The sequence below is a fragment of the Mycobacterium sp. SMC-4 genome, assembly GCF_050205565.1.
Lineage (GTDB): Bacteria > Actinomycetota > Actinomycetes > Mycobacteriales > Mycobacteriaceae > Mycobacterium.
This window is the reverse complement of sequence record NZ_JBNMQU010000008.1, coordinates 225227-282897: the sequence shown is the minus strand read 5'-3', so window position 1 is coordinate 282897 and position 57671 is coordinate 225227. Positions and strand designations below refer to the sequence as shown.

The following is a 57671-nucleotide window of genomic DNA, read 5'->3' as shown; positions in this document are numbered from 1 at the left end:
ACACGGTGTAGCCGAGGTCGCGCAGAATCCCGATCTCGACCGGGCTCAACACCCGGGCAGCGGGCCCGGTGTCGGTCTTGGCGTTCATCAACTTCTGGTCGTCGTCGGTGAACGTGTCGTCGTCCAGGTGGCTGATGGCGCTGCCGTCTTCCCAGGGCGAAGGCGTGTAGAGCGGAACCAGATAACCCCCGTACGCCGCCACCGCATGCTTGCCGCCGAAGAACAACCCGTCGTCGGCGCCCTCCAGTACCTCGTCGAAGTCGGTGTCCCATCGGTAGAAGCGGGTGATCGGTGAATCACCGTTGGCGTCGACGATGAACTTGTCGAAGAGGGTCCAATCTCGATGCTCGTTCTCGCCGGGGGCGTCGATCCCGCTGAGGAATCCGAAGGCATGGAGGAATTCATGTAGCGCCGTCGAGTCGAAGTCGTACTCGTCGGGGCCTACGGTGTCGCCGTACCCCCACGCTGTGCCGAAGTTCCACTTGATGTAGCCGTCGGCTGCCGTGCCGTTGGCGTCGCGGCCGGTGAGGAGCTTCTGCTGCACGACGGTCCGCCAGAATCCCGGTAGCTCGCTGACGTAGTCGCTCCCAGCCGAGGCGAGGATACGCGCCTCGGGATCGTTCACTGCTGTCACGTCGAAGCTCAACTCGACCGGGCGTTCGACGACGAAGTACACCGTCAGATCCTCAGCGACACGCTGCAGCGCAGCCCGGCGGTCCTGGGTCCAGTCCTGCGCGCCCTCGGTGAAGCGGAACGCGTAGGTGATGGCGCCCTGGTTGATGGTCTGCTTCGCGCGGGTGCCCAGGCCGCGGAACAGATCGAAGATGTTGATCCGGAAACCGTCGACCGCACTGACCCGGAAGGTGTCGACGCCGTCGAAATCCTCGTCCGGCGTGTAGGTGTAGGTGCCGTCGTCATTGATGACGACGCTGCCCTCGCGCGGCCGCGAGGTCAGCACGTACCGGATCGGGTCGTCGTCGGGGTCGACGGCACCGATGGTGCCGGTGATCGGCCCGGTGAGTTTGCCGCTGACCTGGATCGGCGCCACGGTCGGCGTCTGGTTCATGAAGGCGCGCCGGGTCGCCCACATCGAGGCTTCGAGCTCGGCCTTGCGGTCGGAGTCCACGGGCAGCGAGTTGATCCAGGCCTGCCGGCGCTCGGTCCAGTTGTCGATGAGCTGGGCGACCCGCTGCTGGCGGGCGGTGCCCGGGTTCTCCGCCGGGGCGTCGGCCAGCACACCTGCTGGGATCGCCTGCGGGGCAATGGAATCAGCTGCTGAAGCCGTGCGCGCGTCGGCGGTAACCAGTCGCGCGTGGGTCCGTCGCTCACGGGTCGAGGCCGACGTGGCCGCCGGCTCGTCGGCGGCCTCCACCGCGTCGTCGACGGTGTCCTGCTCGCCGGCGATGTCGTCGTCGGTGTCGGCCACGGCGGGATCGTCGCGGTCATCGCCGGAGCGCCGGGTCTCGGAGGTGTCGCGGTCGGCGCTGTTCGTGCGCGCCGCGCGGCGCTCCTGCCGGTCGGCGCGCGGAGCGTCGGCCCCGGCGCTTCTCGACACCGACGACTCACCGCTGGTGTCCGCCGCCGCGACACCTGTCTGCGGGCCCAGCAGCGAATAGCCCAGTAACGCCGCTCCCATGCCGGCCGACGCCGCGCCCAACCGCAACCAGCGCCGGACGGCGAACGTCTCGGACGGGCGCGTCGCCGAAATGGTCCGGTGGTTGCCTCGCTGTGCGGCCATGTGACCCCCCTGTCAATAGTGGCGACCACCGTAACCTGCCACGGGCGGCCGTCGCAGCAAGTTTGCTACCGGATTCTCAGCCCCGTGCTCACCCGGACGTCGTCGGCCGTTCACCTGACGCTCGCCTGCTGATGGCCGTGCTGCCGTAACTTCCCGCGCGATCCTCGCCTCCGCAGCCCCGGAAGGACCCTCATGGCGCTTGTTCCGCTCAACCTGTTTCTCACACACGACGGCAGGTCGAGACGACAGCACATCACGTGCGTGTACCGGTGTGGCGATGCGTGCTCGAAGCCGGCTCCGAACCGCAGCGACAACGAGTATTTCGGCGACATCGCCCGCGCGGTGTCGCGTCGATCGATGTTGCGCGCCGGAGGCGTGGCGGTCCTCGCGGTCGGCGCGGGGTCGGCGCTGGCGGCGTGCTCGGGTGACACCCCGTCGAGCCCGAGCTCGAGCCCGAGTCCTACCTCGGCACCCGAACCGCTGCCCGGCATGAACTTCGCCTCGGTGGCACCGAACGTCGAGGACGCCGTCGTCGTCGCCGACGGGTACCGTCAGTCGGTCGTGCTGCGCTGGGGTGACCCGGTTCTCCCGGGTGCGCCCGCGTTCGACGTCGCCCGCCAGACCGGCGCCGCCCAACGCGGCCAGTTCGGGTTCAACAACGACTTCGCCGCGTTGCTGCCGGTGCCCGACCGGCCCGACCGGTTCCTGCTCGTCACCAACTTCGAATACGTGACCCCGGAGTTCATGTTCCCCGGGTACGACGCCGAGGCCCCGACGCGTGAGCAGTTCGAGGTGGAGATCGCGGCGGTCGGCATGGGCGTCGTGGAGGTCGAGCGCCGCCGTGACGGACTGGCCCCGGTTCTGGGTCCGCTGAACCGGCGCATCACCGCCGACTCTCCGATGCTGCTGACGGGTCCGGCCGCCGGCAGCGACCTGGTCAAGACCGCGGCCGACCCGAGCGGACGGACGATCGCGGGGACCTTCGCCAACTGCGCCGGTGGCGTCACCCCTTGGGGCACAGTGCTTTCCGGCGAGGAAAACTTCCAGGACTACTTCGGCGCCGCAGAGGGCGCCCCGGCTCCCGGACCCGTCGACGCCGACCGGATGGAGCGCTACGGCGTGGCGGCCGAACCCACCGCGCTGCGTTGGGAGACCTTCGACGAGCGGTTCGATCTGTCGCGCACCCCCAACGAGGTGAACCGGTTCGGCTACGTCGTCGAACTCAACCCGTGGGATCCGCAGTCCATGCCGGTCAAACACTCGGCGCTGGGCCGGCTCAAGCACGAGGGCGCGACGATCCACGTCACCGACGACGGCACCGTGGTGTCCTACACCGGAGACGACGAGCGCTTCGACTACATGTACAAGTTCGTCTCGGCGAAGAAGGTCCAGCCGGGTCCCACGGGCATGGCGCACAACATGACCATCCTCGACGACGGCACGTTGTATGTGGCCAAGCTGTCCAGCGACATCCCGCCCGGCGACATCGACGGCTCCGGCGAGTTGCCGGCCGGTGGCGCGTTCCGCGGCTCAGGAACCTGGATCCCGCTGCTGCGCAGCAGCTCTGACGGCCCGTCCGAGTCACTGGTCGACGGCTTCACCGCCGAGGAGGTTGCGGTGTTCACCCGCATGGCCGCCGACAAGGTCGGGGCGACCAAGATGGACCGGCCCGAAGACTTCGAAGCCAACCCGGTCACCGGCAAGGTGTATGTGGCGCTGACCAACAACGACAAGCGCGGGACGGCCGGCAAGCCCACCGCTGACGCGGCCAACCCGCGCAACGAGAACAAGAGCGGTCAGGTGCTCGAGCTCACCGACGACCACGCCGGGGAGAGCTTCACCTGGGAGTTGCTGCTGGTATGCGGGGACCCGCAGGCCGCCGACACCTACTACGGCGGCTTCAACAAGAGCCAGGTCAGCCCGATCTCCTGCCCGGACAACCTCGCGTTCGACCGCCACGGCAACCTGTGGATCTCCACCGACGGCAACGCGCTGGATTCCAACGACGGTCTGTTCGCGGTCGCTCTGGACGGGCCGCGGCGCGGCGAGGTGCGCCAATTCCTCACCGTCCCGCTCGGCGCCGAGACCTGCGGGCCGGTGATCTCCGACGACCTGGTCCTGGTAAGCGTGCAACACCCCGGCGAGAGCGACGACCACAGCCTCGACAATCCGCAGTCGCACTGGCCCGACGGCGGCGACAGCATCGCACGACCCGCGGTGGTGGCGGTGTGGAAGGACGGCGACGGACCGATCGGGGTGTGACCCCCGGCCGCGATGGGGGCACGTCACCCCGGTGAGCAGACGCGAACTCCCCTTGAATTGGCCGCGTTGAGGGGGAGTTTGCGTCTGCTCGCGGGAGGATAGTTACAGGCCATGACCTCTGCCTCCACTCGACCTGTCCGCATCGGCGTGCAGCTGCAACCGCAGCACGCGCCGCAGTACAGCCAGATCCGGGACGCGGTGCGGCGCTGCGAAGACCTCGGCGTCGACGTCGCGTTCAACTGGGACCACTTCTTCCCGCTCTACGGCGATCCCGACGGCGCGCATTTCGAGTGCTGGACGATGCTCGCGGCCTGGGCCGAGCAGACCTCCCGCATCGAGATCGGCGCGCTGGTCACCTGCAACTCCTACCGCAATCCCGAACTGCTCGCCGACATGGCCCGCACCGTCGACCACATCTCCGACGGCCGGCTGATCCTCGGCATCGGCTCCGGCTGGAAACAGAAGGACTACGACGAATACGGCTACGAGTTCGGCACCGCAGGCAGCCGACTCGACGACCTCGCCCAAGCCCTGCCCCGCATCAAAACCCGGCTCGCCAAACTCAACCCGGCGCCGACCCGCGACATCCCGATCCTCATCGGCGGGCAGGGCGAGCGGAAGACGCTGCGCATGGTCGCCGAGCACGCCGACATCTGGCACGGCTTCACCGACCGCCAGACCTACCCCGGCAAAGCCGAGGTGCTCGACCGGCACTGCTCCGACGTCGGCCGCGACCCCTCGGCGGTCGAGCGGTCCTCCGGGGTGCCCGAAGGCGACCTCGACTCGATGGTCGCCGAAGCCGAAGCACTGGCCGGGCTCGGCGTCACGCTGCTGACCGTGGGCGTCAACGGGCCCGACTACGATCTGTCGGCCGCGCAGGCACTGGTGCGCTGGCGGGACAGCCGCGGCTGACCCCCTCGCCGGTCCGCCCGCTACGTTGCATGAGGTGACTACCTTGCGGGTACAGCCACGGCCGGTGAAGACACTGGCGTGGATGCTGATCGTGTGGATGGTGGCGGCCATGGCCTGGGCGGCCCCGGCCGGGGCCCAGGTCGACCAGTGCGCACCGCCCGGCCTGCAGAGCGCCAGCCCACTGCCCACCAACCTGGCGTCCGCGGCCGCCGGCCCCGAGGCCGACAGGTACACCACCGACTCCGTGGTGCCGCTGGAGTCCATCGACATCAACGCCCTCGGGCTCGGCCAACCCGGCGTCCTGACCGTCGGCACGCTGTCCGATGCGCCGCCCAGCATCTGCATCGACTCCGCCGGGCAGTTCACCGGCTACGACAACGAGCTGCTGCGCGCCGTCGCCGACAAACTCGGCCTGCGCATCAACTTCGTCGGCACCGAGTTCTCGGGACTGCTGGCCCAGGTCGCGTCGCGGCGGTTCGACGTCGGCTCGTCGTCGATCACCACCACCGACGCCCGGCGTGAGACCGTCGGCTTCACCAACGGGTACGACTTCGGCTACTTCTCGCTCGTCGTCCCGCAGGGCTCGGCGATCACCGGGTTCGACCAGCTGGCCGAGGGGCAACGCATCGGTGTCGTGCAGGGCACCGTGCAGGAGGCCTACGTCGTCGACACCCTCGGCCTCGACCCGGTCAAGTACCCCGACTACAACACCGTCTACGCCAGCCTCAAGACCCGTCAGATCGACGCCTGGGTGGCGCCGTCGCAGCAGGCGCAGGGCACCGTGCAGCCCGGCGACCCCACCGAGATCATCGAGAACACCTTCAGCCTCGACAACTTCATCGCCTGGGCGGTGGCCAAGGAGAACCAGCCGCTGATCGATGCGCTCAACGCCGGCCTGGACGCGGTCATCGCCGACGGCACCTGGGCCCGGCTGTACTCGGACTGGGTGCCGCGCGCGATCCCGCCGGGCTGGAAGCCCGGCTCCAAAGCCGCACCGCTGCCGCAGCTGCCCGACTTCAACGCGATCGCACAGGAGAACCAGGCGCAGGCGGCCCCGGCCCAGCCGGCACAACCGAAGTCGACCCTTGCGCAGCTGAAGGATTCGTTCCTGAACTGGGACCTCTACAAGCAGGCCATCCCGGATCTGTTGACCACCGGTCTGCCCAACACGCTGATCCTGACGTTCGCGGCCAGCGTCATCGGTCTGGTCCTAGGGATGGTGCTCGCGATCGCAGGCATCTCGCGGTCCCGTTGGCTGCGCTGGCCCGCGCGGGTCTACACCGACATCTTCCGCGGCCTGCCCGAGGTGGTGATCATCCTCCTGATCGGCCTCGGTGTCGGACCGGTCGTCGGCCACCTGACCGGCAACAACCCCTACCCGCTGGGCATCGCCGCGCTGGGGCTGATGGCCGCGGCCTACGTCGGTGAGATCTTCCGCTCCGGTATCCAGAGCGTCGACCCCGGACAGCTCGAAGCGTCGCGCGCACTGGGTTTCAGCTACTCGACGTCCATGCGGATGGTGGTGGTGCCCCAGGGCGTGCGGCGCGTGCTGCCGGCGCTGATGAACCAGTTCATCTCGCTGCTCAAAGCGTCCTCGCTGGTGTACTTCCTGGGCCTGATCGCCGATCAGCGCGAGCTGTTCCAGGTAGGCCGAGACCTCAACGCCCAGACCGGGAACCTGTCCCCACTGGTGGCGGCCGGCTTGTTCTACCTGATGCTGACCATTCCGCTGACCCACCTGGTCAACTACATCGACGCCCGGCTGCGCCGCGGTCGCAGACCCGACGAGGAAGACCCCGAAGACCCGCTGGTGTTGTCCAGAGCCCAGGAGATGAACTGATGACCGCCGCGCTGGACATCAACCCGGTGTCGTTGACCGCCAAGGACATTCATCTGGCGTTCGGGCCCAACAAGGTGCTGCGCGGAGTCGACCTGGACGTCGCCGCGGGCACCAGCACCGCGGTCATCGGCCCGTCGGGTTCCGGAAAGTCCACGCTGCTGCGCACCCTCAACCGGCTCTACGAACCCGACAGCGGCGACATCCTGCTCGACGGTCGGTCGGTGCTGGCAGACGACCCGAACCAGCTGCGGCAGCGAATCGGCATGGTGTTCCAGCAGTTCCAGCTGTTCCCGCACCGCACCGTGCTGGACAACGTGATCATGGCACCGCGCAAACTCAAACGACTCAGCGCCGAGGAGGCGCGCGAGCTGGGCATGGCTCAACTCGAGCGGGTGGGTCTGCGGCACAAGGCCGAAGCCCGGCCGGCCACACTGTCGGGCGGCCAGCAGCAGCGGGTGGCCATCGCCCGCGCGCTCGCGATGGCGCCACAGATCATGTTCTTCGACGAAGCCACCTCGGCGCTGGATCCCGAGCTGGTCAAGGGTGTGCTGGCGCTGATCGCCGACCTGGCCGCCGACGGCATGACGATGGTCGTGGTCACCCACGAGATGGGGTTCGCGCGGTCCACCGCCGACACCGTCGTGTTCATGGATCACGGTCAAGTGGTCGAAACCGGGCCGCCGGACAAGGTGTTCGAGGAGGCCGAAACTGACCGGTTACGTCGATTTTTGTCTCAAGTGTTGTAGATTCCGCATTGCCGACGTCAATTCCGTGACTGAACCGTCGGCCGAGTTCGTCTCATGAACACGACGGGACCGACAGGTTAGACTGGCTGAATTATGGTCGAGACAGATGCGCAGGTCAGCGAGCTCGCTGGGGAGCTCCAGCGCGTGCTGGCCAAGGTGCTGCATGTTCTTCGCCACACCGGGAAAACCTCCACGTCCGGGGATCTGACACTGGCACAGCTGTCGATTCTGCTGACTTTGCTGGATCAGGGCCCGATGCGGATGACCGACCTGGCCGCCCACGAGCGCGTCCGCACCCCCACCACCACGGTCGCGATCCGCCGCCTCGAGAAACTCGGCCTGGTCAAGCGATCCCGCGACCCCTCGGACCTGCGCGCGGTCCTGGTGGAGATCACCCCCCGAGGTCTCGAACAGCACGAGGAAGCGCTGGCGTCGCGGCGAGCGCACCTCGCGACGCTGCTGAACAAGCTCAGCGCCGAGGAACGTGACGCCCTGGCCAAGGCGATGGCGCCGCTCGAGCGCATCGCGGAGTAGCCGGGCTCAGCCCAGCCAGTCCAGCACCGCCGCCGCGGTCCACGACTGCTGCATACTGCCCAACGGCTCGCCGGTGAACGGCTCGTAGTATTCGGCGAAGCTGCCGTCACTGGCCTGCCGCAACCCTTCTCGTTTCAGCGTCGACGCGCGTTCGGCCCAGCCGCGCCGCGCGAAACACCACGAGAACAGCCACGTCATCACCGGCCACACCGGGCCGCGCCAGTACTCGCGGGGCCGGAAATCGCGCGACACCGGCGACGTCGACGGAATCACGGCGTAGGCGAGGTCGGGATGACCGCAGAAGCGGGGGCCTTCCAGACGCCGCAGCAGCGCGCGTTCCCGATCGTGCGGGAGCCCACCACACAACAGCGGCGCGAACTGCGCGACGGTCTCGGTGGCGATCCACGCCCCCGCCCGCACATCGAAATCCTTTGCCGCACCGGTGCGTTGGTCGGTGGTGGCGATGACGCCCGAACGGAACCGCTCGGCCCACGCGTAGAGATCCTTGACATCGGCGTGCGGGCGTTTGTGGTCCTCGCCGATCTCGGCGAGGACCTGGCACGCGACCGAGAACACCGCGGAGACGAACACGTCCTCGACCGCGAAACTCGTTGCCGTGACCAGTTTCTGGTCGTCATAGGCGACGGACTTCATCTGCTCGACCAACCACAGGTACCGGTCGTACTCGAGGTCGGACGGTCGCTGGCTGGCGTCGGTGACGATGGTGTTGTCCTCGCGCTTGTACTCGGGGACCTCGCCGGGAACGACGTTGGCGTAGGCGCTGTCCCACCGCGGCGAGTTGTCCATGCCCGATTCCCAGCCGTGGTACAGCGTGATCCGGCCGCGCTCGTACTGGTCTCGACACTCGGCCAACCAGCGGTGCCAGCGGACCAGGTCCGCCCATCGCCGGTCCAGGAACGCCTCGGCGACCGCGCGGGTGGAACGTCCCCGGGTACGGGCGTGGTCGAGGATGCGCTGCACCGCGATCGCGTGCACGGGCGGCTGCGTGATGCCCGAGGTGTGGTGGCCGCGCGGAGCGTTGACCGCCAACGCCGAACAGGCCCACCGCGCCGGCCCCGGAAAGTAGCCGTCCACCCCGTTGGCGAACACGATGTGCGGGATCATGCCGTTGCGCCACTGCGCCGAGAGCAGCGTGTCGAGCTCGACGACCGCACGCTCCACCGACAACGGCGCCAACCCGATCGCCACGAACGCCGCATCCCAACTCCACATGTGCGGGTACAGCAGGGGTGCGGCGGTGGTCATGGTGCCGAGGTCGTTACCCCGCAGCAGATAGGCAGCACGGGCCGCCAATTGGGTCGAGGTGAAGCTGGGGTCGTGGGGCATCGCCTCTCATCATGCGTCGCCGCGGCCGATTCGGCGACCGCGAGTGGGTTCACGCCACTGAATCCATCGGTAGGCTCGCCTGCGTGCCGACAGCGATGATCACCGGAGCCGGCGGCGGGCTCGGCCAGGCGCTCGCCGAAGCGCTCGCACCCACGCACACGCTGTTTCTGGCCGGGCGGCCCTCGCAACGGCTCGACTCGGTCGCCGAGAAGTACGGGGCCACCACCTGGCCGATCGACCTGGCCGACACCGACAGCATCGAGACCGTCGTCGAACCGATCGTCGAACTCGACGTGCTGATCCACAACGCCGGTGTCGCCTACCCGGGCCGCGTCGCCGAGTCCACCGTCGACCAGTGGCGCGCCACCATGGAAGTCAATGTCGTTGGCGCCGTTGCCCTCACACTGGCGTTGCTGCCGGCGCTGCGCGCCGCCGAGGGCCAGGTGGTGTTCATCAACTCCGGCTCCGGCATCAAGGCCTCCCCCGGACTCGCGTCCTACTCGGCGAGCAAGTTCGCGCTGCGCGCGTTCGCCGACTCGCTACGCAACGACGAACCCGGCCTGCGTGTCACCTCGATCCATCCGGGGCGCATCGCCACCGAGATGCAGGAAGACCTCGTCGCCTACGAGGGCCGCGACTACGACCCGGCGCAGTTCCTGAGCCCCGAGACCGTCGCGCGCGTCACTGCCGAAGCCATCCACGCCCCGCTGGACAGCCACATCCACGAGGTCGTCGTCCGGCCCCGCTGACTCAGCGGTCCGGCTCGGTGCGCGGACCGAATCCCTCCGGCGACTCCCCGGCCGTGGCGTGGCGCCCGATGTGCGCCTCGGCGCGCATCCGCTCGATCATGTGCGGATAGTGCAGCTCGAACGCCGGACGCTCCGAACGGATCCGCGGCAGCTCGTAGAAGTTGTGCCGCGGCGGCGGGCAACTGGTGGCCCACTCCAGGGAGTTGCCGTAGCCCCACGGATCGTCCACGGTCACCGGCTCCCCGTAGCGCCAGCTCTTGAACACGTTCCACACGAACGGCAACATCGACAGACCCAGCGTGAACGCACCGATGGTGGACACGATGTTCAGGGTGGTGAACCCGTCGGTGGGCAGGTAGTCGGCGTAGCGACGTGGCATGCCCTCGTCACCGAGCCAGTGCTGCACCAGGAACGTGGTGTGGAACCCGATGAACGTCAACCAGAAGTGCAGCTTGCCCAGCCGCTCGTCGAGCATCCGGCCGGTCATCTTCGGGAACCAGAAGTACACGCCCGCGTAAGTCGCGAACACGATGGTGCCGAACAACACGTAATGGAAGTGCGCCACCACGAAATACGAGTCGTGGACGTGGAAGTCCAGCGGCGGGCTGGCCAGCAGCACCCCGGAAAGGCCGCCGATCAGGAACGTCGCGAGGAAGCCCACCGAGAACAGCATCGGTGTCTCGAACGTCAGCTGCCCCTTCCACATCGTGCCGATCCAGTTGGCGAACTTGATGCCGGTGGGCACCGCGATCAGAAAGGTGGTGAACGAGAAGAAGGGGAGAAGGACGGCGCCGGTGGCGTACATGTGGTGCGCCCACACCACCACCGACAACGCGGCGATGCCGAGCGTCGCGTACACCAGCGTGGTGTACCCGAAGATCGGCTTGCGGGAGAACACCGGGAACACCTCGGTGACGATGCCGAAGAACGGCAGCGCGATGATGTACACCTCGGGGTGACCGAAGAACCAGAACAGGTGCTGCCACAGCAGCACACCGCCGTTGGCCGGGTCGTAGACGTGCGCCCCCAACTGGCGGTCGGCGGCCAGGCCGAGCAGCGCGGCGGTCAGGATCGGGAACACCAGCAGCACCAGGATCGACGTCACCAGGATGTTCCAGGTGAAGATCGGCATCCGGAACATCGTCATACCGGGGGCGCGCATGCACACCACGGTGGTGATCATGTTGACGCCACCGAGAATCGTCCCGAGGCCCGCGACGGCCAGACCCATGATCCACAGGTCGCCGCCCACACCCGGGGAGTGCACCGCGTTGCTCAGCGGCGCGTAACCGGTCCAGCCGAAGTCCGCGGCGCCGCCCGGGGTGATGAAGCCTGCCATCGCGATCAACGCGCCGAACAGGAACAGCCAATAGGAGAACGCGTTCAGCCGCGGGAACGCCACATCGGGCGCGCCGATCTGCAGCGGCAACACCAGGTTGGCGAAACCGAACACGACCGGGGTGGCGTAGAACAGCAGCATCACCGTGCCGTGCATGGTGAACAGCTGGTTGTACTGCTCGTTGGACAGGAACTGCAGCCCGGGCGAGCCCAACTCGGTGCGGATGAACAGCGCCATCAACCCGCCGATGAAGAAGAACACGAAGCACGTGACGACGTACATGATCCCGATCAACTTGTGATCGGTGGTCGTGATCATCTTGTAGATCAGATTGCCCTTGGGTCCCAGACGCGCGGGGAAGGGCCGGCGGGGCTGCAGGGTCTGCGGTGTCGGTGCTTCGACAGCCATGGGCGCTCCTCGGACATGCGTCGGCGGACCAGCCAGAGATACCCCGCAACTTACGCCTTATACCCGGCGTTGCAAGAGCAATTTGGACCAGACGACTCGACTACACGACCAGGTTGATCAGCCGGCCCGGCACCACGATGACCTTCTTCGGGGCCTTCCCGTCCAGGAACGCCGCCACCTTCTCGTCGGCGAGCGCGGCGGCCTGCACGGTGTCGTTGTCGGCGTCGGCTGCCACCGCGATCCGTCCCCTGACCTTGCCGTTGACCTGCACCGGGTACTCGACGGTGTCCTCCACCAGGTAGCGCTCGTCGGCGACCGGGAACGGGCCGTGCGCCAGCGAGGTGTCGTGACCGAGCCGACGCCACAGCTCCTCGGCGAGATGCGGGGCCAGCGGCGCCACCATCAGCACCAACGGTTCCAGCGCCGCGCGGGCGGTCACCGACTGCTTGGTCAGATGGTTGGTGTACTCGATCAGCTTGGCCGCCGCGGTGTTGTTGCGCAGCGCGGCATAGTCCTCGGAGGTGCCTGCGATGGTGCGGTGCAACAGGCGCAGCGTCTCGTCGTCGACCGTGTCCTCGGTGACCCGGGTTTCGCCGGTGTCCTCGTCGACCACCAGCCGCCACACCCGCTGCAGGAACCGGTGCGCGCCGACGACGTCCTTGGTCGCCCACGGCCGCGACGCTTCCAGCGGCCCCATCGACATCTCGTATACGCGCAGGGTGTCGGCGCCGTAGTTGTCGCAGATCTCGTCCGGCGACACCGAGTTCTTCAGGCTCTTGCCGATCTTGCCGAACTCCTGGTTCACCTCGATCTCCTGGCGAACGTCACCGTCCTGGCCGCTCCAGAAGAACTTCCCGTCCCGCTCGACGACCTCGGCCGCAGGCACGTAGGCCCCGCGGGAATCGGTGTAGGCGAACGCCTGGATGTAGCCCTGGTTGACCAGCCGCCTATACGGCTCGCGCGAGCTGACATGGCCCAGGTCGTAGAGCACCTTGTGCCAGAACCGGCTGTAGAGCAGGTGCAGCACCGCGTGTTCGACACCGCCGACGTACAGATCCACCCCGCCGGGGTCGCCGGGCCCGTGCTCGGCAGGCCGCGGGCCCATCCAGTAGGCCTCGTTCTCCTTGGCGCACAACGCATCCGGGTTGTGCGGATCGGTGTAGCGCAGCTCGTACCAGGAGCTGCCGGCCCACTGCGGCATCACGTTGGTGTCGCGGGTGTAGGACTTCGGGCCGTCGCCGAGGTCGAGTTCCACGTTGACCCAGTCGGTGGCCTTGGCCAGCGGCGGCGACGGCTCGCTGCCGGCGTCGTCGGGATCGAAGAGCACCGGCGAGTAATCCGGCACATCGGGCAGCTCGACCGGCAGCATCTCCTCGGGCAGCGCATGCGCCCGCCCGTCGGCGTCGTAGACGATCGGGAACGGTTCACCCCAGTACCGCTGCCGGGCGAACAGCCAGTCGCGCAGCTTGTACTCCACACGTTCGCGGCCGCGGCCGTCGGCGACCAGCCGTTCGGTCATGGCGGTCTTCGCCTCGGCCACCGACATCCCGTCCAGGAAGCCGGAGTTCACCATCACGCCGTCACCGGTGTAGGCCTCGGTCGACACATCGCCACCGGCGACCACTTCGACGATCGGTAGCCCGAACTCCGTCGCGAAATCCCAGTCGCGCTGATCGCCGCCGGGCACGGCCATGATGGCGCCGGTACCGTATCCGGCCAACACGTAATCGGCGATGAACACCGGAACCTGTTGTCCATCAGCAGGATTCGTGGCATAAGCGCCCAGGAACACGCCCGTCTTCTGCTTGTTCTCCTGACGTTCCAGATCCGACTTGGCGGCGATCGACGCGCGGTAGGCGGCCACCGCCTCGCGCGGACTCGCCGCCCCGTACGTCCACCGCTCGTCGGTGCCCTCGGGCCACGCGTCGGCCACCAGGGTGTCCACCAGCGGGTGTTCGGGCGCCAGCACCATGTACGTCGCACCGAACAACGTGTCCGGACGGGTGGTGAACACCTCGATGTCGCCGGCATCAGGTCCCGAACCGGCGCGGAAATACACGGTGGCACCCGTCGAACGACCGATCCAGTTGCGCTGCATCGTCTTGACCTTGTCCGGCCAGTCCAGCACCTCGAGGTCCTCGAGCAGGCGGTCGGAGTAGGCGGTGATGCGCATCATCCACTGCCGCAAGCGTTTCCGGAACACGGGGAAGTTGCCGCGCTCGCTGCGCCCGTCGGCGGTGACCTCCTCGTTGGCCAGCACTGTGCCCAGACCGGGGCACCAGTTGACCATCGAGTCGGCCAGGTACACCAGCCGGTACGAGTCGATCACGTCCGCACGCTCGCCGGCCGACAGGTCCGCCCAGTCACGGCCGTCGTCGAGGCCGCGGGTCCCGGCCTCGAACTCGGCGATCAGCGTCGAGATCGGGCGCGCCCGGTTGGTCTGCGGGTCGAACCACGCGTTGTAGATCTGCAGGAAGATCCACTGCGTCCACTTGTAGTAGTCGACGTCGGTGGTCGAGAAGCTGCGCCGCGCGTCGTGCCCGAGCCCCAGCCGACCGAGCTGCCGACGGAAGTTGACGATGTTGGCTTCGGTGCGGGTGCGCGGATGGGTGCCGGTCTGGATGGCGTACTGCTCGGCCGGCAGCCCGAATGCATCAAAACCCAGCGCGTGCAAGACATTTCGCCCCGTCATGCGGTAATAGCGGGCGTAGACGTCGGTGGCGATGTAGCCCAGCGGGTGACCGACATGCAGGCCCTCGCCCGACGGGTACGGGAACATGTCCTGGACGAACATCTTGTCGGCAGGCACCGGTCCGCCGTCGGCGGGCGCCAGCGAGCCGACCGGGTTGGCGACGTGGAACGTTCCCTGCTCGGCCCACCGCTGCTGCCAGCCGCGCTCGATCTCACCGGCGAGCTCCGCGGTGTAGCGGTGCCGGGGGATGTCCCCGACGTCGGAGGCTGGCTGCGCGGTGGGCGATTCGGTCACGCCAACAGGGTATAAGCACCGGATTTCCACTTCTCCGGCCACGGGTTGATCTCGGTTCCATTGCGGATGCGTCAGGGGTTGATTCCAGCTCGATCCCGGCTCTGGTGGGCGCGTGAACCCCGTGGATACATTCGTCGCCTGGCACGGGCATCGTCGCCCGCGCCGCACGGGTACACCGGGTCGGCTAGGTATGGGAGGAGTTCACTCGATGAGCGAAATCGCCCGCCGCTGGCGGGTTCTGGCGGGAGGTGTCGGGGCGTGCGCCGCCGGTGTCGCCGGCGTGCTCACCATCACCGGGACGACGGCCGGCGCGCAGCCCATGCCGGTGCTGCCGGCTCCGGCCCCGGCTCCAGCCGCAGCGACGGTCACCCAGACCGTCACCGTGACCCCCAACGCCGCGCCCGCACCGGTGGTCGGGCAGACGCCGGCGGTCACCGGCGGTGCTGCGGCGGTCCCGGCGGGCGTCAGCGCCCCGGTCGTGCCGCCCCGCCCGCCCACAACGATCGCGCCGGCCTCGTCGGGCACGCTCACCGAGTTCTTCGCCGCCAAGGGCGTGACGATGCAGCCCCAATCCAGCCGCGACTTCCGGGCCCTGAACATCGTGCTGCCCATGCCGCGCGGTTGGCAGCACATCCCCGACCCGAACGTCCCGGACGCGTTCGCGGTGATCGCCGACCGCGTCGGCGGCAACGGCCTGTACACGTCGAACGCTCAGCTCGTCGTCTACAGACTGATCGGCGAGTTCGACCCGAAAGAGGCCATCAGCCACGGGTTCGTCGACAGCCATCAGCTGCCGGCGTGGCGGACCACCGACGCGTCGCTCGCCGACTTCGGCGGGATGCCCTCGGCGCTGATCGAAGGCACCTACCGTGAGAACAACATGACGCTGAACACCTCGCGTCGCCATGTCATCGCCACCGCGGGCCCCGACCGCTACCTGGTGTCGCTGGCGGTCACCACCAGCGTCGACCAGGTCGTGGCCGCCGCGGACGCCACCGACGCGATCGTCAACGGCTTCAAGGTCGGGCTGCCCTCGGCGGCGCCGGCCGCCGCACCACCGCCGCCCGGCGCGCCCCTTCCCCCTGCGCCCGCGGCTCCTGCAGTACCGGCCGTTCCCGCCGCTCCTGCGGCACCGGCCCCGGCCCAGGCGCTGGGACTGCAGGGATAGACGACGTCGTCCCCCGGGCGAAGCCTGGCGCCCGGGGGACGGCGGCCCAACCCGAAGCCGTATCCTGATATCCATGCTGGTCGCCGCCGTGTTGTGTCTGTGCGGGGCCGCGGTGGCGGCCGCGTCGGGGGTCTGGTCGCTGACCCGGCGCCCCACCGACGACTACGTCCATCAGGTACTTCGTGCCGTCGCCCCCACCCAGCTGGCCGCCGCGGTGATGCTCGCCGCCGGCGCCGTGGCCAGTCTGTCGATCACTGCACCGATGTCGACGGTGATCCTCGCGATGTGTGTGATCGGCGCCCTCGGCACGGTCGGCGCGGGCTGTTGGCAAGCCGCCAAGTCGGTCGCCGCGCGCAACGCCGCTCAGCCGCCCGCCGAATGCGGCACCGCCTGCGCCAGCTGCACCCTGTCGTGCGGGTCTAATTCCGGCTGAGATCGATCGGGTGCGAGGCCAGCAGGCTCAACGGCATCGGTTGCCGGCGCAGCACCCGGGCCCACAGGTCCACCTTCGGCTCGACCAGCACGTCCGACGGCAACGCCGACAGCACGATCCAGTCGTCGCGTTCGATCTCGCCCTCCAGCTGGCCGATGGTCCAACCGGAGTAGCCGGCGAAGATCCGCACACCCTCGATCGCCGGTGCGATCTCGTTCGGGTCGCCGTCGAGGTCGACCATCGCGATGCGGCCCTGGATGTGCCGCAGACCCGGAATGTCGTGGGCGTCGAGACCCACGCGCACCGTGGCCAGGCACAGCGCGGCATCGCGTTTGACCGGTCCGCCGATGAACATCGTCTTGGGTTTGGTGGCCAGCTTGGCCCACTGCGGCAGCACGTTGTAGACGGCGGTCTCACTGGGCCGGTTCAACACCACGCCGAGCGTGCCGCCGTCGTTGTGCTCGACGACGTAGATGACGCTGCGCCGGAAAGTCGGCTCCAACAGGTCGGTGTTGGCCAGAAGCAGGGTGCCCGCCCGTACCCGGTGTGCCGCAGGCGCGACGTAGTCCTCCGGATCCTCTGGCTGCCCCACGTTTCCCATCATGTCACCACCGCTGCCGCCAGGTGACGATCCGATCGGTCATTCGGCAGATATTTGTACTGTGGATCGGGTCGCGGCCACGCGGGGAACACCGGCCGGAGTCCCCGCACCGTGCCGACCCCCACCCCCGAGGACGTGACCCCGTGCGTGAAAGCCGTGCCGTCTGGCGCTCCGTGCAGGCGCTGCCGGAGTTCCGGCGGCTCCTCGAACTGCGCGCGGTCAGCCAGTTCGGTGACGGGCTGTTCCAGGCCGGGCTGGCCGGCGCCATCCTGTTCAATCCCGAACGAGCCGCCCAGCCGTGGGCCATCGCGGCTGCGTTCGCGGTGCTGTTCCTGCCGTACTCGGTGGTCGGGCCGTTCGCCGGGGCGCTGCTGGACCGCTGGGACCGGCGCCAGGTCATCGTCGTCGCCAACGGTTTCCGGCTGGTGCTGGTGGCCGCGGTCGGCGTGTTACTGGCTTTCGGCGTGGCCGACCTGCCGATCCTCATCGGCGCGCTGGTGGTCAACGGATTCACCCGGTTCGTGTCGTCGGGTCTGTCGGCGGCGCTGCCGCATCTGGTGCCCCGCGAGCAGGTGATCGCGATGAACTCGATCGCCGCGGCCACCGGTGCCGTAGCGGCGTTCTTCGGCGCGAACTTCATGCTGGTGCCGCGATGGCTGTTCGGCGCCGGGGATTTCGGCGCGTCGATCGTCATCCTCGCCGTGACGCTGCCGGTCGGGCTGGCGTTGTGGCTGTCGCTGCGCTTCCCGGCGCACCTCCTCGGTCCCGACGACAGCACCCGAGCCGTGCACGGCTCGGTGGGCTACGCGGTGGCCACCGGCTGGGTGCACGGCGCCCGCACCGTGCGTGCGGTGCCGAGCGTGCTGGCCACCTTGGGCGGGTTGGCCGCCCACCGCATGGTGTTCGGTCTCAACACGCTGCTGGTGCTGGTGCTGGTCCGGCACAGCGGCGACGAGATCGTCGTCGGGCTCGGAACCGCGGTGTTGTTCGTCGCCGCGACCGGCACGGGGTCGTTTCTCGCGACGCTGCTGACGCCGGTGCTCGTGCGTCGGTGGGGCCGTTACGCCGTGCCGAACGCGGCGCTGGCGTTCGCCGCGGTCGTCCAGCTGTCCGGCGCGGGACTGCACCTCCCGGTGATGGTGGTCTGTGGCTTCCTCCTCGGGGCGGCCGGACAGGTGGTCAAGCTGTGCGCCGACTCGGCCATGCAGATCGATGTCGACGACGCGCTGCGCGGCCACGTCTTCACCGTTCAGGACGCGTTGTTCTGGATCACGTTCATCGCCGCGATCGCGGCCGGCGCGGCGGTCATCCCGCCCGACGGGCGCGCTCCCGGGCTGGCGGTCGCGGGCAGTCTGGTCTATCTGGCCGGCCTGGCGGTGCACGCGACCGCGGCGCGCGGCCTGCGGGTGCGTCGTTAGGGTGAGCCCGTGGCCGAGCTCGAGTCGCTGATCACGGATCTGCGCGCCGAAAGCGCCGACCTGGATGCGCTGGTCGCCGAGCTGCCCGTGCAAGCATGGGTGACCCCGACCCCCGCTGCGGGCTGGACCATCGCCCACCAGATCGGCCATCTGCTGTGGACCGACCGCGTGGCGTTGACCGCGGCCACCGACGAAAGCGCGTTCGGGGACGTGCTCGCCGCTGCGGGTCGGAACCCGTCGGGCTTCGTCGACGCCGCCGCCGAGGAGTTGGCGGTGGTCGCCCCGGCCCAGCTGCTCGACGACTGGCGCGCAGCCCGCAGCGCCCTGCACGACGCGCTCGGTTCCGTGCCCGCCGGACGCAAGCTGCCGTGGTTCGGTCCGCCGATGAGCGCGGCGTCGATGGCGACGGCGCGGCTGATGGAGACGTGGGCGCACGGCCTGGACGTCGCCGACGCGCTCGGGGTCGCTCGCGCGCCGACCGCACGGTTACGGTCCATCGCCCACATCGGCGTCCGCACCCGCGACTTCGCCTTCACCGTGCACGGTCTGACCCCACCCGAAGCGCCGTTTCACGTGAAACTCACTACACCGCAGGGATGTTCGGAGTCCGAGTGGACGTGGGGTCCGGCCGATGCGGAGCAGCGCGTCCTCGGCTCGGCCGAACACTTCTGCATGCTGGTCACCCAGCGCCGGCCGCGGGCGACCCTGGACGTGGCGGCCGTCGGCGCGGACGCGCAGCGCTGGCTCGACATCGCACAGGCTTTCGCCGGGCCGCCGGGGCGGGGTCGCGACTGACGGTCGGCGCCCGCTCGTCGGCGCCGAGGGTGACGATAACGCCCGCGGTGAGCGGCGTGTCGGCCAACAGACACGCGAGCTCGCGGTACGAGGGGGTCAGAGGTATTCGGCGCGGTCGGCGCGGGTGTCGCCGTCGTCGTCGGTCAGACGCACATCCCAGCGGCCGTCGCCGTCGGTGTCCGCCCACGCCGTCCCGGGGCCGAACGCCCGGTCGGCCAGACCGTCACCGTCGTGGTCGGCCAGCTGCTCGACGGCCTCGCCGTCCCCGTCGATGTCCACCGCCGCCGCCGTGGCCGGCTGCTCGGCGCCATCGAGACCGAACCAGCGCAGCGGCGCGGCGCGCTCGGCGGCGACGGCCCAGGTGCCGGTGCCGTCGTCGGTGAACGCGAGCTCGGCCAAGCCGTCGTCGTCACCGTCGATCAACGCCAACTCGGCCGTGTCGTCACCGTCGCGGTCGGCGAACAGATCGTCGAGCAGGCCGTCGCTGTCCACGTCGAGGCCGAACCCGTCGAGCACGCCGTCACCGTCAGTGTCGGCGTCGGGATCGACCGTCCAGATGCGCGCCGAGCCGTCCGGCTCGCCGAGGCAGTAGTCCATACCGGTTCAGACGCATCAGCCCTGCTGTCGGTTCCACCACATCATCAGTTCTTCGACGGCTTCGTCACGGCTGAGCGGTCCGCGGTCCAGCCGGAGCTCCTTGAGGTGATTCCACGCCCGGCCCACCTGCGGACCGGCCGGGATGCCGAGGATCTCCATGATCTCGTTGCCGTCGAGGTCCGGCCGCACCCGCGCCAGATCCTCCCTGGCCGCCAACTCTTCGATCCGGCGTTCCAGATCGTCGTAGTTGGCCTGCAGGCGGGCCGCGCGGCGCTTGTTGCGCGTGGTGCAGTCCGCGCGCACCAACTTGTGCAGCCTGCTCAGCAGCGGCCCGGCGTCGGTGACGTACCGGCGCACCGCCGAGTCCGTCCACCGGCCGTCCCCGTAGCCGTGGAACCGCAGGTGCAGATACACCAGCTGGGAGACGTCTTCGATCATCTGCTTCGAGTACTTGAGCGCGCGCATGCGCTTGCGGGCCATCTTCGCCCCGACCACCTCGTGGTGGTGGAAGCTGACGCCGCCGTCGGGCTCGTGCCGGCGCGTCGCGGGCTTGCCGATGTCGTGCAGCAGCGCGGCCCAGCGCAACACCAGGTCCGGGCCCGAATCCTCGAGCTCGATGGCCTGCCGCAGCACTGTCAGAGAGTGCTGGTAGACGTCCTTGTGCTGATGGTGCTCGTCGATCGCCATCCGCATGCCGCCCACCTCGGGCAGCACCACGTCGCCCAGACCGGTGGCCACCATCAGGTCGATGCCGGCCACCGGATCGGCGCCCAGCAGCAGCTTGTCGAGTTCGGCGGCCACCCGTTCGGCGGTGATCCGGCCGAGCTGCGGAGCCATCTCCTCGAGCGCGCGCCGCACCCGCGGCGCCACCGTGAACCCGAGCTGGGAGACGAACCGCGCAGCGCGCAGCATCCGCAGCGGGTCGTCGCCGAACGACACCTCCGGCTCCGACGGGGTGTCGAGCACTCCCGCGCGCAGCGCGGACAGCCCGTCGAGCGGGTCGAAGAATTCGCCCGGGCCCTGCGCGGTCACCTGCACGGCCATCGCGTTGACGGTGAAGTCGCGGCGCACCAGGTCGTCGGCGAGGTTGTCGCCGAAGCGCACCTGCGGGTTGCGGGACTGCTGGTCGTAGGTGTCGGCGCGGAACGTGGTCAGCTCCAGCCGGTCACCGCCCTTGCCGACGCCCAAGGTGCCGAACTCGATGCCGGTGTCCCACAGCGCGTCGGCCCAACCGCGCAGGAAGCGCTGCATCTGCTCGGGATGCGCATCGGTGGTGAAGTCCAGATCGGTGCCCAGCCGGCCCAGCAGCGCGTCGCGCACGCTGCCCCCCACCAGATACAGCTGGTGCCCGTGCTCGGCGAACAGGGCCCCGAGCTCGGCGAGCACGCCGGCGTGCCGGTTCAGGGAAATCTGGGCAGCGGCCAGCAGTTCGACATCGGAGGGGCGGTGTTGCCTAGGGTCGGGCACGTCCGATGAGCCTACTGGTCACAGCCATGTCACCGACCGGCGAGTGGGACGTAGACAGGCGTTCATGCCAGCTAATATCGCTGAGGTGTCGGAAGGCGAGCAGCCCAGAGCACGCCGGCGCCGAGGGCGGCGGCGCGGTCGGCGGGCGGCAGGAGCGCCTTCGGTCGGTGCCGACCAGCACCGGACGCAGAGTCAGCCCGCAGCGTCCAGTGCCACCGACGAGCAGAAGTCCCACTCCCCCAAACCGCAGAAGGCCCGGCCCCGCCGACCGTCCGACCGCCTGCGCACGGTGCACGAGACCTCGGCCGGCGGCCTGGTGATCGACGGTCTCGACGGCCCCAAGGAGCGGCAGGTCGCCGCGCTGATCGGTCGCCTCGACCGGCGCGGCCGCATGCTGTGGTCGTTGCCCAAGGGCCACATCGAGATGGGTGAGACCGCCGAACAGACCGCGATCCGCGAGGTCGCCGAGGAGACCGGAATCCGCGGCGACGTGCTCGCCGCGCTCGGCAGCATCGACTACTGGTTCGTCACCGAGGGCCGCCGCGTGCACAAGACCGTGCACCATTACCTGATGCGCTTCCGCGGTGGAGAACTGTGCGACGAGGACGTCGAGGTCAGCGAGGTGGCCTGGGTACCGGTCACCGAGCTGCCGTCCCGGCTGGCCTACGCCGACGAACGGCGCCTCGCCGAAGTTGCCGACGAACTGATCGCCAAATTGCACGCCGAAGGCCCCGGCGCACTGCCCCCGCTCCCGCGCAGCACGCCGCGGCGGCGCGGGCAGACGCACTCGCATGCGCGCAACGGCAAGCCCGACAGCACCGCTGCACCTCAAACCGGCCGGCGGACGAACGGCTGCGGTCAAGGACCGTGAGGGGGCTGCTCGCGCGACTGCTCGTTGCGGTCGTCGCGCTGCTGTTGGCGGTCGCGCCGACGGTGGGCGCCCCGCATGCCGCGGCGCAACCGGGCGTCAAGCAGTTTCTGCAGATCGACATCGACAGCGTCTCCCCCGACATCGTCACCACGACCAGCGACCCGCTGGTCACGGTCACCGGCACCATCCGCAACGTCGGTGACCGGTCCGTCCGCGACGTCGTGGTGCGTCTCGAGCGCGCCGACCCGGTTCGCGCGTCGACCGCGCTGCGGACCGAACTGACCGGCAACGTCGACCAGTACCAGCCGGTCGCCGACTTCATCACGATCGCACCGGAACTCACGCGCGGCCAGGAGGTGCCGTTCCGGCTGGCGTACCCGCTGCGCTCGACGGAGCAGTCGCTCGACGTGCAGGAGCCCGGGGTGTACCCGGTGATGGTCAACGTCAACGGCACCCCCGACTACGGCGCCCCGGCCCGGCTCGACGACTCCCGGTTCCTGCTGCCCGTGATCGGAGTGCCGCCCGACGACGCCGAATCGAGCACCCTCGACGCGACCGTCGCGCCCGACACCACCAGCCCCGTCGCGACGACGCTGCTGTGGCCGTTGGCCGATCGGCCCCGGCTGGCCGCCGGTGCGCCGGGAGGCACCACCCCGGTCCGGCTCATCGACGACGACCTCGCAACGTCGTTGGCTCCGGGCGGGCGCCTGGACACCATGCTCAGTGCCATCGACTTCGCGACCAGCCGAGAAGTGGACCCGGGCGGCGAGCTGACCCGCGCGGTATGCCTGGCCGTCGACCCGGATCTGCTGGTCACCGTCAACGCGATGACCACCGGCTATGTCGTCAACGACAGCTCCGACTCCGGTCGCGGCACCGCGACCCACCCCGGCACCGCACAGCAGGCCGCGATCGACTGGCTGGCCCGGCTGCGCGCCGTGGCGGCGCGGCTGTGCGTGACGCCGACGACGTACGCGCAAGCCGACCTCGACGCACTGCACCGGGTCGGTGACCCCGGTCTGGCCCGCATCGCCACCAGCGGCTCCGCCGACATCGTCGACCAGATCCTCGGCATCCCCTCCATGCGGGGGGTCAGCATCGTCGGCGACGGACCGATGACCGGACCGACGGTGGAACTGCTGTCGGCGCAGGGGCCGAGCGTGGCGATCGGGGCCGCCGAGTTGGCGCGCGACCAGGACGGCGACCGGGTCGCCCCGGAGACCGCGACCGTCGATCCGGTGCGGTTCACCCCGAATCTGGTGGCCGTGCCGTTCGATCCGGCGGTCGGTGCCGCGCTGGCCGGCCTCGGCCGGTCCCCGGAGTCGCCGTCGTATCTGAGCGCCGCGCTGGACACCCCGCTCAAACAGGACTCCCCGGTGGCCCGCCGCCAGGACGCGCTCGGCGCGCTGCTGTGGCAGAGCCTCAACCCGGACGTCACGCCGCGCACGCAACTGCTGGTGCCGCCCGGCATGTGGGACCTGACCGCCGACGATGCGGCCGCGGTGCTCAGCGCGGTGCGCACGTCGATTCGGGCCGGCCTGGCCACGCCCCGCTCGCTGCGCGCGGTCATCGACGAGGCCGCCGCGGTGCACGGCACCGCTCCCCTGCCGCCGACATCGCCGCCCAACCCGCGCGGCCGGTTCGACGATGCCGTGGTGTCGGGCATCGCCGCGACCACGGGCCGGTTGTGGGGTCTGACCGCCGCGCTGACCACCGACGAGCGCACCGGCCTGACCGGTGTCAGCTATACCGCGCCGCTGCGGGAGGACCTGCTGCGCGCGCTGAGCCTGTCGGTGCCGCCGAATGCGCGCGGCGGGCTGGCTCAGCAGCGGCTGACGACGGTGAGCACCACCGTCGAGGACCTGTTCAACGCAGTGACCATCGTGAACCCGGGCGGCTCCTACACCCTGGCCACCGAGCGCAGCCCGCTGCCGCTGGCGTTGCGCAACGACCTGCCGGTGCCGATCCGGGTGCGCCTGGAGATCGACGCCCCGCCCGGCATGACCGTGACCGACATGGGCGAGATCGTCCTGCCGCCGGGCTTCCTGCCCATCAAGGTGCCGATCGAGGTGCACTTCACGCAACGGGTGGCCGTCGACGTGGCGCTGCGCACCGCCAACGGATTGCCGCTGGGCGAGGCCGCACGCCTGTCGGTGCACTCCAACGCCTACGGCAAGGTGCTGTTCATCATCACGCTGACCGGCGGCGCGGTGCTGGTGCTGCTGGTCGGGCGACGGTTGTGGCACCGGTTCCGCGGTCAACCCGACCCGGCCGACCTGGACCGGCCCGACCCCATCGAGGTCGCGCTGGCCTTCGAACACGACGATGCGGACAACACCCCGCGCCGCCGCACCACCACCTCCACGGGAGGCGGCAGTGACTGACCCGGTCCGACCCGCCGCCGGTGCGGCGGAGGCCCAGCCCGGCGCGGGCGCGGCGCAAGTCCGCGAGGAACTCTCCGACCGCGCAGTCGTGTCGCGCTCCTGGGGCATGGCGATCGCCACCCTGGTCAGCCGCCTCACCGGTTTCGCCCGGATCGTGCTGCTGGCCGCGATCCTGGGTGCGGCGCTGACGAGTGCGTTCACCGTCGCCAACCAGTTGCCGAACCTGATCGCGGCGCTGGTGCTGGAGGCCACGTTCACCGCGATCTTCGTGCCGGTGCTGGCGCGCGCCGAGCGCGACGACCCCGACGGCGGCGCGGCGTTCGTGCGGCGGCTGATGACGTTGGCCACCACGCTGCTGCTGGCGGTCACGGTGATCTCCACGCTCGCCGCGCCTGCGCTGGTGAACCTCATGCTCGGTTCCGACCCGCTGGTGAACCGGCCGCTGACCACGGCGTTCGCGTATCTGCTGCTGCCGCAGATCATCTTCTACGGTCTGTCGTCGGTGTTCATGGCGATCCTGAACACCCGCAACATCTTCGGGCCCCCGGCGTGGGCGCCGGTGGTCAACAACGTGGTGGCCATCCTGACACTGGCGCTGTATCTGATCGTGCCGGGCGAGCTCTCGATCGACCCGGTCGAGATGGGCAACGCGAAGCTGCTGGTGCTGGGCATCGGCACCACACTCGGCGTGGTCGCCCAGGCTGCGGTGCTGTTCGTCGCGATCCGGCGGGAACGGATCAGCCTGCGGCCGCTGTGGGGCATCGACGCGCGTCTGAAGAAGTTCGCGATGATGGCGCTGGCGATGGTGCTCTACGTGCTGATCAGCCAGGTCGGTTTGATCGTCGGCAACCAGATCGCCGCCGGGGCGGCCGCCTCCGGCCCGGCCATCTACAACTACACCTGGCTGGTGCTGCAGCTGCCATTCGGCATCATCGGCGTCACCGTGCTGACCGTGGTGATGCCCCGGCTGTCCCGCAACGCTGCGGCCGCTGACGGTCCCGCGGTCCTGGCCGACCTGTCGCTGGCCACCCGGCTGACCATGGTGACGCTGATCCCCGTCGTCGCGGTGATGACCGTCGGCGGGCCGGCCATCGGCACCGCGCTGTTCGCCTACGGGAACTTCGGCGCCGTCGACGCCGGGTACCTCGGCATGGCGATCACGTTGTCGGCGTTCACCCTGATCCCGTATGCGCTGGTCCTGCTGCAGCTGCGGGTCTTCTACGCCCGCGAGGAGCCGTGGACCCCGATTGCGCTCATCGTCGTCATCACGATCGTCAAGATCGCCGCGTCGCTGGCCGCCCCGCACATGACCGACGACCCGGACCTGGTCGCCGGCTACCTCGGACTCGCCAACGGGCTGGGCTTCCTGGCCGGCGCCACCGTGGGCTACGTTCTGCTGCGCAACCGGCTCAACCCGCCCGACGGGCGGCTGATCAGCCTCGACGTGATCCGCACCGTGCTGGTCACCATCGCCGCGTCGCTGACGGCCGGACTGGTCGCCTATGTCGTCGACGAGCTCGCCGGCCTCGATGCGCTGACCGAGGCGTGGGGAGGTGTCGGCTCGCTGCTGCGGCTGACGCTGCTGGGGCTGGTGATGGCGCCGATCCTCGCCGCGGTGCTGTTGGCCGCCAAGGTGCCCGAGGCGACGGCTGTCGTGGACGCGATCCGCAGCAGATTGGGCCGGCGCCCGGCGACCGCCATTGCGCAGAACCCCCGCGGAACCCTCACGTACCCTGAGCTACACCCCGACCGGAGGCGGAAAGGACCTGCCGTGAGCGACGAACACGCCGGCGGCTCTGCACCGAGCCCGGAGACCGAGCGCTTGACGTCTCCCACCCCGGGTGCGCACCCCGATCGGCCGTCGGCTGACGACTTCCAACCCGACGTCCCGCCCACCGAGGTGATGCCCGCAGCACCCGCCCAGGGCCTCGACGTCGCGCCCGGCAACGAGGAACCACACCTGATCCCCGGCGCCACGCTGGCCAACGGCCGCTACCGGCTGCTGGTGTTCCACGGCGGCCCCGAACACCTGCAGTTCTGGCAGGCGCTCGACACCGCGCTGGACCGACAGGTGGCGTTGACGTTCGTGGATCCCGACGGCGCGCTGCCGGCCGCGCGGGTGCAGGGCATCCTCGATCGCACCGAGCGGCTGGGCAACATCGACATGCCCGGCGTGGCGCGGGTGCTCGACGTCCTGCCCATCACCACCGGCGGGCTGGTGGTCTCGGAGTGGATTCGCGGGGGCTCGCTGGCCGAGGTCGCCGAGACCGCGCCGTCCCCGATCGGCGGGGCACGGGCGATCCAGTCGCTGGCCGCGGTCGCCGAGGTCGCCCACCGCAACGGGGTGGCGCTGTCGGTGGACCATCCCAGCCGCATTCGCGTCAGCATCGACGGTGACGTCGCGCTCGCGTTCCCCGCCACCATGCCCGACGCCACCCCCGAAGACGACATCCGCGGGATCGGCGCCGCCCTGTACGCCCTGCTGGTCAACCGCTGGCCCCTCCCGGAAACCGGGGCGCCGAGCGGGTTGGCACCGGCCGAACTCGACCCCGCCGGCCAGCCCGCCGAGCCGCGCAGCATCGACCGCGACATTCCGTTCCAGATCTCGGCGGCCGCCGCGCACGCCGTCCAGGAGAACGGCGGTATCCGCAGCGCCCCCACGCTGCTGAACCTGCTCCAGCAGGCCACCGCGATCGCCGACCGCACCGACCACATCGCGCCCGTCGACGACAATGCCGCCGCCGCGGCACCCGCATGGACCGAGGAACCCGACCCCGAGGCCGAGGCGCGCCGCCGCAAAGGCCTGATCATCGGGCTCACCGTCGGGGCGGCCGTCGTGATCATCGCGGTGGTGCTGCTGGCCACCGTGCTGAGCCGGATCTTCGGTGACGTCGGCGACGGCCTGGGCGGTGACGCGCTGGGCCTCAACGCGCCGTCGTCGGTGCAGGACCAGGACGAGCAGCCCACCCGTGCCACCGGCTCGGAGATCAAACCTGTTGGGGTGACGGTGTTTTCGCCCGGCGGCGGCGCCGACGCACCCGAGTTGGCCGACCTTGCGATCGACGGTGACTCCTCGACGGTGTGGCCCACCGACACGTACTCCGACGCGACGCCGTTCCCCAACTTCAAGAGCGGGGTCGGGTTGCTGCTGGAGCTTGCCGAGCCGGCCGCCCTGGGGTCGGTCACGATCGACCTGAACAGCACGGGCACCGCGGTGCAGATCCGCTCCTCGTCGAGCGCTTCGCCGTCGTCGCTGGACTCCACCACCGCGTTGACCGAGCCCACCACGCTCAAGCCGGGCTCGAACACCATCGAGATCGAGGACGCCGAGCCGACGTCGAATGTGCTGGTGTGGATCACCACGTTGGGCCAGGTCGACGGAGAGAGCCGGACCGACATCGCCGAGATCGAGCTCAACGCCGCCTCGTAAAACTGGTGTCAGGGCGCCCCCCGCGGCGCGGTTAGTGTTCGGCTGTGGGCATCTTCGGGGGACGGCAGAACGGGCGGCCGCGCAGCGACGGGGAACTGCTCGCGGCGCACGTCGACGGTGACCGGTACGCGTTCGAGGAGCTGTTCCACCGCCATCACCGGCAGCTCTATCGCCTGGCGGTGCTGACCAGCGACAACCCGCACGACGCGGCGGACGCGCTGCAGGACGCGCTGTTGGCGGCCCACCGCGCCGCCGCCACGTTCCGCCACGACTCGGCGGTCAGCAGCTGGCTGTACCGCATCGTGGTCAATGCGTGCCTGGACCGGTTGCGCCGCAACAAGTTCCACGGCGGTGAACAGCTCGACGAAGTCACCCTGCTGACCGGTGACCCGACCGCGCGGGTCGACACCGCGCTGACCGTGCACCACGCGTTGATGCGGCTGCCCGTCGAGCAGCGCGCCGCGGTGGTCGCGGTCGACATGCAGGGCTACTCGGTGGCCGAGACGGCCCGCCTGCTGGGCGTCGCCGAAGGCACCGTCAAGAGTCGGTGCGCACGGGCCCGCACCAAGTTGGCGGTCGCGTTGCAGTACTTCGCCCTGGACGCTGCCGCCGAGTGAGTCCCCGTCGCCGGCTCGGATATCCTGGCGAACCGATCGTGGTGGACGACCGACGGGGTGGGCGATGGACAGCGGTGCTGTGCCGGATCCGGTCGCGCCGCCGACCCCAGAGCTGCTGGCCGACCTGCAGGCCGGTCTCCTCGACGACGTGACGGCGGCTCACGTCCGCCGCATGGTTCGTGCCGACCCCCACGCTGCCCACACGCTGGCCGGCCTCGATGCTGCCCGCCGCGCCGTGGCTGACCTGGCCGCCGACGAGGCGCCCGACGTGCCCGCCGAGGTGGTTGCGCGCGTCGCCGCGGCGCTGCGCCGCGCCGGCAAAGAACAGAACCCGTGATGCGCCGGGTATCTGGACAGGAACACACCGGCCTACCCTGGTGTTAACCAAGCGGATGGCTTCCCACTCGCCGCCGGCAGAAAGGTGCTCATGACTTCCCCCACCCCCGTTCACGACCTGATCATCATCGGCTCGGGCCCGGCCGGCTACACCGCGGCCATCTACGCCGCGCGCGCCCAGCTCAACCCCCTGGTTTTCGAGGGCAGCCAGTTCGGCGGTGCGCTGATGACGACCACCGAGGTCGAGAACTACCCCGGCTTCCGGGAGGGCATCCAGGGCCCCGAACTCATGGATCAGATGCGTGAGCAGGCGCTGCGCTTCGGCGCCGACCTGCGCATGGAGGACGTCGACGCCGTGGATCTGACCGGACCGGTCAAGACCGTCACCGTCGGCGACGAGACCCATCAGGCCCGCGCGGTGATCCTGGCCATGGGCGCTGCCGCTCGCCAGCTGGGTGTACCGGGTGAGAAGGACCTCACCGGGATGGGTGTGAGCACGTGCGCCACCTGCGACGGCTTCTTCTTCCGCGACCAGGACATCGTGGTCGTCGGTGGCGGGGACTCGGCGATGGAGGAAGCCACGTTCCTGACGCGGTTCGCCCGCAGCGTCACGCTGATCCACCGCCGCGACGAGTTCCGTGCCTCCAAGATCATGCTCGAGCGCGCCCAGAACAACGAGAAGATCACCTTCCTGGTCAACACCGAGATCACCGCGATCGAAGGCGACCCGAAAGTCACCGGTGTCCGGATCCGCAACACCGTCACCGGTGAGGAGTCGGCGCTCGAGGTCACCGGTGTGTTCGTCGCCGTCGGCCACGATCCCCGCTCGGAACTGGTCCGCGACCAGATCGCGGTCGACGACGCCGGGTATGTCCAAGTGCAGGGCCGCACCACCTACACCTCGGTCGAAGGTGTCTTCGCCGCAGGCGATCTCGTCGATCACACCTACCGGCAGGCGATCACTGCGGCCGGAAGTGGTTGTGCCGCATCCATCGACGCTGAGCGATGGCTGGCCGAGCATGCCGCGCCGGGTGAAAGAACCTCCACCACAACGGATGACAGCGACTTGATAGGAGCGCAGCAGTGAGCGAAGCCAAGACGGTCACCGTGACCGACGACTCGTTCTCCGAGGACGTGCTGTCCAGCAGCAGCCCGGTGCTCGTGGACTTCTGGGCCACCTGGTGCGGGCCGTGCAAGATGGTCGCGCCGGTACTCGAGGAGATCGCCGCCGAGAAGTCCGACGTGCTGCGGGTGGCCAAGCTCGACGTGGACGAGAACCCCGCGACCGCGCGCGACTTCCAGGTCGTGTCGATCCCCACGATGATCCTGTTCAAGGACGGCCAGCCGGTGAAACGCATCGTCGGGGCGAAAGGCAAAGCGGCGCTGCTGCGCGAGATCGGCGACGTGCTCTGACGGCGACGAGACCGGTCGGACACCTGTCCGATACCCCGTCGTGCCCATATTCGACAACCGTGTTGGGCCTGGGGTTTTACGGATTTCTGTTGGCTGTCTGAGACAATCAGGATCATGTCGAGTCTGCGTCGCGGTGACCGCGGGGGGGCGGTCACCGAGATCCGGGCCGCACTGGCCGCGCTCGGCATGATCGACGATGTCGAATCTGACCTGACAACCGGAAAGCGCGTCGCCGTCGACCTGTTCGACGACGAGCTCGACCACGCCGTGCGCGCGTTCCAGCAGCATCGCGGCCTGCTCGTCGACGGCATCGTCGGCGAGGCCACCTTCCGGGCGCTCAAAGAAGCCTCCTACCGCCTGGGCGCCCGCGTGCTCAATCACCAGTTCGGAGCGCCGATGTACGGCGACGACGTCGCCACGCTGCAGGCGCGCCTACAGGACCTCGGTTTCTACACCGGCCTGGTTGATGGGCATTTCGGCCTGCAGACCCACAACGCGCTGATGTCCTACCAGCGCGAGTACGGTCTGTATCCGGACGGCATCTGCGGTCCGGAGACGTTGCGCTCGTTGTACTTTCTGGGATCGCGCGTCACCGGCGGCTCGCCGCACGCGATCCGCGAGGAGGAGCTGGTTCGCAGTTCGGGACCACGTCTGTCCGGGAAGCGGATCATCATCGATCCGGGTCACGGCGGCGACGACCACGGCATGATCATGAACGGCCCCAACGGTCCGATCAGCGAGGCCGAGATCCTGTGGGATCTGGCCAGTCGGCTCGAGGGCCGCATGACCGCGATCGGCATGGACACCTTCCTGTCTCGGTCGGTGCACACCGCGCCCACCGACGCCGAACGCGCCGCGACCGCCAACACCGTCGGCGCGGATCTGATGATCAGCTTGCGTTGTGAGACCCAGACGAGTCCGGCCGCCAGCGGGGTGGCGTCGTTCCACTTCGGCAACTCGCACGGCTCGGTGTCCACGATCGGGCGCAATCTGGCCGACTTCATCCAGCGTGAAGTGGTGGCGCGCACCGGATTACGGGACTGTCGGGTTCATGGACGCACCTGGGATCTGCTCCGGCTGACCCGGATGCCGACCGTGCAGGTCGACGTCGGCTACATCAGCAACCCGGACGATCGCGCCACCCTGGTGTCACCGTCGGCGCGTGACGCGATCGCCGAGGGCATCCTGGCCGCCGTCAAGCGGCTCTATCTGCTCGGCAAAAACGACCGTCCCACAGGGACTTTCACGTTCGCCGAGCTGTTGGCTCACGAATTGGCCGTCGAGCAGGCCCGCCGCAACTGATTGTGCACCCCGGCGCCGGCTCCCACCGGTTGCTCCAGTTGCGCGCTGAGCAGCAGCTGTTCCAAGGCCTTCTCGACGCCGGCCTTCCAGCCCAGCCCCTGCTCGAGTTCCAGTCGTAGCCGCGGGAAGTACCTGTGGTGTGACACGATCTCGAAACCCGCGTCCAACAACAGATCACTGGCCAGGACGCAGTTGCCCACCGCGCAGTCGCCCAACGCCTCGAGGACCGGTCGGACGTCATCGGACACCGCGCCCGCCCCGTCCAACTCGACGACTTCGGCGGATCGGCCGAACGCTTCCAACGCCCGCACCCCTCGGCTGACGAGGTCCCCCACCACCGCGGTGATCAGTGTGCGCGAAAGACCTTCGAGATCCTCCTGGCGCTCGACGCCGAGAGTGGTCAACAGCACGGCATCGGCGCTCACGGGCCCGGTCGGGAATCGACTTGCCCGAGGGACGGTGCGGGGCGGCGCGTAGAAGACGTACCCGAGACACGGTTCGTCGTCGGGGTCGCGACCGTCGTCGAGGTCGTCGGAACCGGGGCGGGTGTGCACGGCGAGCTGGCCGCACGAGCCCCACTCGAGCATGACCATCGACAGCCATGCTTCTTTCTCGAACTCCGGGTCAGCCAGGTGATCGTCGCCGCCGACTGTGGTCGGGTCGACCTCCCAGTACGTGCACCGTCGCGCGTGCTTGGGCAGCTGCTCGAATGCCTCGAGCCGAAGAGGCGTGATGCGTGCGGTCACTACGCTCCCGGGTGTCTTCGCCGCGCCGAACGGTGCGGCTGCCTCTCCAGAATAGAAGCCGGGCGCAAGTGGGGGCGGTTCGGCGGCCGGTTCACCCGGCGATTCGCTTCCGATGATGAATTCTGTTGCGCTTCAGCACCTTTGCCCGTCGGCCAGTGACCGCGCGTCCGATCGCCGGCGAGCGTGTCACAGTGACGTAATTCCCCGGTGTGATCGGTCACGGCTTCGACGCGTTCATCAACTCGACAATGCGCTGCAGATCGTCCACCGAGCCGAACTCGACGACGATCTTGCCTTTGCGCTTCCCCAGACTCACGGTGACCCGGGTGTCGAAGGCCGTCGACAGCTGCTCGGCGACATCCTGGAGGCCCGGCATCTGGATCGGCTTGCGACGCGGCGCGGGCGGGGCGGTGGCGCCCTCCCGATTGGCCAACGTCACGGCCTCCTCGGTGGCCCGCACCGACAGACCTTCGGCCACGATGCGTGCCGCGAGCTCTTCCTGCGCGTCCGGCCCGGCCTCGAGGGAGAGCAGCGCGCGTGCGTGCCCGGCGGACAGGACGCCCGCCGCCACCCGGCGCTGCACCGCGATCGGCAGACGCAGCAGCCGGATCATGTTGGTGATCACCGGGCGTGACCGCCCGATCCGCGAGGCCAGTTCGTCGTGGGTGACTCCGAACTCGTCGAGCAGCTGCTGGTATGCCGCCGCTTCTTCGAGCGGGTTGAGTTGCACGCGGTGGATGTTCTCCAGCAGCGCGTCGCGCAGCATGCTGTCGTCGGCTGTCTCGCGCACGATGGCCGGGATGGTCGCCACGCCGGCTTCCTGGGAAGCGCGCCAACGCCGCTCCCCCATCACCAGCTGGTAGCGCGGACGGTCCGGTTCACCGTCGGCGGCGGGCAGCGCCCGCACCACGATCGGCTGCATGAGCCCGAACTCCTTGATCGAGTGGACGAGTTCGGACAGGGCTTCCTCGTCGAACACCTGCCGGGGTTGTCGTGGGTTCGGCTCGATCTGCGACGGGGGGATTTCCCGGTAGACCGCGCCGACCTCGTTGTCCGCCGGCCCCATCCGTCCGCCACCGAGGACGACGTCCGCCGCCGCGTCACCCATACGGGGTCCGGTGGTCGCCCGCTCCCCCTCTTCGGCGGGACCGGTCGGGATCAGCGACGCCAGACCGCGTCCGAGTCCACTCCGCTTACGCGCCGGGTTGTTCATCGATGCCCTCTTCCCTTCGCCGCAACACTGCTGCCGCTCAACGCTCGCGCTCCCCCGTGCCACGTGAAGCCAGTTCGCGGCTGGCGTCCAGATAGCTCATGGCGCCGCGCGAACCGGGGTCGTAGTCGATGATCGTCATCCCGTAGCCGGGGGCCTCCGAGACCTTCACGCTGCGGGGGATCACCGTCCGCAACACCTTGTCCCCGAAATGGGCCCGCACGTCCGACGCCACCTGGTCGGCGAGCTTGGTACGCCCGTCGTACATCGTCAGCACCACGGTGGTGACGTCCAACTCGGGGTTCAGGTGTGCCTTGACCATCTCGATGTTGCGCAGCAGCTGCCCCACACCCTCGAGGGCGTAGTACTCGCACTGGATCGGGATCAGCACTTCCGGTGCGGCGACGAGTGCGTTGATGGTGAGCAGCCCGAGTGACGGTGGGCAGTCGATGAAGACGTAGTGGAAGTCGTAGTTCTTCAGCTCGGCGAGCGCGTTCCGGAGCCGACCTTCCCGGGCGACCATGCTGACGAGTTCGATCTCGGCACCGGCCAGATCGATGGTGGCCGGCACACAGTAGAGGCGTTCATTGTGGGGGCTCTGCTGCAATGCCTCTTCGAGCGGGATCTCGCCAAGGAGTACCTCGTACGACGACGGCGTCCCGGGCCGGTGCTCGATACCGAGCGCGGTGCTCGCGTTGCCCTGGGGGTCCAGATCGATGACCAACGTGGGGGCACCTTGGAGCGCGAGCGCCGCGGCGATGTTGACCGCCGTCGTGGTCTTGCCGACTCCGCCCTTCTGGTTGGCGATGGTGAAGACCCGCTGGCGCGGCGGCTTCGGAAGATCCCCCTGCGTCGCCGCATGAATGAGCCGTACCGCACGTTCCGCCTCGGCGCCGATGGGTGTATCCACATCCTGTGCGCTCCAGGTTTCACGTGAAACATCGGGGGCGCCCGCGTTGCCGGGACCTGACATCACCCGCGTCTCCTTCCCGGCTGCCGTGGCGCCGACTTCTTCTCCAATGACCCTATGACGACAGTCGCCGGCGGGTCGACGTAATCCACGCCGCACTCGACGACATGCACATCACCGAACCGCGCCTTCGTGAGTGCCCGCCGATGCGCAGCCATCTCCTCCGCGGCGCGCTCGCCCTTCATCGCAACCATCCGTCCCCCGACACGCAAAAGGGGGGCGCTCCACGCGGCGATCTTGTCGAGCGACGCGACCGCTCGCGAGACCACTGCATCCAACTCGCCGACATTGTCGCGTACCGCACGGTCCTCCGCGCGTCCGCGAACGACCGTGCAGCTGATGCCCAGCAATTCGATCGTCTCCCGGAGGAACTCGCTGCGCCGCAGCAGCGGCTCGATGAGCGTCACCTCGATATCGGGGCGTGCCAAGGCCAGCGGTATCCCGGGCAGGCCCGCCCCACTGCCGATGTCGGCGATCCGTTCCGACGCGGTGAACAACTCGCCCAGCACGGCACTGTTCAGGATGTGCCGTACCCACAACCGGTCAACTTCTCGCGGGCCCAACAGTCCACGTTCGACACCGGCACCCGCCAGGATCTCCGCGTACCGGACGACGACGTCAGCGCGGTCGCCGAACACGTCGGGGACCGCCGGCGGCGGGGGCGGCACGTCCGCACGTTTCACGTGAAACATCCTCCATCGAACGCGCCGGCAAGGAACTACATGTATGTAACTCTCAGTCGATCAGGACGACGACGCGACGCGACGGCTCCACGCCCTCGCTCTCGCTGTGTACGCCGTCCACCGCGGCCACCGCGTCGTGAACGATCTTGCGCTCGAACGGCGTCATCGGCGCCAGTTCCTCACGTTCGCCGGTCTCCAGCACGCGGTGGGCCACCTTCTGGCCCAACGCCGCCAGCTCGTCGCGACGACGCTTACGCCACTGCGCGATGTCCAGCATGAGCCGCGAACGCTCGCCCGTCTTCTGGTGCACAGCCAGCCGCGTCAACTCCTGTAGCGCGTCGAGCACCTCCCCCTTGCGGCCCACGAGCTTGTTCAGGTCGGTACCGCCGTCGATGCTGACGACCGCTCGGTCGCCCTCGACGTCGAGGTCGATATCCCCGTCGAAGTCCAGCAGATCCAACAACTCCTCGAGATAGTCGCCGGCGATCTCGCCCTCGGCAACCAACCTCTCTTCGAGATCGTCTCCAGCTGTCGCCGCGGCGCCCTCGGCGTCGACGCGCTCGTCCTCGTTGCGTTCAGTGGTCTCGGTGTCGGTCATGTCTACCTCTTTCTTGTCCGCGGACGAACCGCGTGTCAACGCTTCTTCTTCTTCTTCGGGCTCGCGCCGGGTCTGGGCGTGCGGTTCACCGCCGTCTTCGCAGCCCCGGGATTGCCTGATTTCTGTGCACCGTTTTGGGTCTTCGCCGCCGGCGGCTCCCCCGTGCCGACCGCAGGCTTGCCGTCTTCGACAGCCGCTGCGTCGTCAGTGGTCGCTTCGGTCGCATCACCGGGGGCGCTCGCAGGGGTACCGCTCTTCTTCTTCCGGCTCGGCTTGCTGCCGGGAGCGGGAGCATTGGCAGCGCGGCGCTCGAGCGCCTCCTGCTTCTTGAGCTCTTCTTCCTTCTCGATCTTGCCGAACACGTAGTGCTGCTGACCGAAGGTCCAGATGTTGTTGGCGAGCCAGTACATGATGACCGCGAGCGGCAGGAAGGGTCCGCCGACGACGACGCCGAGCGGGAACACGTACAGCGCCAGCTTGTTCATCAACGCGGTCTGCGGGTTGGCCGCCGCCTCAGGGCTCTGTCGGGCGACCGACGCGCGGCTGTTGAAGTAGGTCGCGATGCCCGCCAGGATCATGATCGGCACACCGACGGCGACCACGGCCGGCCGATGGAACTCGGTGAACGCGTCCAGTCCGTGCTGCTGGATCATCGTCGCGCTCAGTGGCGCACCGAACAGGTTCGCGTCGAGGAAGTTGCCGACGTCGGTGGCGCTGAAGAAGTAGTTGCCGAGGCTGCGGTTCTCCTCCACCGACAACCCCAGGCGACCGATGCCGGTCTGCGTCCGGTTGAACGACATCAGCACGTGGTAGAGGCCGAGGAACACCGGGATCTGCGCCAACATCGGTAGGCAGCCGAGGACCGGGTTGAATCCGTGTTCGCGCTGAAGCTTCTGCATCTCCAGCGCCATGCGCTGCCGGTCCTTGCCGTACTTCTTCTGCAGCGCCTTGATCTGCGGCTGCAGTTCCTGCATCTGCCGGGTGGTCCGGATCTGGCGGACGAACGGCTTGTAGAGGATGGCGCGCAGTGTGAACACCAGGAACATCACCGACAGCGCCCAGGCGAAGAAGTTCGACGGACCCAGCAAGAACGCGAAGATCTTGTACCAGACCCACATGATGCCCGACACCGGGTAGTAGATGATGTCGAGGCTGAAGAAGTTAAACACCCAGTTGACTCTTCTCTTGAGTTATCGGTCGGTTCGGGTCTTGGGCACCGTCTTGCGGCCTGGCACAACCACATTCGGTCATTGCGTCACTGTGACCATCGCGCTCGGGAATCGGATCCCATCCTCCGTTGTGCCATGGCCCGCATTTGAGCAGACGCACGAGGGCCAGCCAGGTACCGCGCCACAGGCCGAACGCGGTGAGCGCCTCGACCGCGTACTGACTGCACGTGGGCGTGAACCGACACGTCGGCAGCCGCAACGGCGAAATCGTGTGGCGGTAGAGCTGGATCAGATAGATGACCGCGCGAACAGGTCGAGACATCACGACACGGCTCCTTGACGCTGACGGATCCGGCGCAGCGCGGTGCGGAATTGCTGTTCGAGACGCGGCGACACCGCGTCACGGCTGCCGGGTAGCGCCCGGATGACGACACGGTCGGCAGGGTCGAGTTCGGAAAGAACGGACCGGGCAACGTGGCGCAGCCGTCGGGACACGCGATGACGTTGCACCGCATTGCCCACGGCTTTGGAGACGACCAGGCCGATCCTCGGTCCGGGTTCGCCGGGTGCGTCAGAACGCAAGGTGTAGACGACAAGGTCGGGCTGTGCCGCCCGCACCCCCCGACTGACTGTGGCTCCGAACTCGGTCGACCGTGTCATCCGGTGTTGGGCCGGAAGCACCGCGTCAGACCTTGGACCGGGTCACGCAGTCAGTGAACGACGGCCCTTGCGGCGACGATCGGACACGATCGCGCGGCCGGCACGGGTGCGCATCCGCAACCGGAACCCATGCACACGCGCGCGGCGGCGGTTGTTGGGCTGGAAGGTTCGCTTGCCCTTGGCCACGACAGTCACTCCTTGTTGAGTCTGGCCCCCGCGCGTCCGGGCGCCGATGTTCGGCGCTCGTCACGCGATCGGCCGTTGTTAAGCTCGTCCGTCTCGCACTTGTTAGCCGGCGCGGTCCCCCGAGGACCGGGTCGCAGCCGTATCGCCACGTGCGGGCGACTGTTCGAGGGTACTGACGAGTTTTCCCTGGGTCAAACCTGGCCGCAGAGCCGCCCGCCCACGTCACCGGCCATTGCGTCCGAGCCGTCACCGCACGTCAGGATCATCACAGATGTCACTGGCGTCACGTTCGTCAAGACCTCTTGAGCCATACCACATTCCGCTTCCCTGCAATGTTGCCGAACTGTTGGCACTCGGAGAGAAAACTGTTAGCTTCTGGCAGAGCCGATTCCTCACGGAGCGGCGCAAGACAACGAAGCGAGGATCCGACTCCGCCGCGAGCCCACTGAATGCAACAGATCTGTGAGAAGCTCCGGCACACGGTGTCCCCGCCGATAGACGACAGAACGACGACGACGTCAGTGTATCCACAGCTTGTGGATAACTTTGTGGACAGTTCGTCGGCGTTCACTTGGCCGCTCTACGATGGCCGGCGAGGGGGTGCTTGTCGATGACGGCTGACCCCGACCCACCGTTCGTTTCCATTTGGAACAACGTCGTCGCCGAACTCAACGGATCTCTGACTCCACAGCAACGTGCCTGGCTCAAGCTGGTCCAACCGTTGGTGATCACCGAAGGGTTCGCGCTGCTGTCCGTGCCGACCCCGTTCGTCCAGAACGAAATCGAACGTCACCTGCGCGAACCGATCATCGCCGCGCTCAGCCGTCAGCTGGGCCAACGGGTCGAGCTGGGAGTCCGCATCGCCGATCCCCCGGCGGTGCCGGCCGATCAGAACGGTCACACGCCGCCGGCCGCCGACACCGAGACAGCAGACGCCGGCGAAGACCTCGTCGACGACGACCTCGCCGCGCGTGCCAGCGCCGAGGCGAACTGGCCCGGCTATCTGTCCAATCGCGCCAAGAGCGCCGATGAGGACGACCCGACCGCGATCAATCTGAACCGGCGCTACACCTTCGAGACCTTCGTCATCGGTGCGTCCAACCGGTTCGCCCATGCGGCGTCGCTGGCCATCGCCGAAGCGCCCGCCCGCGCGTACAACCCACTGTTCATCTGGGGTGAGTCCGGACTCGGCAAAACTCACCTGCTGCACGCCGCGGGCAACTACGCCCAACGCCTCTTTCCCGGTATGCGCGTCAAGTACGTGTCCACCGAGGAATTCACCAACGACTTCATCAACTCCCTACGCGACGATCGCCGCGCGTCGTTCAAACGCACCTACCGCGACATCGACGTGCTGCTCGTCGACGACATCCAGTTCATCGAAGGCAAGGACGGAATCCAGGAGGAGTTCTTCCACACCTTCAACACGCTGCACAACGCGAACAAGCAGATCGTGATCTCCTCGGACCGGCCGCCCAAGCAGCTCGCAACGCTGGAAGACCGTCTCCGAACCCGCTTCGAGTGGGGTCTGATCACCGATGTGCAGCCGCCGGAGCTGGAGACGCGCATCGCGATCCTGCGCAAGAAGGCGCAGATGGACAGCCTCGACGTTCCCGACGACGTGCTCGAGTTGATCGCGAGCCGGATCGAGCGCAACATCCGCGAACTCGAGGGCGCGCTGATCCGGGTCACGGCATTCGCGTCGCTGAACAAGACGATGATCGACAAGTCGCTGGCCGAGATCGTGCTGCGCGACCTGATCTCGGATCCGTCGACCATGCAGATCAGCACCGCGGCGATCATGGCGGCCACCGCCGAGTACTTCGAGACCAGCGTCGACGAACTTCGCGGCCCCGGTAAGACGCGTGCGCTGGCCCAGGCCCGGCAGATCGCGATGTACCTGTGCCGCGAGTTGACCGATCTGTCCCTGCCGAAGATCGGCCAGGCGTTCGGGCGCGACCACACCACGGTCATGTACGCGGAGAAGAAGATTCGCGCCGAGATGGCCGAACGCCGCGAGATCTTCGACCACGTCAAAGAATTGACCACTCGCATCCGTCAGCGCGCCAAGCGCTGACCCTCTGCACCCCACTGCCCGGTTCCGTTGCGGCGTGTCGCGCCGTCGATCGGTCGGCGCGTCGTCTTCTCGCGCGAAAAACTCTGGTCTCGCCCGCCACAACCATCACAGGCGTGGTTGTGCACGACCTGTGGACAACCTGCCGATGAACTACCGGGAAACTGCAGTCGTCGTCCCCAACCGGTAGTTCATCCCCACCCCCGTCGAAACCGTGCCGAGGCTCTCCCCAGCCCACCCACAACCCCTCGGTGCCCCTGGCCTGCGGAAAGCAGCCGTTATCCCCAGCGTGCACAACGCCTATTACTACTACTTTTCTCTATCTCTAGATTTCTTCTAGAAGAAGGCTGTTGGGGAAAGACGAATCACAGGGCCCCCGGCCGCCCGGAGCGGCCCACCTGTCGGCCCTGTCGTTTAGCTTTCAGATTGGCCCGCGACGATCTACGGTGGTTCATCGACAGCCGTTCCGGTCGTCGCGGCACGCCCCGAGCGGCGGTAGCCTGCGATTCCGGGGATCTGCTGCAAGAGGCTTATCGGCGTGTTGCATCGAAGGGACGCTATGGACGTGGCGACGACAACGGCAGGTCTGACCGATCTGAAATTTCGGCTGACCCGCGAAGATTTCGCCGATGCAGTCGCCTGGGTGGCACGCAACCTGCCGTCCCGTCCGACGGTTCCCGTGCTGGCCGGCGTTCTGCTCACCGGCTCCGACGAGGGACTGACGATCTCCGGTTTCGACTACGAAGTGTCGGCCGAAGTCCAGATCCCCGCCGAAATCGCTTCTCCGGGAAGCGTTTTGGTTTCGGGGCGGCTCCTGTCCGACATCGTCCGGTCGCTGCCGTCCAAGCCTGTCGACGTCAGTGTCGAAGGCACCCGTGTGGCGCTGACCTGCGGAAGCGCGCGATTCTCGCTGCCGACGATGGCGGTCGAGGATTACCCGACGCTGCCCACCCTGCCCGACGAGACCGGTGTGATCTCGGCCGACCTCTTCGCTGAGGCGATCGGCCAGGTCGCCGTCGCGGCCGGCCGCGACGACACGCTGCCGATGCTCACCGGCATCCGCGTCGAGATCGCCGGGGAGAAGGTCGTTCTCGCTGCCACCGACCGGTTCCGGCTCGCGGTCCGGGAGTTGACCTGGTCGACGTCGTCCCCCGGCGTGGAAGCCGCGGTACTGGTACCGGCCAAGACTCTGGCCGAAGCAGCGCGCGCGGGGACCGACGGCACCGAGGTGCACCTGGCACTCGGCGCGGGGCCATCGGTGGGCAAGGAGGGCCTGCTCGGCATTCGCAGCAAGGGCAAGCGCTCCACCACCCGGCTGTTGGATGCCGAGTTCCCGAAGTTCCGCCAACTGCTGCCCACGGAACACACGGCGGTGGCCACCGTCGGTGTGGCCGAGCTCACCGAGGCGATCAAGCGCGTGGCGCTCGTCGCCGACCGCGGCGCGCAGGTGCGCATGGAATTCGCCGACGACGTGCTGCACCTGTCGGCCGGTGCCGACGATGTCGGTCGCGCCGAGGAAGACCTGCAGGTGCAATTCTCTGGCGACCCGCTGACCATCGCGTTCAACCCGACCTATCTCACCGACGGACTCGGATCGCTGCATTCCGAACGTGTCACGTTCGGGTTCACCACCCCGAGCCGGCCTGCGGTGCTGCGCCCGGCGGGCGAGAATGACGTCGACACCAGCGGCAGCGGCCCCTACCCGGCCGCGCAGACCGACTACGTGTATCTCTTGATGCCGGTCCGCCTGCCCGGCTGACCGTCCTCGGACTCGAACAGGAGGCGCAGACATGCAGGTAGGTCTGGTCGGCCTGGGCAAAATGGGATTCAACATGCGGTCCCGGCTGCGCGACGCCGGGCACGACGTCGTCGGCTTCGATCCCCGGCCAGAAGTGTCCGACGTGGGCTCCCTGGACGATCTGGCCGCCGCCCTGACCGCGCCGCGGGTGGTGTGGGTGATGGTGCCGTCAGGGACCGTCACGCATGAGACCATCGAGAGTCTTGCGCGCATCCTCGGCCCGGGAGATCTGGTGATCGACGGTGGCAACTCGCGCTACACCGAGGACCAGCCGCACGCGAAACTCTTGTCCGACAACGGCATTGCCTTCATCGATGCGGGTGTTTCCGGGGGTGTCTGGGGCCTGACCGAGGGTTACGGACTGATGGTGGGTGGCAGCGAGGACGACGTCGCCCGGGCCATGCCGATCTTCGACGCGTTGCGGCCGCCCGGTCCGGTCGAGGACGGGTTCGTCCATGTCGGGCCGGTGGGAGCCGGTCACTTCGCCAAGATGGTGCACAACGGTGTCGAGTACGCACTGATGACCGCCTACGCCGAGGGCTACGAGATGCTTGCGGCCGAACCCCTGGTCAACGATCCGCAGGCGGTCTACCAAGCCTGGACCAACGGCACGGTGGTGCGCTCGTGGCTGCAGCAGCTGCTGGCCAAAGCTTTGCGCGAGGACCCCGGGCTGGCCGCGATCAGCGGGTACACCGAGGACTCCGGCGAAGGCCGCTGGACCGTCGAGGAAGCCATCCGGCTACGGGTGCCGGTGCCGAGTATCGCAGCTTCGCTTTTTGCCAGATTCCTTTCCCGCCAAGACGATTCGCCGACGATGAAGGCCGTTGCCGCGCTGCGCAACCAGTTCGGTGGACATGCGGTCAAACGCATCAGTGAGTCGGGATGACGGAGTGACGCGGTGCATGTTCGCCAGCTCACGCTGACCGACTTCCGTTCCTGGCCCCGGCTGGAGCTGGCGCTGGAACCCGGACGCACGGTGTTCGTCGGGCCCAACGGCTTCGGTAAAACGAATATCGTTGAAGCACTGTGGTATTCGTCGACACTGTCATCACATCGGGTCGCTACGGATGCGCCGCTGATCCGCGCCGGCGCCGATCGCGCCATCGTGTCGACCATCGTCGTCAACGACGGTCGAGAGCTCGCCGTCGACGTGGACATCACCGCCGGACGGGCCAACAAAGCGCGGCTGAACCGCTCCCCCGTGCGCTCGGCCCGAGAAATTCTCGGTGTGCTGCGCGCGGTGTTGTTCGCCCCCGAAGACCTGGCGCTGGTGCGCGGAGACCCCGGCGAACGACGTAAATTCCTTGATGAGCTGGCCACCACGCGTCGTCCCCGAATCGCCGCGATGCGAAGCGATTACGACAAAGTGGTGCGTCAACGTACCGCACTGCTCAAGACCGCGTCCGCGGCTCGGTTCCGCGGGGACCGCTCGGCCCTGGAGACCCTCGATGTGTGGGACGGACACTTGGCCGCACATGGGGCGCAGCTGATCGCGGCCCGCGTGGAGCTGGTGAACGCGCTGGCGCCTGAAGTGGAGAAGGCCTACCAATTGCTCGCACCGGCGTCGCGCCCGGCGGCGATCCGCTATCGCAGCGGCGTGGACGTCGTCGAGGCCGAGGCGGCGGTGGGCACAGTCGATGCGGAAGTGTTCGAGGCGGGTCTGTTGGATGCGCTGAGTCGACGCCGCGACGCGGAGCTGGAACGCGGGGTGTGTCTGGTCGGGCCGCACCGCGACGACTTGGAACTCAGACTCGGCGACCAGGTCGCCAAGGGTTTCGCCAGTCATGGTGAATCATGGTCCATGGCCCTGGCGCTGCGACTGGCTTCCTACGAACTGCTCCGAGCGGAGGGAGGTGACCCGGTGCTGTTGCTCGATGACGTGTTCGCCGAGCTCGACAGCGCGCGCCGCCAAGCCCTCGCGCAGGTCGCCGCATCCGCCGAACAGGTGTTGGTCACGGCTGCGGTCGATGACGACATCCCGTCGGACTGGGATGCCCGACGCGTCCGCATCGAGATGACCGACAGCGATTCCGGCCGGATCTCTCAGGTGCGCGCATGACCGACGCCGACGACGACACCGTCGAACCCACCGGTCCGCCCGCTCACCTGGCCGGGCTGAAGGGCATGGACCTGGTCCGCCGCACCCTGGAGGAGGCCCGGGGTGCCGCGCGCGTGCAGGGCAAGGAGGTCGGCCGCGGCCGCACGTCGGCGCCGCCGCCGCGGCGTACCCCGGGTGGGGGTCGTCGCCGGTGGTCCGGGCCGGGTCCCGACGCTCGGGATCCGCAGCCGCTGGGCGCTCTGACCAGTGACCTGGCGCGCAGCCGCGGCTGGTCGGCGAAAGTCGCCGAAGGCGCGGTGTTCGGACGGTGGCGCGAGGTGGTCGGCGACCAGATCGCTGACCACGCGGCGCCGAAGTCCCTGCACGAGGGCGTGTTGACGGTCACGGCGGAATCTACGGCGTGGGCTACCCAGTTACGTATGGTGCAGGCCCAGCTGCTGGCCAAGATCGCTGCCGCGGTCGGGGACGGTGTGGTGACGTCGTTGAAGATCGTGGGCCCGGTCGGTCCGTCCTGGCGCAAGGGTCGATACAGCGTGCCGGGCCGCGGACCGCGCGACACGTATGGCTGATCTGATTCCCTGAGAGTCGCCAGGATGGTTCTGAATACCACCCACGCCGTCAAGACCTATCCCTATCCGCGAAAATCGACGCACGGCGCGATCAGGTATGAAGAAACGTGTCCACAGAGTGGGTCCTGACGGTCTGAGCCGGTAGACTGGTGTCAGATCCGCGAGCGGCATGTCGCCGCTTGCCTGCGAACCCCAAGGAGACGCGTCCAACGTGGCTGCCCAGAAGAAGAACGCTCCCAGCGAGTATGGCGCCGATGCGATCAAGGTGCTCGAGGGACTGGAGGCGGTTCGTAAACGTCCGGGCATGTACATCGGTTCCACCGGTGAACGCGGCCTGCATCACTTGATCTGGGAAGTCGTTGACAACGCGGTGGACGAGGCGATGGCCGGCTACGCCAGCAAGGTCGACGTGCGACTCCTCGCGAACGGAGGTGTCCAGGTCACCGACGACGGCCGCGGCATTCCGGTCGAGACGCACAAAACCCAGAAGATCCCGACCATCGATGTCGTGATGACGGTGCTGCACGCCGGCGGCAAGTTCGAAGAAGGCGCCTACCAGGTGTCCGGCGGTCTGCACGGTGTCGGCGTCTCCGTGGTCAACGCGCTGTCCAGCCGGCTGGAGGCCGACGTCCGCCGAGACGGGCACGAGTGGTTCCAGACCTACGACCGTTCGGTGCCCGGCACCCTGCGTAAGGGTGAGCCGACCAAGGAGACCGGCACCACCATCCGGTTCTGGGCCGATCCGGACATCTTCGAGACCACCACCTACGACTTCGAGACCATCGCGCGTCGCCTCCAGGAAATGGCGTTCCTGAACAAGGGCCTGACCATCGAGCTGACCGACGAGCGCGTCACCCCCGACGAAGTCGTCGACGACGTGGTCAGTGATCAGGCCGAGGCACCCAAGAGCGCCGAGGAGAAGGCCGCTGAGGCCGCGGCGCCGGTCAAGGTGAAGCACCGGGTGTTCCACTACCCCGGCGGCCTGGTGGATTTCGTCAAGCACATCAACCGCACCAAGAACTCGATCCAGCCCAGCGTCATCGACTTCGAAGGCAAGGGCACCGGCCACGAGGTCGAGGTCGCGATGCAGTGGAACGCCGGCTATTCCGAGTCGGTGCATACGTTCGCCAACACGATCAACACGCACGAAGGCGGCACCCACGAAGAGGGCTTCCGTGCCGCGCTGACCACCGTGGTGAACAAGTACGCCAAAGACAAGAAGCTGCTCAAGGAAAAGGACCCCAACCTCACCGGCGACGACATCCGCGAAGGCCTGGCCGCGGTGATCTCGGTGAAGGTCCAGCAGCCCCAGTTCGAGGGCCAGACCAAGACCAAACTCGGCAACACCGAGGTCAAGTCGTTCGTGCAGAAGATCTGCAACGAGCAGCTCACCCACTGGTTCGAGGCCAACCCGGCCGAAGCCAAAACCGTTGTGAACAAGGCGGTGTCGTCCGCGCAGGCCCGGATCGCCGCGCGAAAGGCACGCGAGCTGGTGCGCCGCAAGAGCGCCACCGACATCGGCGGCCTGCCCGGCAAGCTCGCCGACTGCCGCTCCACCGACCCGACCAAGTCGGAACTCTATGTGGTGGAGGGTGATTCGGCCGGCGGCTCGGCCAAGAGCGGCCGGGACTCGATGTTCCAGGCCATCCTGCCGCTGCGCGGCAAGATCATCAACGTCGAGAAGGCGCGCATCGACCGCGTGCTGAAGAACACCGAAGTCCAGGCCATCATCACCGCGTTGGGCACCGGCATCCACGACGAGTTCGACATCTCCAAGCTGCGCTACCACAAGATCGTGCTGATGGCCGACGCCGATGTCGACGGCCAGCACATCTCGACGCTGCTCCTGACGCTGTTGTTCCGGTTCATGAAGCCACTGGTGGAAAACGGGCACATCTTCTTGGCGCAGCCGCCGCTGTACAAGCTCAAATGGCAGCGCAGCGAACCGGAGTTCGCCTACTCCGACCGGGAACGCGACGGGCTGCTCGAGGCCGGGAAGAAGGCCGGCAAGAAGATCAACATGGACGACGGCATCCAGCGTTACAAGGGTCTCGGCGAGATGGACGCCAAAGAATTGTGGGAGACCACGATGGATCCGTCGGTGCGCGTATTGCGTCAGGTGACGCTTGATGACGCTGCCGCTGCGGACGAGCTGTTCTCGATCCTGATGGGCGAGGACGTCGAAGCACGCCGCAGCTTCATCACCCGCAACGCGAAAGACGTGCGTTTCCTGGACGTTTAACGACGTCCGACGACTGGCTGCCTACCCCCACTTAGGAACGAAATTCCATGACTGACACCACGTTGCCCCCCGGCGACGAAGCCGGCGACCGCGTCGAACCGGTCGACATCCAGCAGGAGATGCAACGCAGCTACATCGATTACGCGATGAGCGTGATCGTCGGCCGCGCCCTGCCGGAGGTGCGCGACGGTCTGAAGCCGGTGCACCGCCGGGTCCTCTACGCGATGTTCGACTCCGGGTTCCGTCCTGACCGCAGCCACGCGAAATCGGCACGGTCCGTCGCCGAGACGATGGGTAACTACCACCCGCACGGCGACGCGTCGATCTACGACACCCTGGTCCGGATGGCCCAGCCGTGGTCGCTGCGCTACCCGCTGGTCGACGGGCAGGGCAACTTCGGCTCGCCGGGCAACGACCCGCCGGCCGCGATGCGGTACTGCGTCACCGGAGATGCGCTGGTTCGCCTCCCCTTCGGCCAAGCCGTCCGCATCGGTGATGTGGTTCCCGGAGCCGCGGCGAACTCAGACAACGAGATCGAGCTGAAGGTTCTGGACCGGCACGGCGACCCGGTCGTGGCCGATGCGCTCTTCCACTCCGGTGACCACGAAACCTTCAAGGTGCGAACCGTCGAAGGCTACGAGGTTGTGGGGACCGCGAATCACCCGCTGCTGTGTCTGGTCGACGTAGGAGGCGTACCGACGCTCCTGTGGAAGCTGATCGAGGAGATTCGACCTGACGATTGTGTCGTGCTGCAGCGCACCCCACCGGTGGAGTTCGGCCCCGCCGACTGGCACGAGGTCATGGAAGCGCTGCTTCTCGGCGCGTTCATCAGCGAAGGATTCGTCAGCGAAACGCGAGCCGGATTCAACAACCTCGATCGCGATTACTTCAACATGGTCGTGGCTGCCTACGACGCGGTGGTCGGTGGGGCGCGGTACATCTCCGAGCGTCGGATCGCGTCAGGCTCGACTCTGCTCGAGTTGGACGTGCATAACCTGACGGAGCTGAGGAAGTCCCGGCTAGCTGGGCTCGTCGGCACCCGGTCAGCGGCGAAGGCAATTCCCGATTGGTTGTGGAATTCGGCAGCCACCGTCAAGAGAGCTTTCCTGCAAGCTCTTTTCGAAGGTGACGGTTCCTGTTCCGCACTGCCCCGCAATACGGTTCAGGTGTCGTATTCGACTCGAAGCGGTCAACTGGCGCGGGATGTCCAGCAGATGCTCCTCGAGTTCGGTGTCGTTTCGCGCAGGTACCTCCACGCGACCGGTGAGCACAAGGTCGTCATCACGAACCGTGCCCACGCGGACGACTTCTCTACGCGGGTCGGGTTCGGTGGAGCCAAGCAGCTCAAATTGCAGGCGTTGCTCAATGCTCTACCCGCGCGTGCTGCAGGTTTGGATTCTGACCATGTGCCGGGTCTTGCCGCGTTTATTCGGTCCCAGAGCGAAAGCCGGTGGGTCGACAAGGAATGGCTCCGCAAGCACAATATCGATCGGCTATCGCGTTGGCGTCGCGACCGCGATGAGATCTTGAGCCACATCGCCAACAAGGATGTACGTGCTATCGCCACCGAACTCACCGATGGCCGGTTCTACTACGCGCGCGTCGCTTCGGTAACCGCTGCGGGCGTCCAACCGGTCTACAGCCTGCGTGTCGACACTGCCGACCATTCTTTCATCACCAACGGTTTCGTCAGCCACAACACAGAGGCGCGACTGACTCCGTTGGCTATGGAGATGCTGCGCGAAATCGACGAGGAGACAGTCGATTTCATCCCGAACTATGACGGCCGGGTGCAGGAGCCCACGGTTCTGCCGAGCCGGTTCCCGAACCTGTTGGCCAATGGTTCGGGCGGTATCGCGGTCGGCATGGCCACCAACATGCCACCGCACAACCTGCGCGAGCTCGCTGACGCGGTGTACTGGTGCCTGGAAAACCACGAAGCCGACGAGGAAGCCACTCTGGCCGCGGTCTGCGAGCGGGTCAAGGGTCCGGACTTCCCGACCCACGGTCTGATCGTCGGATCGCAGGGTATCGAGGACACCTACAAGACCGGACGCGGTTCGATCCGGATGCGCGGTGTCGTTGAGATCGAAGAAGATTCGCGTGGGCGCACCTCGCTGGTGATCACCGAGTTGCCGTATCAGGTCAATCACGACAACTTCATCACCTCGATCGCCGAGCAGGTCCGCGACGGCAAGCTCGGCGGCATCTCGAACATCGAGGACCAGTCCAGCGATCGCGTGGGTCTGCGCATCGTCGTGGAGATCAAGCGCGACGCCGTGGCCAAGGTGGTGCTGAACAACCTCTACAAGCACACCCAGCTGCAGACCAGCTTCGGCGCCAACATGCTGTCCATCGTCGACGGCGTGCCGCGCACGCTGCGCCTGGACCAGCTGATCCGGCACTACGTTGACCATCAACTCGATGTGATCGTCCGCCGGACCACCTACCGGCTGCGAAAAGCCAACGAGCGGGCCCACATCCTGCGCGGTCTGGTCAAGGCACTCGACGCGCTCGACGAGGTCATCGCGTTGATCCGGGCCTCGGCGAACGCCGATGTCGCACGCAGCGGACTGATCGAGCTGCTCGACGTCGACGAGATCCAGGCGCAGGCGATCCTCGACATGCAGCTGCGGCGGTTGGCCGCCCTGGAACGTCAACGCATCATCGACGATCTGGCCAAGATCGAGGCCGAGATCGCCGACCTCGAGGACATCCTGGCCAAGCCGGAACGTCAGCGCGCCATCGTGCGTGACGAGCTCAAAGAGCTCGTCGACAAGTACGGCGACGACCGCCGCACCCGGATCATCCCGGCCGACGGTGACGTCGCCGACGAGGATCTGATCGCGCGCGAGGACGTCGTCGTCACGATCACCGAGACCGGTTACGCCAAGCGCACCAAGACCGACCTGTACCGCAGCCAGAAGCGCGGCGGCAAGGGCGTTCAAGGCGCCGGGCTCAAGCAGGACGACATCGTCAACCACTTCTTCGTCTGCTCGACCCACGACTGGATCCTGTTCTTCACCACGCAGGGCCGGGTCTATCGGGCCAAGGCTTACGACCTGCCGGAGGCCTCGCGCACGGCGCGTGGCCAGCATGTCGCGAACCTGTTGGCCTTCCAGCCCAACGAGCGCATCGCCCAGGTGATCCAGCTCAAGACCTACGAGGACGCGCCGTATCTGGTGCTGGCCACCCGTAACGGCCTGGTGAAGAAGTCGCGGCTGATCGACTTCGACTCCAACCGGTCCGGCGGCATCGTCGCGGTCAACCTGCGTGACGGCGACGAACTGGTCGGCGCGGTGCTGTGTTCGGCCGACGACGACCTGCTGCTGGTGTCGGCCAACGGTCAGTCGATCCGGTTCTCGGCCACCGACGAGGCGCTGCGCCCGATGGGCCGCGCCACCTCGGGTGTGCAGGGCATGCGGTTCAACGCCGACGACGCGCTGCTTTCGCTGAACGTCGTGCGTCCGGACACCTACCTGCTGGTCGCCACCTCGGGTGGTTACGCCAAGCGGACGGCCATCGACGAGTACCCGGTCCAGGGTCGCGGCGGTAAAGGTGTGCTGACCATTCAGTTCGACAAGCGTCGTGGCACGCTGGTCGGTGCGCTGATCGTCGACGACGACACCGAGCTGTACGCCATCACCTCCGGCGGCGGTGTCATCCGTACCGCCGCACGTCAGGTCCGTAAAGCCGGGCGCCAAACCAAGGGCGTTCGCTTGATGAACCTCGGCGAGGGCGACACACTGATCGCGATCGCGCGCAACGCCGAAGCCGGCGACAGCACCGACGAGGTCAACACCGACGTCGACGCGACCACCAGTGAGGAGTCGTAGGTGAGCTCACCGAACGAGCCAGGCCACGCGCGGGCCGGCGACGGATCCGGCGCGGGTAACGGTGCGCCGTCCTCGTCGGCGCCCGCGCAGGACGCCGGGGCGCCTGGCAACGATGTCCCGCCGTGGCAGCGAGGCCCCGCGGGCCGGCCCAGGCAGCGGCACGCGGCCGACGGACCCGGTCCGGAGGCCCGGCAGGGTGGCAACAACCCTGCGGGTCTGGACGCGCGGCTCAACCGGTTCATGGGCGGTGGAGCGGACGCGGAGCAGACGCAGCGGCCGGCCGAGCGCACCGAGAACGCGCGGACCGAGACGATCCGTCCGGAACCTGCCGGCAGACCCGAGCCGGCCGGTCGTCCGGAACCTGCCGGCAGGCCCGAACCGGTCAGCCGTCCGGAACCGGATCGTCCCGAACCTGCTCGCCGTCCCGAGCCCTACGCCAGTGAGATCCCGGATCTGTCCGGCGGGGTGCCGCGGTCGCCGCAGCAGCGCCAACCTGCGGAACGCCCCGTCGCGGAGCAGCGGCCCCGCCAGGCCCGCCCGGCCACACCGACGCGCGGCGTCGAAGTGGCGTCGCGACAGCATCGCGGGCCGGTGCGGGCCAGCATGCAGATCCGGCGGGTCGACCCGTGGAGCACGCTGAAGGTGTCGCTGCTGCTGTCGGTGGCGCTGTTCTTCGTGTGGATGATCGCGGTCGCGTTCCTGTACCTGGTGCTGGGCGGCATGGGGGTCTGGACGAAGCTCAACAGCAACGTCGGCGACCTGCTGACCAGCGCCAGCGGCGGCGCCGGCGGAGAACTGGTCTCCAGCGGAACGGTGTTCGGCGGCGCGGCGCTGATCGGCCTGGTCAACATCGTTTTGTTGACAGCCGCGGCCACCGTCGGGGCGTTCATCTACAACCTGACGACCGACCTGGTCGGGGGCGTGGAGGTCACCCTCGCCGACCGAGACTGACCGCGGTTTGGGAGACCGGTTGCCCGTGAGGTAATCTCGTCGCTCGGCCATGCGGTTCGAAGGGGCTATAGCTCAGGCGGTTAGAGCGCTTCGCTGATAACGAAGAGGTCGGAGGTTCGAGTCCTCCTAGCCCCACGGAAAGGTTCCACATCGATGAAGCCGGTGCTTGTGCTCGTCGCGGCGGTTGCCGCCGCTGCACTGCTGGTGTGGCGCAGTCAGCACGGCGCCGAGGTGTGGCACACCGCCGACGCACCGTCCTGATTTCCTCGGGGGCCTTAGCTCAGTTGGTAGAGCGCTGCCTTTGCAAGGCAGATGTCAGGAGTTCGAATCTCCTAGGCTCCACAATCAAACAAACAGGTCAGGCGTTTATCGTCTGGCCTGTTGTGCTGTCAGGCCGCGTTTGTGCCCACACTCTGCCCACACTCCCGAGTTAAAAGCGCGTTCATCGCGACCCCTACCGCCTCAACGTCCGACCCGTACAGGTGGCCGTACCGGTCCAGCGTCAACGCCGCCGACTCATGTCCCAGCATGTTCTGAAGGCTCTTGATGTTCGCCCCAGCTTGAATCGCCAACGACGCCGCCGTGTGCCGTAGCTCGTGGATCTTGAAGTCGGTAGGCAGCCCGGCAGCGACGACGGCGTCGGACCACCAGCGCCGCCGCACGTTCGTCCCACGCATGTGTCCGCCCTTGGAGTCCGGGAACACCAGAGCCTCCGCATCCCCGACCGTGAGAAGGCCGGCCACGAACGCTGAGACGCTTACTGTGCGGCCCTTGCCACCCTTCGGGGTGCCGACGACGAACCGGTTGTCGACGAGCGTCACCGACCGCGCCACCCGCATCCGTAGCCTGTCGAGGTCGAGGTCCCGCCAGCGGAGTTCCGCAGCTTCCCCGAACCGCAGCCCGCAGGTCCCCAGCAGATACACCAGGGCGCGATGATCCCCTGCTGCCTCGGCCAAGCCGTGCAACTGCTCCAGCGTCAGAAAACGCTGTTCGACCGTTCCCACCGCGGGCAACTCGACGCCGTCGGCAGGATTGACCACCAGACGGTTCTCTCGGACCGCCATCGCGAGCACCTGCCGCAGGACCCCGACCGATTTGTGCACCGACGCCGGGGCATGACTCGCCGCCAGCTGACCGACCCATTCGCGGACGAGCTGGCGCGTGATGTCCCCCAGGGCAACCTCGGCGTGATCGGCAATGAATGTATCCAGCACCACCTGATAGCGGGCCCGCGTCGAGGGCTTCAAGTTGTGCTTGCTATCCAGCCACTCTTCCGCGTACTCCCCGAGTCTGACCCGGCCCGCTGCTGGCGCTACGTATGCACCGCGTCGCTTATCGACCTCAAGTTGATTGGCCCAGGCCTCGGCATCCCTCTTCGTGCGGAAGCCGCGCTTATCCGTCTGCCTACGATCTGGGGTCCGGTATCGCACTCGGTAACGAGTTACCCCAGCGGAAGTCTCGTACTTCTCAATCGTCGCCATCGTCAGACTCCAGTTGCACCTGCGCGCGCCTCGCCTGTAGCCAAGCGCCCTGAGTCTTCTTTTCCTGCTCGATCTGCATTCGCAACCGCCAGGCCGGCCATGCTGCCGCTTGAAACACGAGAGGCAGTCGGTCGTCGTAGGGCAACGGGTTGGTGGCCCGTAGCCAGAACCAGAGCGACGCAGCTGACAGGGGATACTCGAAGCCCGTCAGGTGAAGCTCGTCGCGGCCGTTCTCCGCATCAGGCATCAACAGCGTGACAGGCGAAACCTCAAGTGCCACAGCAAGAGCGACCAAATCGTCAGAGTCCACTCGTCGGGTCTGAGCCACGATCTTCCGTAGGCCGAGAGGCGGGATCGGGCGGCCAATCTGTGACAGCCGCTCGGACAAAGCAGCAAACGTGAGGTTCAGCCTCGTCCGCAGTCGCTCGACATTCGCGGCGACAGCTTCCCCCGTAGGTCCGAGCGGATTTTTCGTCAGGCCTTTGGGTGGCTCGGGTGGTGGGCTCACTAAACGACCATAAACGATCTTTTGAATCGCTCCCGCGATTCACTTGACCGTGTTACCGATTGTCATGCATTATGACCCGAAGAGAGATCGTAACGATCGCTCCCGCGATTGAAAGGAAACAGATGTGCTCCCACTCCTAGACACGCTGCCTCCGGTAGCGACGCCGGCCCAAGTGGCCGAGGTCGTCCAGACAAGCGTCGATGCGCTTGCCCAAGATCGGTATCGGCGGCGCGGTATCCCCTACGTGAAGATTGGCGGCCGCGTCCGCTACCTCCGTGAGGACGTTCTTAAGTACTTGATAGACAACAGGATCGGTGGCCCGGATGCCGCATGACCGCCCGCAGGAATGGCACTGCGATCTCGGCCTCGACCCCGAAGCCGACCGGACCGAAGACTTGCGGCCCGGAAAAAGCGAAGTCCCCGAAGCGGCAACTTCGAGGACTTCCGTAACCCATCACTCAGCAGAGATCTAGGAGAACTCCATCATGGCTGCACGAAGCAAGAAGATCAACACCGACGACACGTTCGACGGCGCCGTTGAGGTATCGGCCGATCAGCAACCTGTCAACCTCGACCCGCCGAACCCCGCTATCGCGCGCTGGCAAGAACTCGCCGAACGCGACACAGACATCTATCACGGCGGTGACGCCGAAAAGATGATGCCGTTCCCGCGACCGGCGTGGGCTGATCCCGACTGGGACGACGTCGCCACAACGTGGCAGGCCGCTTGCTACCGTGGCGCGCCCGTCTATGTCGCCTCGTTCTCGGGCAGTGGCGAGGATGACGGGGAAATCGTGCGCCCCGCATGTGTACGTGTGATACCGCGTATCCACGGTTGCGGAAGCAAGTTGGTCGGCATCAACATCCGTCGCTTCGTGGGCGGGAAGTGGCACGAGTGGGGTACATCCATCCAGCCCGAGGGTGCCCTTGAGTTGGCGGATGTTCTGCGCGCCGCCGTCGAGGTGATGGGCGACGAGAAGTGAACACGGTCAGTACATCGGATTGCACTTACGCCGCGCAGTGGGATCTCGACAGCGCACGTGGGCACGCCGACACGGTGTGCTGCCTGATCGACAGCGCGATCGGTCACCTCGACGACGCACGCAAGACCCGCGCCACCGAGATTCTCGACAAGGCCACCGCCCTCCTAGCCGACCTCGACCGACTGCGAGCGGCACTGTGACCGACAACAGCGCCACGGAGGCCCGCCCCAGCATCATCGGGGCGGGCACTCCGCTCGAAACTATGTTGACTCTGGGGTTCTCAGTCGGGCCGCTCGACGGCAAGGTCCCTCTGACCAAACACGGGGTCCAGGACTTCACTCGGGACCGCGACGTGATCACCCGGTGGGCACGACATCACCCTGGCTGCAACTGGGGCGTGACTCAGGCCGGCGTGATCTGTCTTGACGTTGATCCCCGACACGGCGGAACCGTCGCCGCGCTCAGGTTAGGTCCCGAGCACGAGACGTTGACGATCAGGACGGGTGGGGAAGGCTGGCACTTCTATTACCGTCACACCGGGCCCGTGCGCGGCAAGGTCTCCGGCACCACTGGCATCGACGTAAAGGCGGGCGGGCGAGGCTATCTCGTCGCCCCCGGCTCGATCCACCCAATAACCGGGCAGCCCTACCGCATTCACCGCGGCGGGCCAATCGCCACCCTCCCTGAACATCTGCAGCACCTGATCGTTCAACCGAACTACTCACCGCCGAGAACAAGTACTTCGGAGGGATTTGTTGGGACTGGCGATCGTTGGGACGGCCTCGTGAAGTCAGTGGCCGAAGCTCAGCCAGGCAATCGCAACGGCATCCTGTTCTGGGCAGCGGCCCGGGCTGCCGCCGACAGCGCACCTGCGGCGGTGTACTCCGCACTGGCCGCAGCGGCCCACGAAATCGGATTAGGCGCTCACGAGATTCAACAAACCATTCAATCCGCCCAGAGGAAGGCGACGGCGTGACCGACACCGACGACTTCTTCAACGCCACACCAGAACTGCACACCATCTATCAGTGGGCACGAGCGCGTTTCGCCGCGCCCTGGGCCGTCTTCGGCGCTGTCCTACTACGAGTGGTCGCCAGCACTGGCCCGGAAGTGCAGCTCCCCGGCATCATCGGCGGACGTGCCTCACTGAATATGATCGCCGCGTTCGTCAGCCCCTCGGGCGGCGGTAAAGGTATCTCCGACAAAGTCGCCCGGCTGGCCTGGCCGGCACCCATCACCGAACGCCCCATTGGTTCCGGGGAGGGCATCGCAGCCCTTTTCGCTCCGCCGAAAAAGGAGGGCGCCGAACGGATCACCCGCGCGATCATCACCATCTCCGAGATCGACACCCTGGCAGGCATCGCGGCGCGGCAAGGATCGATTCTGCTGGCACAGTTGAAGGCGGCGGTCATGGGCGAGTTGATCGGGCAGGCCAACGCCAGCGAGGCCACCAGCCGAGTCGTTCAACCGCACACGTACAGAATGTGTATGAGCGTCGGTGCCCAACCCGGCCATACATCGGTGATCTTCAACGACACCACCGGCGGCACACCGCAACGGATCTTGTGGTTCCCCACTGTCGACCCGAACATGCCCAGTGTGGCCGGAGCAGACCCCGAACCGTTGAACACCGACCTGCCGGCCTGGACCCGGCTGTCCACCGACATCGTCGAGATCCAATACGGGCCCGAGGAAATCGCCCGCACCGTCATCGATGCACACCTGGCCCGCCAACGTGGTGAGGCCGAAGCCCTCGACGGTCACGCACTCCTCTCGCGATTGAAGGTGGCTGCTGGGCTGGCGATCTTGCACCATCGATCGGTCGTGTCCGAATTTGACTGGCAGCTCTCTGCGAAAGTCATGGCGGTATCGGACTCCACCCGCGACTGGATCGTCACCGAGGCGCACAAGGCGGCTCGCGCAAAAGTGCGGGAGCGTGCGATCACCCGGGCGACCGGCGAGGAGTTCTACGACGCCACCCGCCTAGAGACCGTCAGACGCTCCATCCTGCGAATGCTTGAACGCGACACCGAACTGACCGAGGGAGACCTACGTCGCCGCCTTGGACGCAAGGAGAAGCGGGAGCTGTTCGACCAAGCAATATCTTTGCTGGACTCCGAAGGGCTGGTGTTCTCGCGTCAAGGCGACTACAACGGCCGAACCTTCACCTACTGGTCATGCGTGACCACACCGGTCACCCATGGAAACAGCAGGTCAGGATACGTGACCGCTCCGGTCACCCATGACCCCGATGCTACCGTCACCAGCATCGATTCACGCAGGTCGCGTGATGAGCCTCGCCCGAAGCTGTCGTGCCTCAAATGGTTGAGCGAGTACGTCGAGCAGTTACGTGCAGAGGGTCACACCACCGTCGAATCATTTGCTGTGATCGAAGCCGGTCACGCTGCCGGGTACACGACTAGCAGCATCCACCAAGCCCGCACCTCCCACCCCGACATGCACACCATCTCCCGAAAACGAGGTCGCGCAATCTGGTCCATCGTCCCCGACCAGCGACCTCCCCGGCATGAGTCCGCAGCCGCCTGGCTCGACAAATGGCTCGACATGCAGACCGCGGTCACGGTCTCGCCCGAGGACGCGAAACACGCCGGGCAAGCCGCAGGCCACCCCTGGCAGTCGGTCCGCCGCGCAGCAGGACTGTCCGACCGCATCGAGTCAGTGCCCGCGCACGGCGACAGCCGAACCGAAAAGATCTGGCGAATCGTCGACCCCCCAGATCAGAATGAGGATGCTTCGTGACTCGGCGGCGCCGCGAGCGACATTCATGACCGATGACGAAGTGCGCCAAGTCGGCGATACGGTTACAGTCCGGGGTCGCAACGCATTAGATGACCTCGCCCGCTGCGTTCTGGCTCGCATTCAGAAGGACCGCCTCAACGGCGCGTCCCCGGCACGGTATGCCCGCCTGCTCGCAGCCATCCACACCGCCATGTCCTCAAGCGGACAGCAACTCGCGGAATCTGCTGACCCGCAGACACACTCAAACCAACAGGGCGAAGACAACTGGATGAGCACCACCGAAGCCGCAGCAACGCTCGGCATCACCTGCCGGCAGATGCGGCGCCTAGCACCCAGCATCGACGGCGCACAGCGCATCGGCAACACCTGGGCGCTGAGACAAGCCGCTGTCCTCGCCCTCGCCGAGGAACGACACAGAAAGGCGCGCAATGGCCAACGCCAATAACGACCCCGGCGGCGCCCTCAAAGCCGCTCTCGATGTCTACCTCGCCGCGC

51 protein-coding genes, 2 tRNA genes and 1 pseudogene (2 of these 54 running past the window's edge) are annotated in these 57671 nt (G+C 67.6%); 35 read left to right on the top strand and 19 right to left on the bottom strand.

The annotated features are described in order from the left end of the window. On the bottom strand, window positions 1-1738 hold the 5' portion of the coding sequence (locus ACQI46_RS16340; RefSeq protein WP_427095052.1) for an Ig-like domain-containing protein. 71 nt of this gene lie to the left of the window's left edge; 1738 of the gene's 1809 nt are visible here — the first part of the coding sequence; its start codon is at window positions 1736-1738; its stop codon lies beyond the left edge, outside the window. 192 nt (window positions 1739-1930) lie between these two features. On the opposite strand from ACQI46_RS16340, the gene ACQI46_RS16335 reads away from it, so the two are divergent. The 5 genes from ACQI46_RS16335 (at window position 1931) to ACQI46_RS16315 (ending at window position 8032) form a co-directional block, all read left to right on the top strand. After that, window positions 1931-4000, top strand: coding sequence for a PhoX family protein (locus ACQI46_RS16335; protein ID WP_427095051.1), 2070 nt, complete (start codon window positions 1931-1933; stop codon window positions 3998-4000). A 111-nt stretch (window positions 4001-4111) separates the two neighbouring features. Next, window positions 4112-4912: an LLM class F420-dependent oxidoreductase gene (locus ACQI46_RS16330; protein WP_427095050.1), complete on the top strand. Its 801-nt coding sequence runs from the start codon at window positions 4112-4114 to the stop codon at window positions 4910-4912. An 82-nt stretch (window positions 4913-4994) separates the two neighbouring features. Next, window positions 4995-6752, top strand: coding sequence for an ABC transporter substrate-binding protein/permease (locus ACQI46_RS16325; RefSeq protein ID WP_427095087.1), 1758 nt, complete (start codon window positions 4995-4997; stop codon window positions 6750-6752). Beyond that, a complete protein-coding gene (locus tag ACQI46_RS16320; RefSeq protein ID WP_427095049.1) occupies window positions 6752-7498 on the top strand; it encodes an amino acid ABC transporter ATP-binding protein in 747 nt (248 codons plus the stop codon). The genes ACQI46_RS16325 and ACQI46_RS16320 overlap by 1 nt, the downstream gene beginning before the upstream one ends. Window positions 7499-7591: 93 nt before the next feature. After that, a complete protein-coding gene (locus ACQI46_RS16315) occupies window positions 7592-8032 on the top strand; it encodes a MarR family winged helix-turn-helix transcriptional regulator (RefSeq protein WP_427095048.1) in 441 nt (146 codons plus the stop codon). Between the two features lie 6 nt (window positions 8033-8038). On the opposite strand, the gene ggh is transcribed toward ACQI46_RS16315, so the two are convergent. Beyond that, on the bottom strand, window positions 8039-9379 hold the full coding sequence (gene ggh, locus ACQI46_RS16310; protein ID WP_427095047.1) for a glucosylglycerate hydrolase: 1341 nt from the start codon (window positions 9377-9379) through the stop codon (window positions 8039-8041). Between the two features lie 83 nt (window positions 9380-9462). Between ggh and ACQI46_RS16305 the strand changes: the two genes are divergently transcribed. Then, complete coding sequence (locus ACQI46_RS16305) at window positions 9463-10128, top strand: SDR family oxidoreductase (RefSeq protein ID WP_427095046.1); 666 nt, start codon at window positions 9463-9465, stop codon at window positions 10126-10128. Between the two features lies 1 nt (window position 10129). Here ACQI46_RS16305 and ctaD read toward each other — a convergent pair whose 3' ends face one another. Together ctaD and leuS are read right to left on the bottom strand one after the other, a co-directional pair. Then, window positions 10130-11875: a cytochrome c oxidase subunit I gene (gene ctaD / locus ACQI46_RS16300; RefSeq protein WP_427095045.1), complete on the bottom strand. Its 1746-nt coding sequence runs from the start codon at window positions 11873-11875 to the stop codon at window positions 10130-10132. A gap of 100 nt (window positions 11876-11975) precedes the next feature. Beyond that, window positions 11976-14861 carry a leucine--tRNA ligase gene (leuS, locus tag ACQI46_RS16295; RefSeq protein WP_427095044.1) on the bottom strand — a complete coding sequence of 962 codons (2886 nt, stop codon included), beginning with the start codon at window positions 14859-14861 and terminating at the stop codon, window positions 11976-11978. 208 nt (window positions 14862-15069) lie between these two features. Between leuS and ACQI46_RS16290 the strand changes: the two genes are divergently transcribed. Next, complete coding sequence (locus ACQI46_RS16290) at window positions 15070-16029, top strand: LpqN/LpqT family lipoprotein (RefSeq protein ID WP_427095043.1); 960 nt, start codon at window positions 15070-15072, stop codon at window positions 16027-16029. Between the two features lie 73 nt (window positions 16030-16102). Next, the gene (locus tag ACQI46_RS16285) at window positions 16103-16462 is read left to right on the top strand and encodes a hypothetical protein (protein ID WP_427095042.1); all 360 of its coding nucleotides are present in this window, start codon (window positions 16103-16105) and stop codon (window positions 16460-16462) included. Here the strand turns inward: ACQI46_RS16285 and ACQI46_RS16280 are convergent. Further along, window positions 16449-17063 (bottom strand): YqgE/AlgH family protein, encoded by a 615-nt coding sequence (locus ACQI46_RS16280; RefSeq protein WP_427095086.1) that lies wholly within the window; start codon window positions 17061-17063, stop codon window positions 16449-16451. The genes ACQI46_RS16285 and ACQI46_RS16280 overlap by 14 nt on opposite strands. Before the next feature lie 143 nt (window positions 17064-17206). Here ACQI46_RS16280 and ACQI46_RS16275 point away from each other — a divergent pair, with 143 nt between their 5' ends. After that, entirely contained in the window at window positions 17207-18481 is a 1275-nt protein-coding gene (locus ACQI46_RS16275) for an MFS transporter (RefSeq protein ID WP_427095041.1), read from the top strand. Window positions 18482-18490: 9 nt separating this feature from the next. Then, a complete protein-coding gene (locus ACQI46_RS16270) occupies window positions 18491-19276 on the top strand; it encodes a TIGR03084 family metal-binding protein (RefSeq protein WP_427095040.1) in 786 nt (261 codons plus the stop codon). A gap of 96 nt (window positions 19277-19372) precedes the next feature. Here ACQI46_RS16270 and ACQI46_RS16265 read toward each other — a convergent pair whose 3' ends face one another. After that, window positions 19373-19873 carry a pullulanase gene (locus ACQI46_RS16265; RefSeq protein WP_427095039.1) on the bottom strand — a complete coding sequence of 167 codons (501 nt, stop codon included), beginning with the start codon at window positions 19871-19873 and terminating at the stop codon, window positions 19373-19375. Window positions 19874-19888: 15 nt separating this feature from the next. Next, window positions 19889-21340: a CCA tRNA nucleotidyltransferase gene (locus ACQI46_RS16260; protein WP_427095038.1), complete on the bottom strand. Its 1452-nt coding sequence runs from the start codon at window positions 21338-21340 to the stop codon at window positions 19889-19891. Between the two features lie 85 nt (window positions 21341-21425). Between ACQI46_RS16260 and ACQI46_RS16255 the strand changes: the two genes are divergently transcribed. The 8 genes from ACQI46_RS16255 to ACQI46_RS16220 all read left to right on the top strand — a co-directional run bounded on the left by ACQI46_RS16255 (window position 21426) and on the right by ACQI46_RS16220 (window position 31693). Further along, window positions 21426-22211, top strand: a complete 786-nt coding sequence (locus tag ACQI46_RS16255; RefSeq protein ID WP_427095085.1) for an NUDIX hydrolase — start codon at window positions 21426-21428, stop codon at window positions 22209-22211. After that, window positions 22208-24595, top strand: a complete 2388-nt coding sequence (locus tag ACQI46_RS16250) for a DUF6049 family protein (protein ID WP_427095037.1) — start codon at window positions 22208-22210, stop codon at window positions 24593-24595. The genes ACQI46_RS16255 and ACQI46_RS16250 overlap by 4 nt, the downstream gene beginning before the upstream one ends. Next, a complete protein-coding gene (gene murJ, locus ACQI46_RS16245) occupies window positions 24537-28025 on the top strand; it encodes a murein biosynthesis integral membrane protein MurJ (RefSeq protein ID WP_427095036.1) in 3489 nt (1162 codons plus the stop codon). Before ACQI46_RS16250 ends, murJ begins: the two co-directional genes overlap by 59 nt. A gap of 44 nt (window positions 28026-28069) precedes the next feature. After that, complete coding sequence (sigM, locus tag ACQI46_RS16240) at window positions 28070-28642, top strand: RNA polymerase sigma factor SigM (RefSeq protein ID WP_427095035.1); 573 nt, start codon at window positions 28070-28072, stop codon at window positions 28640-28642. A 64-nt stretch (window positions 28643-28706) separates the two neighbouring features. Next, window positions 28707-28979: a hypothetical protein gene (locus tag ACQI46_RS16235; RefSeq protein WP_427095034.1), complete on the top strand. Its 273-nt coding sequence runs from the start codon at window positions 28707-28709 to the stop codon at window positions 28977-28979. A 90-nt stretch (window positions 28980-29069) separates the two neighbouring features. Further along, window positions 29070-30065, top strand: a complete 996-nt coding sequence (gene trxB, locus ACQI46_RS16230; RefSeq protein ID WP_427095033.1) for a thioredoxin-disulfide reductase — start codon at window positions 29070-29072, stop codon at window positions 30063-30065. Then, complete coding sequence (gene trxA / locus ACQI46_RS16225) at window positions 30062-30391, top strand: thioredoxin (protein WP_427095032.1); 330 nt, start codon at window positions 30062-30064, stop codon at window positions 30389-30391. The genes trxB and trxA overlap by 4 nt, the downstream gene beginning before the upstream one ends. A gap of 114 nt (window positions 30392-30505) precedes the next feature. Continuing rightward, the gene (locus tag ACQI46_RS16220; protein WP_427095031.1) at window positions 30506-31693 is read left to right on the top strand and encodes an N-acetylmuramoyl-L-alanine amidase; all 1188 of its coding nucleotides are present in this window, start codon (window positions 30506-30508) and stop codon (window positions 31691-31693) included. Here the strand turns inward: ACQI46_RS16220 and ACQI46_RS16215 are convergent. From ACQI46_RS16215 to rpmH, 9 genes are all read right to left on the bottom strand, one after another. Further along, window positions 31657-32439 carry an acetyltransferase gene (locus ACQI46_RS16215; RefSeq protein WP_427095030.1) on the bottom strand — a complete coding sequence of 261 codons (783 nt, stop codon included), beginning with the start codon at window positions 32437-32439 and terminating at the stop codon, window positions 31657-31659. The two genes, ACQI46_RS16220 and ACQI46_RS16215, sit on opposite strands and share 37 nt — an antisense overlap. A gap of 217 nt (window positions 32440-32656) precedes the next feature. Next, window positions 32657-33652 carry a ParB/RepB/Spo0J family partition protein gene (locus ACQI46_RS16210; RefSeq protein WP_427095029.1) on the bottom strand — a complete coding sequence of 332 codons (996 nt, stop codon included), beginning with the start codon at window positions 33650-33652 and terminating at the stop codon, window positions 32657-32659. Between the two features lie 37 nt (window positions 33653-33689). Further along, a complete protein-coding gene (locus ACQI46_RS16205; protein WP_427095084.1) occupies window positions 33690-34622 on the bottom strand; it encodes an AAA family ATPase in 933 nt (310 codons plus the stop codon). Further along, window positions 34622-35302: a 16S rRNA (guanine(527)-N(7))-methyltransferase RsmG gene (rsmG, locus tag ACQI46_RS16200; protein ID WP_427095028.1), complete on the bottom strand. Its 681-nt coding sequence runs from the start codon at window positions 35300-35302 to the stop codon at window positions 34622-34624. Before rsmG ends, ACQI46_RS16205 begins: the two co-directional genes overlap by 1 nt. A 52-nt stretch (window positions 35303-35354) precedes the next feature. Continuing rightward, entirely contained in the window at window positions 35355-35900 is a 546-nt protein-coding gene (locus ACQI46_RS16195; RefSeq protein WP_427095027.1) for a protein jag, read from the bottom strand. A gap of 35 nt (window positions 35901-35935) precedes the next feature. Continuing rightward, a complete protein-coding gene (yidC, locus tag ACQI46_RS16190) occupies window positions 35936-37018 on the bottom strand; it encodes a membrane protein insertase YidC (protein WP_427095083.1) in 1083 nt (360 codons plus the stop codon). Window positions 37019-37061: 43 nt separating this feature from the next. Next, on the bottom strand, window positions 37062-37391 hold the full coding sequence (gene yidD / locus ACQI46_RS16185) for a membrane protein insertion efficiency factor YidD (protein ID WP_427095026.1): 330 nt from the start codon (window positions 37389-37391) through the stop codon (window positions 37062-37064). After that, window positions 37391-37750 carry a ribonuclease P protein component gene (rnpA, locus tag ACQI46_RS16180; protein ID WP_427095025.1) on the bottom strand — a complete coding sequence of 120 codons (360 nt, stop codon included), beginning with the start codon at window positions 37748-37750 and terminating at the stop codon, window positions 37391-37393. The genes yidD and rnpA overlap by 1 nt, the downstream gene beginning before the upstream one ends. A 21-nt stretch (window positions 37751-37771) precedes the next feature. Then, a complete protein-coding gene (gene rpmH, locus ACQI46_RS16175) occupies window positions 37772-37915 on the bottom strand; it encodes a 50S ribosomal protein L34 (RefSeq protein ID WP_014818477.1) in 144 nt (47 codons plus the stop codon). A 610-nt stretch (window positions 37916-38525) separates the two neighbouring features. Between rpmH and dnaA the strand changes: the two genes are divergently transcribed. The 10 genes from dnaA (at window position 38526) to ACQI46_RS16125 (ending at window position 51786) form a co-directional block, all read left to right on the top strand. Further along, window positions 38526-39992: a chromosomal replication initiator protein DnaA gene (dnaA, locus tag ACQI46_RS16170; RefSeq protein WP_427095024.1), complete on the top strand. Its 1467-nt coding sequence runs from the start codon at window positions 38526-38528 to the stop codon at window positions 39990-39992. Window positions 39993-40548: 556 nt separating this feature from the next. Then, on the top strand, window positions 40549-41748 hold the full coding sequence (gene dnaN, locus ACQI46_RS16165; protein ID WP_427095023.1) for a DNA polymerase III subunit beta: 1200 nt from the start codon (window positions 40549-40551) through the stop codon (window positions 41746-41748). A 31-nt stretch (window positions 41749-41779) separates the two neighbouring features. After that, a complete protein-coding gene (gene gnd / locus ACQI46_RS16160; RefSeq protein ID WP_427095022.1) occupies window positions 41780-42673 on the top strand; it encodes a phosphogluconate dehydrogenase (NAD(+)-dependent, decarboxylating) in 894 nt (297 codons plus the stop codon). Between the two features lie 12 nt (window positions 42674-42685). Continuing rightward, entirely contained in the window at window positions 42686-43846 is a 1161-nt protein-coding gene (gene recF / locus ACQI46_RS16155; RefSeq protein ID WP_427095021.1) for a DNA replication/repair protein RecF, read from the top strand. Then, complete coding sequence (locus ACQI46_RS16150; RefSeq protein ID WP_427095020.1) at window positions 43843-44415, top strand: DUF721 family protein; 573 nt, start codon at window positions 43843-43845, stop codon at window positions 44413-44415. The genes recF and ACQI46_RS16150 overlap by 4 nt, the downstream gene beginning before the upstream one ends. Window positions 44416-44626: 211 nt before the next feature. Next, on the top strand, window positions 44627-46657 hold the full coding sequence (gyrB, locus tag ACQI46_RS16145; RefSeq protein WP_427095019.1) for a DNA topoisomerase (ATP-hydrolyzing) subunit B: 2031 nt from the start codon (window positions 44627-44629) through the stop codon (window positions 46655-46657). A gap of 47 nt (window positions 46658-46704) precedes the next feature. Further along, window positions 46705-50493, top strand: a complete 3789-nt coding sequence (gyrA, locus tag ACQI46_RS16140; protein WP_427095018.1) for an intein-containing DNA gyrase subunit A — start codon at window positions 46705-46707, stop codon at window positions 50491-50493. Next, window positions 50494-51444, top strand: coding sequence for a DUF3566 domain-containing protein (locus ACQI46_RS16135; RefSeq protein WP_427095017.1), 951 nt, complete (start codon window positions 50494-50496; stop codon window positions 51442-51444). Window positions 51445-51505: 61 nt separating this feature from the next. Next, a tRNA-Ile gene (locus tag ACQI46_RS16130) sits at window positions 51506-51579 on the top strand. Window positions 51580-51713: 134 nt separating this feature from the next. After that, window positions 51714-51786, top strand: a tRNA-Ala gene (locus ACQI46_RS16125). A 47-nt stretch (window positions 51787-51833) separates the two neighbouring features. Here ACQI46_RS16125 and ACQI46_RS16120 read toward each other — a convergent pair. The 3 genes and pseudogenes from ACQI46_RS16120 to ACQI46_RS16110 form a co-directional block, all read right to left on the bottom strand. Next, on the bottom strand, window positions 51834-52691 hold the full coding sequence (locus ACQI46_RS16120) for a tyrosine-type recombinase/integrase (RefSeq protein WP_427095082.1): 858 nt from the start codon (window positions 52689-52691) through the stop codon (window positions 51834-51836). A 102-nt stretch (window positions 52692-52793) separates the two neighbouring features. Then, window positions 52794-52925: pseudogene (locus ACQI46_RS16115) on the bottom strand (Arm DNA-binding domain-containing protein); the annotation flags it as partial. Next, complete coding sequence (locus ACQI46_RS16110) at window positions 52912-53235, bottom strand: hypothetical protein (protein ID WP_427095016.1); 324 nt, start codon at window positions 53233-53235, stop codon at window positions 52912-52914. The gene ACQI46_RS16110 and the pseudogene ACQI46_RS16115, both read right to left, overlap by 14 nt. Before the next feature lie 322 nt (window positions 53236-53557). On the opposite strand from ACQI46_RS16110, the gene ACQI46_RS16105 reads away from it, so the two are divergent. The 7 genes from ACQI46_RS16105 to ACQI46_RS16075 all read left to right on the top strand — a co-directional run. Beyond that, on the top strand, window positions 53558-53767 hold the full coding sequence (locus ACQI46_RS16105; protein WP_427095015.1) for a helix-turn-helix domain-containing protein: 210 nt from the start codon (window positions 53558-53560) through the stop codon (window positions 53765-53767). A gap of 151 nt (window positions 53768-53918) precedes the next feature. Next, entirely contained in the window at window positions 53919-54416 is a 498-nt protein-coding gene (locus tag ACQI46_RS16100; RefSeq protein ID WP_427095014.1) for a hypothetical protein, read from the top strand. Further along, a complete protein-coding gene (locus ACQI46_RS16095) occupies window positions 54413-54616 on the top strand; it encodes a hypothetical protein (protein ID WP_427095013.1) in 204 nt (67 codons plus the stop codon). The genes ACQI46_RS16100 and ACQI46_RS16095 overlap by 4 nt, the downstream gene beginning before the upstream one ends. Next, window positions 54613-55392, top strand: a complete 780-nt coding sequence (locus ACQI46_RS16090; protein WP_427095012.1) for a bifunctional DNA primase/polymerase — start codon at window positions 54613-54615, stop codon at window positions 55390-55392. Before ACQI46_RS16095 ends, ACQI46_RS16090 begins: the two co-directional genes overlap by 4 nt. Next, window positions 55389-57176 carry a hypothetical protein gene (locus ACQI46_RS16085; RefSeq protein WP_427095011.1) on the top strand — a complete coding sequence of 596 codons (1788 nt, stop codon included), beginning with the start codon at window positions 55389-55391 and terminating at the stop codon, window positions 57174-57176. Before ACQI46_RS16090 ends, ACQI46_RS16085 begins: the two co-directional genes overlap by 4 nt. Before the next feature lie 25 nt (window positions 57177-57201). Next, window positions 57202-57621 (top strand): hypothetical protein, encoded by a 420-nt coding sequence (locus ACQI46_RS16080; protein WP_427095010.1) that lies wholly within the window; start codon window positions 57202-57204, stop codon window positions 57619-57621. Next, window positions 57605-57671 carry the 5' end (the start) of a hypothetical protein gene (locus tag ACQI46_RS16075; RefSeq protein ID WP_427095009.1) on the top strand. 98 nt of this gene lie beyond the right edge of the window, so the window shows 67 of its 165 coding nt (coding positions 1-67); its start codon is at window positions 57605-57607; the stop codon falls past the right edge of the window. Before ACQI46_RS16080 ends, ACQI46_RS16075 begins: the two co-directional genes overlap by 17 nt.

Excerpts from the sequence above, each read along its gene's own strand:
- ACQI46_RS16335 (WP_427095051.1), top strand. The coding sequence starts at position 1,931 with ATGGCGCTTGTTCCGCTCAACCTGTTTCTCACACACGACGGCAGGTCG.
- ACQI46_RS16330 (WP_427095050.1), top strand. The coding sequence starts at position 4,112 with ATGACCTCTGCCTCCACTCGACCTGTCCGCATCGGCGTGCAGCTGCAA.
- ACQI46_RS16325 (WP_427095087.1), top strand. The coding sequence starts at position 4,995 with ATGCTGATCGTGTGGATGGTGGCGGCCATGGCCTGGGCGGCCCCGGCC.
- ACQI46_RS16320 (WP_427095049.1), top strand. The coding sequence starts at position 6,752 with ATGACCGCCGCGCTGGACATCAACCCGGTGTCGTTGACCGCCAAGGAC.
- ACQI46_RS16315 (WP_427095048.1), top strand. The coding sequence starts at position 7,592 with ATGGTCGAGACAGATGCGCAGGTCAGCGAGCTCGCTGGGGAGCTCCAG.
- ggh (WP_427095047.1), bottom strand. The coding sequence starts at position 9,379 with ATGCCCCACGACCCCAGCTTCACCTCGACCCAATTGGCGGCCCGTGCT.
- ctaD (WP_427095045.1), bottom strand. The coding sequence starts at position 11,875 with ATGGCTGTCGAAGCACCGACACCGCAGACCCTGCAGCCCCGCCGGCCC.
- ACQI46_RS16290 (WP_427095043.1), top strand. The coding sequence starts at position 15,070 with ATGAGCGAAATCGCCCGCCGCTGGCGGGTTCTGGCGGGAGGTGTCGGG.
- ACQI46_RS16285 (WP_427095042.1), top strand. The coding sequence starts at position 16,103 with ATGCTGGTCGCCGCCGTGTTGTGTCTGTGCGGGGCCGCGGTGGCGGCC.
- ACQI46_RS16280 (WP_427095086.1), bottom strand. The coding sequence starts at position 17,063 with ATGGGAAACGTGGGGCAGCCAGAGGATCCGGAGGACTACGTCGCGCCT.
- ACQI46_RS16265 (WP_427095039.1), bottom strand. The coding sequence starts at position 19,873 with ATGGACTACTGCCTCGGCGAGCCGGACGGCTCGGCGCGCATCTGGACG.
- murJ (WP_427095036.1), top strand. The coding sequence starts at position 24,537 with ATGCGGACAACACCCCGCGCCGCCGCACCACCACCTCCACGGGAGGCG.
- ACQI46_RS16235 (WP_427095034.1), top strand. The coding sequence starts at position 28,707 with ATGGACAGCGGTGCTGTGCCGGATCCGGTCGCGCCGCCGACCCCAGAG.
- trxB (WP_427095033.1), top strand. The coding sequence starts at position 29,070 with ATGACTTCCCCCACCCCCGTTCACGACCTGATCATCATCGGCTCGGGC.
- ACQI46_RS16220 (WP_427095031.1), top strand. The coding sequence starts at position 30,506 with ATGTCGAGTCTGCGTCGCGGTGACCGCGGGGGGGCGGTCACCGAGATC.
- ACQI46_RS16210 (WP_427095029.1), bottom strand. The coding sequence starts at position 33,652 with ATGAACAACCCGGCGCGTAAGCGGAGTGGACTCGGACGCGGTCTGGCG.
- ACQI46_RS16205 (WP_427095084.1), bottom strand. The coding sequence starts at position 34,622 with ATGTCAGGTCCCGGCAACGCGGGCGCCCCCGATGTTTCACGTGAAACC.
- ACQI46_RS16195 (WP_427095027.1), bottom strand. The coding sequence starts at position 35,900 with ATGACCGACACCGAGACCACTGAACGCAACGAGGACGAGCGCGTCGAC.
- yidC (WP_427095083.1), bottom strand. The coding sequence starts at position 37,018 with ATGTGGGTCTGGTACAAGATCTTCGCGTTCTTGCTGGGTCCGTCGAAC.
- yidD (WP_427095026.1), bottom strand. The coding sequence starts at position 37,391 with ATGTCTCGACCTGTTCGCGCGGTCATCTATCTGATCCAGCTCTACCGC.
- dnaA (WP_427095024.1), top strand. The coding sequence starts at position 38,526 with ATGACGGCTGACCCCGACCCACCGTTCGTTTCCATTTGGAACAACGTC.
- dnaN (WP_427095023.1), top strand. The coding sequence starts at position 40,549 with ATGGACGTGGCGACGACAACGGCAGGTCTGACCGATCTGAAATTTCGG.
- gnd (WP_427095022.1), top strand. The coding sequence starts at position 41,780 with ATGCAGGTAGGTCTGGTCGGCCTGGGCAAAATGGGATTCAACATGCGG.
- ACQI46_RS16150 (WP_427095020.1), top strand. The coding sequence starts at position 43,843 with ATGACCGACGCCGACGACGACACCGTCGAACCCACCGGTCCGCCCGCT.
- gyrA (WP_427095018.1), top strand. The coding sequence starts at position 46,705 with ATGACTGACACCACGTTGCCCCCCGGCGACGAAGCCGGCGACCGCGTC.
- ACQI46_RS16100 (WP_427095014.1), top strand. The coding sequence starts at position 53,919 with ATGGCTGCACGAAGCAAGAAGATCAACACCGACGACACGTTCGACGGC.
- ACQI46_RS16080 (WP_427095010.1), top strand. The coding sequence starts at position 57,202 with ATGACCGATGACGAAGTGCGCCAAGTCGGCGATACGGTTACAGTCCGG.